This window comes from Mesorhizobium sp. WSM4823 (genome assembly GCF_055811195.1).
The window spans coordinates 263195-319463 of sequence record NZ_JBVVQL010000003.1; the positions used below are offsets into that span (position 1 = coordinate 263195).

At 62.8% G+C, this 56269-nt stretch carries 54 protein-coding genes, 1 pseudogene and 1 riboswitch (2 of these 56 cut by a window edge); of the genes and pseudogenes, 31 read left to right on the forward strand and 24 right to left on the reverse strand.

Annotated elements, in window-relative coordinates; translation table 11 throughout:
• A protein-coding gene (locus tag AC0L26_RS09980; protein WP_473632367.1) for an IclR family transcriptional regulator crosses the window boundary here: on the reverse strand, positions 1-3 show its start. Its footprint begins 801 nt before the window's first position; only the first 3 of its 804 coding nucleotides appear in the window; its start codon is at positions 1-3; its stop codon lies beyond the left edge, outside the window.
• A 126-nt stretch (positions 4-129) separates the two neighbouring features.
• Here AC0L26_RS09980 and AC0L26_RS09985 point away from each other — a divergent pair, with 126 nt between their 5' ends.
• The 11 genes and pseudogenes from AC0L26_RS09985 to AC0L26_RS10035 all read left to right on the forward strand — a co-directional run bounded on the left by AC0L26_RS09985 (position 130) and on the right by AC0L26_RS10035 (position 7964).
• Positions 130-1005 carry a transporter substrate-binding domain-containing protein gene (locus tag AC0L26_RS09985; protein WP_473632368.1) on the forward strand — a complete coding sequence of 292 codons (876 nt, stop codon included), beginning with the start codon at positions 130-132 and terminating at the stop codon, positions 1003-1005.
• A gap of 69 nt (positions 1006-1074) precedes the next feature.
• Positions 1075-1740 carry an amino acid ABC transporter permease gene (locus AC0L26_RS09990; protein WP_354492836.1) on the forward strand — a complete coding sequence of 222 codons (666 nt, stop codon included), beginning with the start codon at positions 1075-1077 and terminating at the stop codon, positions 1738-1740.
• A gap of 1 nt (position 1741) precedes the next feature.
• The gene (locus tag AC0L26_RS09995; RefSeq protein WP_473632369.1) at positions 1742-2392 is read left to right on the forward strand and encodes an amino acid ABC transporter permease; all 651 of its coding nucleotides are present in this window, start codon (positions 1742-1744) and stop codon (positions 2390-2392) included.
• Positions 2393-2396: 4 nt separating this feature from the next.
• Complete coding sequence (locus AC0L26_RS10000; protein WP_473632370.1) at positions 2397-3185, forward strand: amino acid ABC transporter ATP-binding protein; 789 nt, start codon at positions 2397-2399, stop codon at positions 3183-3185.
• 35 nt (positions 3186-3220) lie between these two features.
• Positions 3221-3673, forward strand: a pseudogene (locus AC0L26_RS10005) (RidA family protein); the annotation flags it as partial.
• A 33-nt stretch (positions 3674-3706) separates the two neighbouring features.
• A complete protein-coding gene (locus tag AC0L26_RS10010) occupies positions 3707-4912 on the forward strand; it encodes an aminotransferase class V-fold PLP-dependent enzyme (RefSeq protein WP_473632704.1) in 1206 nt (401 codons plus the stop codon).
• A 102-nt stretch (positions 4913-5014) separates the two neighbouring features.
• Positions 5015-5512 (forward strand): 5-(carboxyamino)imidazole ribonucleotide mutase, encoded by a 498-nt coding sequence (gene purE, locus AC0L26_RS10015; RefSeq protein WP_473632371.1) that lies wholly within the window; start codon positions 5015-5017, stop codon positions 5510-5512.
• The gene (locus AC0L26_RS10020; protein WP_473632372.1) at positions 5509-6585 is read left to right on the forward strand and encodes a 5-(carboxyamino)imidazole ribonucleotide synthase; all 1077 of its coding nucleotides are present in this window, start codon (positions 5509-5511) and stop codon (positions 6583-6585) included. The genes purE and AC0L26_RS10020 overlap by 4 nt, the downstream gene beginning before the upstream one ends.
• A 199-nt stretch (positions 6586-6784) precedes the next feature.
• On the forward strand, positions 6785-6910 hold the full coding sequence (gene ykgO / locus AC0L26_RS10025) for a type B 50S ribosomal protein L36 (RefSeq protein WP_006327841.1): 126 nt from the start codon (positions 6785-6787) through the stop codon (positions 6908-6910).
• Between the two features lie 113 nt (positions 6911-7023).
• Positions 7024-7608 carry a tetratricopeptide repeat protein gene (locus AC0L26_RS10030; protein WP_473632373.1) on the forward strand — a complete coding sequence of 195 codons (585 nt, stop codon included), beginning with the start codon at positions 7024-7026 and terminating at the stop codon, positions 7606-7608.
• A gap of 152 nt (positions 7609-7760) precedes the next feature.
• Positions 7761-7964 carry a hypothetical protein gene (locus tag AC0L26_RS10035; protein WP_473632374.1) on the forward strand — a complete coding sequence of 68 codons (204 nt, stop codon included), beginning with the start codon at positions 7761-7763 and terminating at the stop codon, positions 7962-7964.
• A gap of 219 nt (positions 7965-8183) precedes the next feature.
• On the opposite strand, the gene pyk is transcribed toward AC0L26_RS10035, so the two are convergent.
• Both pyk and AC0L26_RS10045 read right to left on the reverse strand, forming a co-directional pair.
• On the reverse strand, positions 8184-9620 hold the full coding sequence (gene pyk, locus AC0L26_RS10040; RefSeq protein WP_352928033.1) for a pyruvate kinase: 1437 nt from the start codon (positions 9618-9620) through the stop codon (positions 8184-8186).
• The gene (locus AC0L26_RS10045) at positions 9617-10063 is read right to left on the reverse strand and encodes a DUF1036 domain-containing protein (RefSeq protein WP_354492820.1); all 447 of its coding nucleotides are present in this window, start codon (positions 10061-10063) and stop codon (positions 9617-9619) included. Before AC0L26_RS10045 ends, pyk begins: the two co-directional genes overlap by 4 nt.
• A 287-nt stretch (positions 10064-10350) precedes the next feature.
• Here AC0L26_RS10045 and AC0L26_RS10050 point away from each other — a divergent pair, with 287 nt between their 5' ends.
• From AC0L26_RS10050 to AC0L26_RS10060, 3 genes are all read left to right on the forward strand, one after another.
• Positions 10351-11148, forward strand: coding sequence for an N-formylglutamate amidohydrolase (locus tag AC0L26_RS10050; protein ID WP_473632375.1), 798 nt, complete (start codon positions 10351-10353; stop codon positions 11146-11148).
• 25 nt (positions 11149-11173) lie between these two features.
• Entirely contained in the window at positions 11174-11482 is a 309-nt protein-coding gene (locus AC0L26_RS10055) for a DUF1244 domain-containing protein (protein WP_473632376.1), read from the forward strand.
• Between the two features lie 187 nt (positions 11483-11669).
• On the forward strand, positions 11670-12866 hold the full coding sequence (locus tag AC0L26_RS10060) for an MFS transporter (protein ID WP_473632377.1): 1197 nt from the start codon (positions 11670-11672) through the stop codon (positions 12864-12866).
• Here AC0L26_RS10060 and AC0L26_RS10065 read toward each other — a convergent pair.
• Positions 12824-13735, reverse strand: a complete 912-nt coding sequence (locus AC0L26_RS10065) for a LysR family transcriptional regulator (RefSeq protein WP_473632378.1) — start codon at positions 13733-13735, stop codon at positions 12824-12826. The genes AC0L26_RS10060 and AC0L26_RS10065 overlap by 43 nt on opposite strands.
• A gap of 92 nt (positions 13736-13827) precedes the next feature.
• Here AC0L26_RS10065 and AC0L26_RS10070 point away from each other — a divergent pair, with 92 nt between their 5' ends.
• The gene (locus tag AC0L26_RS10070) at positions 13828-14787 is read left to right on the forward strand and encodes an NAD-dependent epimerase/dehydratase family protein (protein ID WP_473632379.1); all 960 of its coding nucleotides are present in this window, start codon (positions 13828-13830) and stop codon (positions 14785-14787) included.
• 84 nt (positions 14788-14871) lie between these two features.
• Here AC0L26_RS10070 and AC0L26_RS10075 read toward each other — a convergent pair whose 3' ends face one another.
• The 5 genes from AC0L26_RS10075 to AC0L26_RS10095 all read right to left on the reverse strand — a co-directional run bounded on the left by AC0L26_RS10075 (position 14872) and on the right by AC0L26_RS10095 (position 22652).
• Positions 14872-15030, reverse strand: a complete 159-nt coding sequence (locus AC0L26_RS10075) for a DUF3309 family protein (protein WP_473632380.1) — start codon at positions 15028-15030, stop codon at positions 14872-14874.
• 107 nt (positions 15031-15137) lie between these two features.
• The gene (locus tag AC0L26_RS10080; protein ID WP_473632381.1) at positions 15138-18317 is read right to left on the reverse strand and encodes an efflux RND transporter permease subunit; all 3180 of its coding nucleotides are present in this window, start codon (positions 18315-18317) and stop codon (positions 15138-15140) included.
• 2 nt (positions 18318-18319) lie between these two features.
• Complete coding sequence (locus AC0L26_RS10085) at positions 18320-19495, reverse strand: efflux RND transporter periplasmic adaptor subunit (protein ID WP_473632382.1); 1176 nt, start codon at positions 19493-19495, stop codon at positions 18320-18322.
• Between the two features lie 419 nt (positions 19496-19914).
• Positions 19915-22188: a xanthine dehydrogenase family protein molybdopterin-binding subunit gene (locus AC0L26_RS10090; RefSeq protein ID WP_473632383.1), complete on the reverse strand. Its 2274-nt coding sequence runs from the start codon at positions 22186-22188 to the stop codon at positions 19915-19917.
• A gap of 2 nt (positions 22189-22190) precedes the next feature.
• Positions 22191-22652, reverse strand: a complete 462-nt coding sequence (locus AC0L26_RS10095; RefSeq protein ID WP_473632384.1) for a (2Fe-2S)-binding protein — start codon at positions 22650-22652, stop codon at positions 22191-22193.
• Between the two features lie 120 nt (positions 22653-22772).
• Here AC0L26_RS10095 and AC0L26_RS10100 point away from each other — a divergent pair, with 120 nt between their 5' ends.
• On the forward strand, positions 22773-23372 hold the full coding sequence (locus AC0L26_RS10100; RefSeq protein WP_473632385.1) for a TetR/AcrR family transcriptional regulator: 600 nt from the start codon (positions 22773-22775) through the stop codon (positions 23370-23372).
• 14 nt (positions 23373-23386) lie between these two features.
• Here AC0L26_RS10100 and AC0L26_RS10105 read toward each other — a convergent pair whose 3' ends face one another.
• The 3 genes from AC0L26_RS10105 to AC0L26_RS10115 all read right to left on the reverse strand — a co-directional run bounded on the left by AC0L26_RS10105 (position 23387) and on the right by AC0L26_RS10115 (position 26199).
• On the reverse strand, positions 23387-24517 hold the full coding sequence (locus tag AC0L26_RS10105) for a patatin-like phospholipase family protein (protein WP_473632386.1): 1131 nt from the start codon (positions 24515-24517) through the stop codon (positions 23387-23389).
• A 44-nt stretch (positions 24518-24561) separates the two neighbouring features.
• Positions 24562-25344: a 3-hydroxybutyrate dehydrogenase gene (locus tag AC0L26_RS10110; RefSeq protein ID WP_473632387.1), complete on the reverse strand. Its 783-nt coding sequence runs from the start codon at positions 25342-25344 to the stop codon at positions 24562-24564.
• A 201-nt stretch (positions 25345-25545) separates the two neighbouring features.
• The gene (locus AC0L26_RS10115; RefSeq protein ID WP_473632388.1) at positions 25546-26199 is read right to left on the reverse strand and encodes a TetR/AcrR family transcriptional regulator; all 654 of its coding nucleotides are present in this window, start codon (positions 26197-26199) and stop codon (positions 25546-25548) included.
• Positions 26200-26299: 100 nt separating this feature from the next.
• Here AC0L26_RS10115 and AC0L26_RS10120 point away from each other — a divergent pair, with 100 nt between their 5' ends.
• A complete protein-coding gene (locus tag AC0L26_RS10120) occupies positions 26300-26746 on the forward strand; it encodes a hypothetical protein (protein ID WP_473632389.1) in 447 nt (148 codons plus the stop codon).
• A gap of 97 nt (positions 26747-26843) precedes the next feature.
• On the opposite strand, the gene phaR is transcribed toward AC0L26_RS10120, so the two are convergent.
• The gene (gene phaR, locus AC0L26_RS10125) at positions 26844-27455 is read right to left on the reverse strand and encodes a polyhydroxyalkanoate synthesis repressor PhaR (protein WP_354493012.1); all 612 of its coding nucleotides are present in this window, start codon (positions 27453-27455) and stop codon (positions 26844-26846) included.
• 297 nt (positions 27456-27752) lie between these two features.
• Here phaR and AC0L26_RS10130 point away from each other — a divergent pair, with 297 nt between their 5' ends.
• Together AC0L26_RS10130 and phbB are read left to right on the forward strand one after the other, a co-directional pair.
• Positions 27753-28937, forward strand: coding sequence for an acetyl-CoA C-acetyltransferase (locus AC0L26_RS10130; protein ID WP_473632390.1), 1185 nt, complete (start codon positions 27753-27755; stop codon positions 28935-28937).
• 128 nt (positions 28938-29065) lie between these two features.
• Positions 29066-29788, forward strand: a complete 723-nt coding sequence (gene phbB / locus AC0L26_RS10135) for an acetoacetyl-CoA reductase (protein WP_473632391.1) — start codon at positions 29066-29068, stop codon at positions 29786-29788.
• 50 nt (positions 29789-29838) lie between these two features.
• On the opposite strand, the gene AC0L26_RS10140 is transcribed toward phbB, so the two are convergent.
• On the reverse strand, positions 29839-31137 hold the full coding sequence (locus tag AC0L26_RS10140) for an FAD-dependent oxidoreductase (protein WP_473632392.1): 1299 nt from the start codon (positions 31135-31137) through the stop codon (positions 29839-29841).
• Positions 31138-31172: 35 nt separating this feature from the next.
• On the opposite strand from AC0L26_RS10140, the gene AC0L26_RS10145 reads away from it, so the two are divergent.
• The 5 genes from AC0L26_RS10145 to AC0L26_RS10165 all read left to right on the forward strand — a co-directional run bounded on the left by AC0L26_RS10145 (position 31173) and on the right by AC0L26_RS10165 (position 37701).
• Positions 31173-31757 (forward strand): TetR/AcrR family transcriptional regulator, encoded by a 585-nt coding sequence (locus tag AC0L26_RS10145; RefSeq protein ID WP_473632393.1) that lies wholly within the window; start codon positions 31173-31175, stop codon positions 31755-31757.
• A gap of 689 nt (positions 31758-32446) precedes the next feature.
• A complete protein-coding gene (locus AC0L26_RS10150) occupies positions 32447-35866 on the forward strand; it encodes a helicase-related protein (RefSeq protein WP_473632394.1) in 3420 nt (1139 codons plus the stop codon).
• 14 nt (positions 35867-35880) lie between these two features.
• Positions 35881-36267, forward strand: a complete 387-nt coding sequence (locus AC0L26_RS10155; protein ID WP_473632395.1) for an RNA-binding S4 domain-containing protein — start codon at positions 35881-35883, stop codon at positions 36265-36267.
• A 148-nt stretch (positions 36268-36415) separates the two neighbouring features.
• Entirely contained in the window at positions 36416-36754 is a 339-nt protein-coding gene (gene fdxA / locus AC0L26_RS10160; protein WP_095487362.1) for a ferredoxin FdxA, read from the forward strand.
• 365 nt (positions 36755-37119) lie between these two features.
• A complete protein-coding gene (locus AC0L26_RS10165; RefSeq protein ID WP_473628520.1) occupies positions 37120-37701 on the forward strand; it encodes a CarD family transcriptional regulator in 582 nt (193 codons plus the stop codon).
• 137 nt (positions 37702-37838) lie between these two features.
• Here AC0L26_RS10165 and AC0L26_RS10170 read toward each other — a convergent pair whose 3' ends face one another.
• From AC0L26_RS10170 to AC0L26_RS10180, 3 genes are all read right to left on the reverse strand, one after another.
• A complete protein-coding gene (locus AC0L26_RS10170) occupies positions 37839-38612 on the reverse strand; it encodes an amino acid ABC transporter ATP-binding protein (protein ID WP_473632396.1) in 774 nt (257 codons plus the stop codon).
• Entirely contained in the window at positions 38609-39289 is a 681-nt protein-coding gene (locus tag AC0L26_RS10175; protein WP_473632397.1) for an amino acid ABC transporter permease, read from the reverse strand. The genes AC0L26_RS10170 and AC0L26_RS10175 overlap by 4 nt, the downstream gene beginning before the upstream one ends.
• Positions 39290-39447: 158 nt before the next feature.
• Positions 39448-40221 carry an amino acid ABC transporter substrate-binding protein gene (locus AC0L26_RS10180; RefSeq protein WP_473632398.1) on the reverse strand — a complete coding sequence of 258 codons (774 nt, stop codon included), beginning with the start codon at positions 40219-40221 and terminating at the stop codon, positions 39448-39450.
• A gap of 330 nt (positions 40222-40551) precedes the next feature.
• Between AC0L26_RS10180 and AC0L26_RS10185 the strand changes: the two genes are divergently transcribed.
• Positions 40552-41415 (forward strand): RNA polymerase factor sigma-32, encoded by an 864-nt coding sequence (locus AC0L26_RS10185; RefSeq protein WP_352928114.1) that lies wholly within the window; start codon positions 40552-40554, stop codon positions 41413-41415.
• Positions 41416-41522: 107 nt separating this feature from the next.
• Here AC0L26_RS10185 and AC0L26_RS10190 read toward each other — a convergent pair whose 3' ends face one another.
• The 4 genes from AC0L26_RS10190 to thiB form a co-directional block, all read right to left on the reverse strand.
• A complete protein-coding gene (locus AC0L26_RS10190; RefSeq protein WP_473632705.1) occupies positions 41523-42950 on the reverse strand; it encodes a M48 family metalloprotease in 1428 nt (475 codons plus the stop codon).
• A gap of 290 nt (positions 42951-43240) precedes the next feature.
• Positions 43241-44014 (reverse strand): thiamine ABC transporter ATP-binding protein, encoded by a 774-nt coding sequence (gene thiQ / locus AC0L26_RS10195; RefSeq protein WP_473632399.1) that lies wholly within the window; start codon positions 44012-44014, stop codon positions 43241-43243.
• A complete protein-coding gene (gene thiP / locus AC0L26_RS10200) occupies positions 44011-45630 on the reverse strand; it encodes a thiamine/thiamine pyrophosphate ABC transporter permease (RefSeq protein WP_473632400.1) in 1620 nt (539 codons plus the stop codon). Before thiP ends, thiQ begins: the two co-directional genes overlap by 4 nt.
• Before the next feature lie 263 nt (positions 45631-45893).
• Positions 45894-46907, reverse strand: coding sequence for a thiamine ABC transporter substrate binding subunit (gene thiB / locus AC0L26_RS10205; protein ID WP_473632401.1), 1014 nt, complete (start codon positions 46905-46907; stop codon positions 45894-45896).
• Positions 46908-46950: 43 nt separating this feature from the next.
• A riboswitch (TPP riboswitch) is annotated at positions 46951-47065 on the reverse strand.
• A 102-nt stretch (positions 47066-47167) separates the two neighbouring features.
• Here thiB and AC0L26_RS10210 point away from each other — a divergent pair.
• From AC0L26_RS10210 to AC0L26_RS10225, 4 genes are all read left to right on the forward strand, one after another.
• Positions 47168-47812, forward strand: coding sequence for a thiamine diphosphokinase (locus tag AC0L26_RS10210; RefSeq protein ID WP_473632402.1), 645 nt, complete (start codon positions 47168-47170; stop codon positions 47810-47812).
• Between the two features lies 1 nt (position 47813).
• Positions 47814-49631 carry an ABC-F family ATP-binding cassette domain-containing protein gene (locus AC0L26_RS10215; RefSeq protein ID WP_473632403.1) on the forward strand — a complete coding sequence of 606 codons (1818 nt, stop codon included), beginning with the start codon at positions 47814-47816 and terminating at the stop codon, positions 49629-49631.
• 64 nt (positions 49632-49695) lie between these two features.
• Positions 49696-49938: a type II toxin-antitoxin system CcdA family antitoxin gene (locus AC0L26_RS10220; RefSeq protein ID WP_352928131.1), complete on the forward strand. Its 243-nt coding sequence runs from the start codon at positions 49696-49698 to the stop codon at positions 49936-49938.
• Positions 49938-50237, forward strand: a complete 300-nt coding sequence (locus AC0L26_RS10225) for a CcdB family protein (RefSeq protein ID WP_352928133.1) — start codon at positions 49938-49940, stop codon at positions 50235-50237. The genes AC0L26_RS10220 and AC0L26_RS10225 overlap by 1 nt, the downstream gene beginning before the upstream one ends.
• A 31-nt stretch (positions 50238-50268) precedes the next feature.
• On the opposite strand, the gene AC0L26_RS10230 is transcribed toward AC0L26_RS10225, so the two are convergent.
• Both AC0L26_RS10230 and AC0L26_RS10235 read right to left on the reverse strand, forming a co-directional pair.
• Positions 50269-51867 carry a hypothetical protein gene (locus AC0L26_RS10230; protein ID WP_473632404.1) on the reverse strand — a complete coding sequence of 533 codons (1599 nt, stop codon included), beginning with the start codon at positions 51865-51867 and terminating at the stop codon, positions 50269-50271.
• A gap of 74 nt (positions 51868-51941) precedes the next feature.
• Positions 51942-53240 (reverse strand): adenylosuccinate synthase, encoded by a 1299-nt coding sequence (locus tag AC0L26_RS10235; RefSeq protein WP_473632405.1) that lies wholly within the window; start codon positions 53238-53240, stop codon positions 51942-51944.
• A 320-nt stretch (positions 53241-53560) separates the two neighbouring features.
• On the opposite strand from AC0L26_RS10235, the gene AC0L26_RS10240 reads away from it, so the two are divergent.
• Together AC0L26_RS10240 and AC0L26_RS10245 are read left to right on the forward strand one after the other, a co-directional pair.
• A complete protein-coding gene (locus AC0L26_RS10240) occupies positions 53561-54451 on the forward strand; it encodes a DMT family transporter (RefSeq protein WP_473632406.1) in 891 nt (296 codons plus the stop codon).
• 270 nt (positions 54452-54721) lie between these two features.
• Positions 54722-55126 carry an SH3 domain-containing protein gene (locus tag AC0L26_RS10245; protein WP_473632706.1) on the forward strand — a complete coding sequence of 135 codons (405 nt, stop codon included), beginning with the start codon at positions 54722-54724 and terminating at the stop codon, positions 55124-55126.
• Positions 55127-55280: 154 nt separating this feature from the next.
• Here AC0L26_RS10245 and serA read toward each other — a convergent pair whose 3' ends face one another.
• On the reverse strand, positions 55281-56269 hold the 3' portion of the coding sequence (gene serA / locus AC0L26_RS10250; protein WP_354492775.1) for a phosphoglycerate dehydrogenase. It continues 613 nt past the right edge of the window; the window shows 989 of its 1602 coding nt (coding positions 614-1602); the start codon falls outside the window, past its right edge; it ends in the stop codon at positions 55281-55283.

Consider the following 56269-nt stretch of genomic DNA (forward strand, 5'->3'; position numbering starts at 1 on the left):
CATTACCGGCTCCTGATGTTAGTATCTGTCTTGTATAGAGTACATGCGTCTCTTGTAAGGGACAACCGCGTTCATTGCAATGACGCATGTTGCTCGTCCAAAGGGGAACACAACACGAAGGAGGTCGCCGTGAACGACACATCCAAACGACGTGAATTTCTAAAATTGGCCGGACTTGCAACGGCCGGAGCGATAGGCGCAGCAGCAACGGTCGATGTTCAGAAGGCGGCGGCGCAAGCATCGCCCGACAGCCTGCTTCGCACCGTTCTCGATCGCGGCAAGATTATCGTCGGCACCGGCAGCACCAACGCGCCCTGGCACTTTGAGAACGATGCCGGCGAGCTCGTCGGCATGGACATCACCATGGGCCGCATTCTCGCCAAGGGACTTTTCGACGATCCGACCATGGTCGAGTTCGTCATGCAGGACCCGGCGCAACGTATTCCCAATGTGACCACCAACAAGGTCGACATTTCGATCCAGTTCATGACCATGAGCGCCCAGCGCTCGCAGCTCGTCAACTTCTCCCGGCCCTATTACGTCGAAGGCGTCGCCCTGCTGACCCTTCCGACCGCCGAAAACAAGACATTCGACAAGCTGCTTGCCGGCGGTTCGGCAACGCGGATTTCCATCCTGCAGAATGTCGATGCCGAAGCAAATGTGCGTCTCGTCCTACCCGAAGCGCAGGTGATGCAGATAGATACGCAGGCCAACGTCCTGCAGGCACTGGAATCGAAGCGCGTCGACGCGGCCGCGGTCGATCTGTCCACGGTGCGCTGGCTCGCCTCGCGCAATCCGGACCGTTACTTCGATGCCGGCAAAAGCTGGTTGAGCATGCTTTACGGCGCAGCACTCAGGCAAGGCGATCTCGACTGGCTGAGCTTCGTCAACTCGACCTTCACTATCGCCATGTTTGGTCACGAAACCGCGCTCTACGATGCGGCGTTCAAGGACTATTTCGGGATGGAGCCGCCGGCGCGGCACCCCGGCTTTCCGGTCATCTGATCCAGCCGGCGGAAGGACGCGTCCTTCCGCCGCTTTCTCCTCGACGGCCGTCGGTATTGAGAGAGACACATGGGCTATACGCTCAACTTCAACCTGATCTGGCGAAATTTCGACAAGCTCTGGGGCGGATTGCTGCTCAGCCTCGAGCTCGCCGTGATTTCCATCGCCATCGGCATCGTCATCGGGCTCGTTCTGGCGGTCTGGTACGTTTCGGCCGGACGGCTGGTCCGGACCGCCATCGCGGCCTATGTCGAATTCATCCGCAACGTGCCGCTGATCCTGCTTGTCTATCTGGTCTTCTACGGCCTGCCGACGGTCGTCGATGTCGCCTACAGCGCACAGACCTCGTTTGTGGCGACGCTGTCGCTTTATAGCGGCGCGTATCTGGTTGAGGTGTTTCGCTCGGGGCTGGAAGCGGTACCGCGCGGACAGCTCGACGCCGGCAAGGCGATCGGCCTGACGCCGTGGCAGCGGCTGCTCCACGTGCGACTGCCGACAATGCTGCGGATAACGCTGCCTGCGCTTTCCAACACGTTCATATCGCTGTTCAAGGACACGTCCGTCGCCTCGGTCATTTCCGTGCCCGAGCTCACCTACGGCGCCCAATGGATCAATTTCAACACGTTCCGGATCGTCGAGGTCTACCTGGTGGTGACGGCAATGTATCTTTTGACCGGCTATGCGCTCCTCTATGCGCTTCGGCTTGTCGAGCGCCGGTTCAGAGCGGCGCACTAGAATGCTTGGCCAGATCGCCTATGCCTTGCCCTTCCTGGCTCAAGGCTTTGCCGTGACCTTGTGGGTGTCGCTGCTGGTCGTCGCGCTGTCGCTCGTCGCTGGTGTTATGATGGGCGTCGGCCTTGTCTACGGCCCCGCGCCGCTGCGCTGGATGGTGCGCATTTTCAGCGACACCATACGTGGCATTCCGATCCTGGTGCTCATCTTCTTCGTCTATTACGGCCTGCCTGCCGTCGGCATCCATCTAGAATCCTTCTGGGCAGCCGTGCTGGCGCTCACCCTGTTCAAGACGGCGCAAGTCGTCGAATATCTCAGGGGCGCGGTCGGCTCCATACCGAGGGGACAGTCCGAAGCGGCGATGGCGATCGGGCTGACCTTTCGCCAGCGACTGGCCTACGTTATCTTTCCGCAAGCGTTCAGGCGCTTCCTGCCGCCATGGATCAATGGCGTCACCGATGCGGTAAAGGGCAGCGCACTGGTCTCGCTGCTCGGCATCACCGACCTGATGCACGCCATCAACCAGGTCATCGGCCGCACCTATGAGGCGATGCCGCTCTACATCCTCGGCGCGGTCATCTACTTCGCCGTCAATTACGCGCTCTCCCTGGCCAGCCGACGGTTGGAGCGGCGTTTCTCCTTCATCCGGGAATAGCAAGATGCCCACGCACGCCAATCCGGCACTTCTCGACGTCTCCGACGTTTCCAAATCCTTTGGATCCGTCGAAGTCCTGCGCTCCGTCAGCCTGCAAGTGACCCGCGGCGAGGTGGTGACTGTCATCGGGCCTTCCGGCAGCGGCAAGACCACGCTGCTGCGCTGCGTCAACTTCCTGGAGAGCTACGATAGCGGCTCGATCCGCATCGACGGCAAGGAGGTCGGCTTCCGCGAGACGGGAACACGCCAGCGCCGCAGCGAACGCGACCTGGCGAAAATGCGCGCAGAGACCGGAATGGTATTCCAGAGTTTCAATCTGTTCCCGCATCTGACGGCGGCCGGCAACATCACGCTCGGCCTGCGCAAGGTGCGCGGCAAGAGCAGCGCCGAGGCCCGTGCCATTGCCGAGCACTGGCTGGGCCGGGTCGGCCTTGCCCACAAGGCCGACAGCCTGCCGGCCGAGCTTTCCGGCGGCCAGCAGCAGCGCGTCGGCATTGCCCGCGCGGTGGCGATGGAGCCAAAAATCCTGCTTCTCGACGAGATAACCTCCGCGCTCGATCCGGAGCTCGTCGGCGAAGTGCTCGAGGTGGTGCGCAGCCTGGCCGAGGACGGCATGACCATGGTGATGGTCACGCACGAGATGGCCTTTGCGCGCGACGCCTCGAGCCGCATCGTCTTCATGGCGGATGGCGGCGTCAGCGCCGCAGGCCCGCCTGCCGAGATCCTGGGCGCCGAGATCGATAATGAACGCCTTCGCAGCTTTCTGGCGCGGTTCCGCGCCTCGCATTTCTGACATCGGACGGCGAAAGCCGTCGCAAGGAGCCTTTGATGACGCCTTACATCCGGCTCGCCGAATTGGGCCTGACGCTGCCCGAGCCGCCGACCCCGATCGCCAACTTCGTCACCCACGCCGAAAGCGGACGGCTGATCTTCCTTTCCGGCCAGGGGCCATTGCGCGCCGATGGCACGCTTTGCACCGGCAAGGTAGGCGAGGACGTCACGGTGGAGGAGGCCTATAAGCATGCCCGTCTCACCGGCTTGAACCTGCTCGCCGTCATGCATGCCGCAGCGGGCGACCTCGGCCGCATCGTGCGTGTCGTCAAGCTGCTTGGCTTCGTCAACGCGATCCCGACCTTCAGCGATCACCCAAAGGTGGTGAACGGCTGTTCCGATCTTTTCGCCGCGGTCTTTGAAAGCATCGGCGGACACGCACGTTCGGCGATCGGTGTCGGCTCTTTGCCGGGAAACATCACAGTTGAAATCGAGGCGATCGTCGAGATCGCCGCCTGGCGTCCATCAATGGGATTTGCAAAGATGAAAACCTATTCCGGAAACGGCTCCAACACGACAATTCGCCAACGACTTGGCCTTCGCCCGATCATCAACGTTTCCGGCACGATGACGGCGCTCGGCGCCTCGATCGTCGTCCCGGAGGCGATCGCCGCGATGTCGGAGATCGCTTCGCAGTGGGTCGAGATGGACGATCTGCAACGCGCCGCAAGCACTGTTGTCGCGCGCCTCACAGGGGGCGAGGCCGGCTTCATCACGGCTTGCTGCGCCAGCGGCATCACCATGGCGATCGCCGGCACGATGACCGGTACCAACCTTCTCGCAATCGAGCGGCTGCCGGACGACACCGAGGGCCTCAAGTCGGAGGTCATCGTCCAGCTTGGCCATATCGTCAATTACGGCGCGCCGATCGACCAGTCGATCCGGTTGGCCGGGGCAAAGACAATACCGGCCGGCACAGTCAGCGTGACGCAGGACTATCATGTACGCGAGGCGATCCGCGACCGCACCGCTGCAGGCCTCTATGTCGTTGCGCATCACACGGTGCAATACGGCATGCTTTCGCTCGAAGAGTTCTGCGATATCTGCCACGCCAAGGGTATTCCGGTGATCGTCGATGCGGCTTCAGAATACGACCTGCGCGGCTTTCTCGCCCGAGGCGCCGATATCGTCGTCTATAGCGGGCACAAGTTTCTCAGCGGACCGACAAGCGGCATCGTAACCGGGCGCAAGGATCTGGTGCGGGCCGCCTATCTCCAGAATCGTGGCGTTGCGCGGGCGATGAAGGTCGGCAAGGAAAGCATCGCCGGCACCATGGCCGCGCTGGAGGCCTGGGAGCGGCGCGATCATGCCGGCATCCGCAAGCGGGAAGAAGCGGCTTTGCATCTGTGGGAGAATGCATTGCAGGACCTGCCCGGCATCGCCGCGCATATCATTCCCGATCCGACCGCCAATCCGCTCGACCGCCTGCAGGTGTTTGTTACGCCCGAAAGCAGATTCACCGCCGCCGGCCTTGCTTCAGCGCTGGCGGCCGGCTCGCCTCCTATTATCGTGCGCAACCACGAGGTCGAGCGCGGTCACTTCTTCCTGGACCCATGCAACCTTCATCCTGGCGAAGCGGAGATCGTCGCCGAACGCCTGCGGGCGGTGTTGAGCGCAGCTGAACGCCCGGAGAATGCGATGAGGCCGGCTCGCAAGGACTCCGCCGGCGCCTTGCGCTGGCCGGATTAGGTAACGTTGACGCCACGCGTTCAAATGCTGCGCAGGGCATCGCATCCTTGCCGTCGATCCCGAATTCCGCTAATGCGCGCCTTTGCCGCCGGGAGCAGAAGCTTGGACGATCAACGCGCCGACGTCGCCATTATCATGGGCAGCCAGTCCGACTGGGCGACGATGCGCCACGCCGCCGAAACGCTGGAGGCACTTAGCATCCCGCACAAGCGGCTGATCGTCTCGGCCCATCGCACCCCCGACCGGCTCTATGACTTTGCCAAGGGCGCCAAGGCGGCCGGTTTTCGAGTGATCATCGCCGGCGCCGGCGGTGCGGCGCACCTGCCCGGCATGACGGCGGCGATGACGCCGCTCCCCGTTTTTGGCGTGCCGGTGGAATCGAAGGCGCTTTCCGGGCAGGACTCGCTGCTCTCCATCGTGCAGATGCCGGCCGGCATTCCGGTCGGCACGCTGGCCATTGGCAAGGCGGGCGCCACCAACGCCGCGCTTTTGGCTGCGGCCGTGCTGGCGCTGACCGACGAAAAGCTTGCTGCCCGGCTCGATGCCTGGCGCGCCGCCCAGACCGCCAAGGTCGCTGCCGAGCCGACGGACGCGCCATGAGCCTGCCCGCCGGATCGACCATCGGCATCATTGGCGGCGGCCAGCTCGGCCGCATGCTGGCGATGGCGGCAGCCCGCCTCGGCTACCGCACGGTCGTGCTGGAACCACAGGCGGATTGCCCCGCGGCACAGGTCGCCAACCGGCAGATCGGCGCCGCCTACGACGATACGGCCGCGCTCGGCGAACTGGCGGCAGTCAGCGCCGTCGTCACTTACGAGTTCGAGAACGTGCCGGTCATGGCCGCCAGCGCGCTTGCCGTCACGGTCCCGGTCTATCCACCGGCACCCGCACTGGAAGTGGCGCAGGACCGGGTGGCGGAGAAGAAATTCCTCAACGGCATTGGCATTCCCACGGCGGATTTCTGTCCCGTCGACAATGACGACGAATTGACGGCGGCGCTGAAAAAGTTCGACGGCAGCGGCGTATTGAAGACGCGACGCATGGGCTACGACGGCAAGGGCCAGCGTGTCTTCCGCAACATGGAAACGGGCGGCTTTGCCGGCACCTGCGAGGCGATGGGCAACGTGCCGTTGATCCTCGAATCCCTGGTCGACTTCGAACGCGAGATTTCGGTGATCGCGGCGCGCGGCATGGACGGTTCGCTCGCCGCCTACGATCCGGCAGAAAACGTCCACCGCGACGGCATCCTGCACAGCTCGACCCTGCCAGCCAGGATAGGGTCCGAAACCGCCGCCGCAGCCCAGGCGGCCGCAGCAGAAATACTTGCGGCGCTCGACTATGTCGGCGTCATCGGCATCGAGTTCTTTGTCCTTGCCGATGGCGCGCTGCTGGCCAATGAGATCGCGCCGCGCGTTCACAATTCCGGCCACTGGACGGAAGCCGCCTGCATCGTCTCGCAGTTCGAGCAGCATATTCGCGCTGTTGCCGGCCTGCCCTTGGGAAATCCCGGCCGCCATTTCGACTGCGTCATGGAAAACCTGATCGGCGACGACATCCGGCGCGTCCCAGCCCTGCTCGCCGAGCCCGACCTGATGCTGCATCTCTACGGCAAGGCCGAGGCGCGGCCTGGCCGCAAGATGGGTCATTTTACGCGGATGACCCGTCACCGTTGAGGCTATTGGACGGCGCCGCTCTATCGCCGTCGATAGAGCGGAAACTCAAAATCCGCCATACTAGCTTCATCCATGAAGCATGCTGCGGTTGACACGGGTAAGGCTCCTCGTTTATGAGCCACCCACAAGTTGAGAGGCGCGCTTTCCGAGCGCGCCTTAATAATTCGGCCCAAGCGGGCCCAGACCGACGGGCAAGACCATGAAGATCAAGAATTCGCTCAAGGCGCTCAAGGCGCGTCACCGCGACAACCAGCTGGTTCGCCGCAAGGGCCGCGTGTACATCATCAACAAGACCGCTCCGCGCTACAAGGCGCGCCAGGGCTGAATCTTTTCGCGTGGAGGCCTGCCTCCACGCTGCATGATGTAATTGCTGGCCTGCCGGCCCTCTCACGCTAAATTCAGTTTGACGATCCGCTGTCCGGGGTTAGATTCCCGGTCATGCGGATTCGTTTTGCATTCTTCGCGGCGCTTTTTCTTTTCGGCTCGGCCGTACCTCCGGCTCAAGCGGACGACACGGTCGCCCCTCCGGTTGCCACGACCAGGGAGGCAAGGCTCGACCAGCTGTTTGTCGACCTGAAGCGCGAGCGCAACGAAAGAGCCGCAGAGCGCATCGCCGCGCGCATCTCGAACGAATGGGTGCAATCCGGCAGCGCCTCGATCGACCTGATGATGCAATGGTCGCAAAAGGCGATCGAGGACAAGAAGTTCGACGTGGCGCTCGACTTCCTCGACCAGGTGGTGACCTTGCAACCGGACTATGCGGAAGGCTGGAACCGGCGCGCCACCGTACATTTCATGATGAATAATTTTGGGAAATCGATGGCGGACATCGACCGCACGCTGCAGCTCGAGCCGCGCCATTTCGGCGCGCTGTCAGGGCTGGCACAGATCATGGCCGTAACCGGCCACAAGGAATCGGCGCTGGAAGCCTGGCAGCGCGTGCTTGGCATCTATCCGATGCTGCGCAGCGCCCAGGATCAGGTCGGAACGCTTTCGGAAGAACTTGCCGGCGAAGGGATTTGATACCGACGCGCCGGTGCCCTTGTATCGCGACGGCTGCATTTTCGACATCGCTGTCGTTCTTGCGTGGTCATGGCCATAACCACCGCGTCGGCACTGCTTGTCGGTGAGCGCGCCGTGTGGTTTCCTGTCCAGATTGGAGAGGGAAGGCTATCATGATTGCAGCTTACATCGACGAATTCATAATGTTTTGCGCCGGTCTATGGATGACGGGCGTCGGCTACGGGTTCCTCCAGATGCCAAACCAACCCCAAACCGGACAACAGACCTGGCTGACACGCCTTCCCAGCCATTTCAAATGGATGGGGCCGCTCCTGCTGGTAATCGCGATCGTGCTCGCCGTCGCCTCACCGTCTTGATTCGGTCGCGGGCCGGCAAGCCGCTGCGCTCATCGAGGCGAGGCTTCAGATTGGCTAGTTGCCCGCGAGCGGCCTAAAGCCTGTCGCGTTCAAGAGATCTGCGCAGCTTCAGAGCAATTCCAGGAAAAGTGCGTAGCGGTTTTCCGTTCGGAATTGCGTAAAAACAAATACTTAGAGCGGGTCAGCGATTCTATCAAAAGCTGAACCGCTCTAGACGATTTAGCGTCTGGCCTGGGCGTCCGAACCGACATAGGCGATGCGCAGCATGTTGGTGGAACCGGGCGTCCTCAGCGGCACGCCGGCGGTGATGATGACACGGTCGCCCGGCTTGCCGAACCCTTCGTCCAAGGCGATGCGGCAAGCGCGGTCGACCATGTCGTCGAGGTCGATGGCATCGGGCGAGACGACGCAATGCGTGCCCCACAAAAGCGACAGCCGCCGCGCCGTGTTGACGATCGGCGACAGCGCGACGATCGGCACCTGCGGCCGCTCGCGCGCAGCGCGCAGCCCGGTCGTGCCCGACGCCGTATAGCTGATGATCGCCGAGAGTTTCAGCGTCTCGGCGATTTCGCGGGCGGCAAGCGAAATGGCGTCTGCGCCGGTCGCCTCCGGCTCCGAGCGCTGCGCATTGATGATGCCGGCATAGGTTGGGTCGGTTTCGACCTTGCTGGCGATGCGGTTCATCATCGCAACCGCCTCGACCGGGTAGGCGCCGGCAGCGGATTCGGCAGAGAGCATGATGGCGTCGGCGCCTTCGAACACCGCGATCGAGACGTCAGACACCTCGGCGCGGGTCGGCACCGGCGCGGCGATCATCGATTCCAGCATCTGCGTGGCGATCACCACCGGCTTGCCGGCGCGGCGCGCGGCGCGGGTGATCTGCTTCTGGATGCCGGGCACGGCTTCGAGCGGCATTTCGACGCCGAGATCGCCGCGAGCGACCATCAGCGCATCCGAAAGTTCGATGATCTCGGCCAGCCGGGCGACAGCTTGCGGTTTTTCGATCTTGGCCATGATGAGCGCCCGGCCCCGCGCGATCTTGCGCGCTTCCGCCAGATCCTCCGGCCGCTGCACAAACGACAGCGCCACCCAGTCGACGCCGGTGGCCAGCACCGCATCGAGGTCCCTGCGGTCCTTTTCGGTCAGCGCGCCGACTGGCAGGTCGGTGTCGGGCAGGCTGACGCCCTTCTTGTCGGAGATGCCGGTGCCTGCGACGACGGTGCAGACAATCGCTTTGCCGTCGCTCTTCACCGCCTTCAGTTCGAGCTTGCCGTCATCAATCAAAAGCCGGTGACCAGCCTCGACCGATCTCAGGATTTCGGGGTGCGGCAGATAGACCCTGGTCGAATTGCCGGGCTCGGGATTGTCGTCAAGCGTGAACGTCTGGCCGAGTGTCAGCGCCTCCTTACCGTTGGCGAATTTGCCGACCCTAAGCTTGGGCCCCTGCAGGTCGGCAAGGATGCCGATCGGCCGGCCGACCGCTTTCTCGACGGTGCGGATGCGGCCGACAAGTGTGCGCATCAATTCATGATCGGTGTGGCTCATATTGATGCGAAACACGTCGGCGCCGGCTTCGAAGAGCTTCTTCAGCATGTCCTCGGAGGAAGAGGCCGGACCGATGGTGGCGAGTATCTTGACCTTGCGGCTGCGTCTCATTGACTGTTTGTTCCCGGGGCGGCTGGAGCGCCCCCCGTTGCGGGGTCATCGGTCAGCTGGACCATCCAGCTCGCCTGCTCGCCCGTGTCATATTCCTGGAATCCGGCGCGCTGGAAGCCCCGGGCGACGCAATCGGCAACGCCGGCGATCTTGAACTCTTTTTCGGCCACGCACATGTTGATCGGGCCATCCCAGCGTCCGCCACGCTCGGCGTCTTCTGCATAAAGATAGTAAAACCTTGATGACAGCGGCCCCTCGATCAACGTCTTGCAGCTCGATCCCTCGATATGCCACCAGCCTTCGGTGATCCAGCCGGCCTTGGCGCGATAGCCGATGCCGACGCCGACCAGGTTCTGCGTGGCATTGCAGACACGGAAATCGGCGCGCGCGGGCGAGGCAGCAACCATCGCGGCGAGCCCCACAACAGTGGTCAGGAGCGGCATGGCGAAGGCGTAGCGCGCGCGCGGCCTGCCGGCGGAACCCATCCTGAAACCCCTGAAGAACGACATTTGCATCTCTCAACGCCCCTTTTCGGAAAAGTCCGGACGCATGTCAACGCGCCCTTTTGCCCAATTCCAATCGATTTAGGAAGGCTCCCACGCGCGGTCTGTCGCCTTCTGGCAGATTTCTGCAGAAACCGTGGCCAAACGACGGCATTGCGCACGCGTCCTCTTCGTGGAATGACGATACCACCCTCCCCGGAAGCCAGCGAATAGACCATTTCCCGCCCATGATCCGATCCACAGTTTTCGCGCCTTTCGACATCGTCGAAGGCGACCGCAAGCGAGGCATCGTGCTCCTGGCCGATCACGCCCGTCGCGATCTGCCGGGGGACTATGGCAGCCTCGGCCTGCCGGCGGCGGAATTCGACCGCCATATCGCCTACGACATCGGTGTCGAGACGGTGACGCGCGAACTGGCAGCTTTGCTCGGCGTGCCGGCGGTGCTCGCCAACTTTTCGCGGCTTCTGATCGATCCCAATCGTGGCGAGGACGATCCGACGCTGATCCGCCAACTCTATGACGGAACCGTCATTTCGGGAAATTATCCGCTTACTCCAGAAGAACGCGAAAGGCGGCTCGACCGCTTCTACCGGCCCTATCACGATGCGGTCGGCGCCATGGTCGGCTCGGTGGCGCAGGCTTCCGCAAATGCGCCCTTCATCTTGTCGGTACATTCCTTCACCCCGTTCATGCAGGGATTCGTGCGCCCATGGCATGTCGGCATCTTGTGGGATCGCGACGATCGGGTGGCGCGACCGCTGATCGATATGCTCGCCGCCGACAAAACCCTCGTCGTCGGCGACAACGAGCCCTACGACGGCGCATTGCGCGGCGACACCATGTTCAGGCATGCGATCGTCAACGGCTTTGCCCATGCGCTGATAGAGATCCGCCAGGATCTGATCGCCGATCGGAAGAACGCGACCGCCTGGGCCGAACGGCTGGTGCCGATCGTTGACGCGATCAACCGCCGTCCCGATATACATCAGATCAAACGATTCGGCTCGCGCACCGGGCCGCTGTAAGGAGGGCCGAGGAGGCCAAGAACACATGACCGAACTCAGCGACACGCAAAAACGCGATTTTGAAGCCGCCGCTTTTCGCCGGCTGGTCGCGCATCTGCGCGAACGCACGGATGTGCAGAATATCGACCTGATGAACCTCGCCGGCTTCTGCCGCAACTGCCTGTCCAACTGGTATCGCGACGCCGCCGAGGCCGAGGGTGTCGACCTCAGCAAGGACCAGTCGCGCGAGATCATCTACGGCATGCCCTATGCCGAATGGCAGGCGCTTAACCAGACCGACGCCTCCGACGCCAAGAAGGCGGAGTTCGAGGCAAGGCGCCCTAGGGATCACTGAGTTCCCCCTGCCCTGACGAACAGGAGAGGCGTTTCCGCAAACTCTCCAACATGGGAAAATCCGTCACCAACGGGGCTGGTCCTATTTCGCTTTTTGGTCCAAGCACTTCCCGAAGGGCGGCGCTTGACTGGCGATTGAATCGATCTAATTTGCCGCTCGAAGCCATTTTCAGACCGGATTCCACGCGATGGACGCGGAAAAAATCATGCAGACCGCCATTCGTGGACGATGGGCCGTGGCAGCCATCTTCCTCGCCAACGGTTTCCTGACCGGGAGTTGGGCACCGCAGATCCCGGTGTTTCTGACCCGGCTCGACATCAGCAAATTTACGCTCGGCCTGCTTATCCTTTTGTTCGGCGCCGGCGCGGTCACGGCGATGTCCTGGTGCGGCCACCTGATCTCCAGGCATAGTTCACGCACCGTGCTGCGCTGGTTCGGCCTTGTCGGCAGCCTTGGCCTGCTAGTTGTGGCGCTGGCCCCCAACGTGCCGCTGGCGGCTATCGCCATGTTCATCTTCGGCGGTTCGATCGGCGGTATGGATGTCGCCATGAACGCTAATGCGGTCACGGTGGAACGGCGATTGTCTCGCGCCATCATGTCGTCCTCGCACGGCTTCTGGAGCCTTGGCGGCTTCGCCGGCGGCGCTCTCGGCGGCATCGCCATCCAGAATTACGGCCATCTCGCCCATGCGGCGGTGGTGACGGCTCTCGCCTTTGCCATGATCGCGGTGGCAGTCCGCTACCTGATCGCCGAGGACAGGCCACGCCAGGGATCATTAGCCGTCACCGGGCACCGCAAATTTGCGCTTCCCGCAAACCCGATGGTCTATCTGGTCGGGCTGATGGCGCTGCTGACGATGATCTCCGAGGGCGCGGTGCTCGACTGGGCGGCGCTCTACCTGCAGCAGGAACTCGGCACCGACCTTGCAATAGCGGGCCTGGCCTACGCCGCTTTTTCCGGCGTCATGGCGGTGATGCGCTTCGCTGGCGACGGGGTCCGCAACCGTTTCGGTGCTGTGACGACGCTGCGCGTTTCAGCCATCGTCGCCGCGGCCGGAATGCTGGTGGCCGGGCTGGCTCCCTCGCCCTGGCTCGCCATAGCAGCGTTCGCCTTTTGCGGCTTCGGCATCGCCAATATGGTGCCGATCCTGTTTTCGGCCGGCGGCAACCAGGAAGGTATGTCGTCCGGCACCGGCATGAGCGTCGTCACCACAATGGGCTATTCGGGTATTCTGGTGGCGCCGTCGGCAATCGGCTTCGTCGCCGAGCACTCAAGCTTCGGTCCGATCTTCGTCGCCCTGTCGGGGCTGCTGGTCATCGTATTCTTGATGGCCGGGCTCGCTCACCGCGCCGAATTCGCTCCCGACGCTGCGCCAGCCGAATAGCGTTTCAGCTCCTCGTAGAGGAAATCCGCGACACGACGGATTCGCGCGCTTGTGCGCACGTCGCGATGCATGGCCAGCCATACCGGCAGCATCGGCAGTGCGAGGTCCGGCAGCACTGTCTCCACCAGCGGGTCGCGGTCGGCCAGCGGCTCCTGGCCGAAGCCGATGCCGTTTCCCGCCCGCACCGCCTCCCACAGCACGATCTGGTTGTCGGTCCTGAAGCGGAAGGCATTGCGGGTGAGCGGCACACCGAACTGCGAAAAGCCGCGAATGATCTCGTCGCTGCGGTCGAAGCCGATCAGGTCGTGGCCAACGAGATCGCCGGGCTTGAGCGGGCGACCGTGCCGGTCGAGATAGGATTTTGCCGCGCAGGCGCGGAGCGGAATGTCGGTCACCTTGCGCGCCATCAATTCGTTCTGCGCCGGCTTGACCATGCGGATGGCAATATCGGCATCGCGGCGCAAAAGGTTCTCGACCTGGTTCGACGCCACGATTTCGACCGCGATGCCGGGTTCCTCGGCACCCAGCCGGGCCGTCATCTCCGGCAGGACATAGGCCGCCACCACCTCGCTGGCGGCAATGCGCACCGTGCCCTCGATCGCCTCGACAGACCCCAGCGCCAATAATGAGAAGGCGCTCGCCTGCTCGCTTACCGCCCGGCCGCGTTCATAGAGCGTGCTGCCGGCTTCGGTCAGCGCATACCCGTGCCGCCCGCGCCGGAACAGGGTGACGCCGAGCGCCTGCTCCAGCTCGGCGATATGGCGGCCAAGCGTCGGCTGACTTGCGGCCAGCTTGCGCGCGGCCGCGGACAGGCTGCCGGTTTCCGCCACCGTGACAAAACTCTTGATCAAGTTCCAGTCGATATCCATTCAAAAATGAATATCAGATCGCCAAATACGGTCAATTTCCATTCGTTTGCGGGCGGATCATATTGCGCGGTAACGCAAACACGGAGACGAAAATGACCAAGATCGCAATTCTGGGTGCCAATGGCCGGCTCGGCCGCGTGGTGGCCAAGGCCTTCATCGACGCCGGCTACGATGTCCTCGCCATCACCCGCAGCGGCAAGATACCGGCAGAACTCACCGGCGCCACGGCCGTCGCCGGCGATGGCCTCGATCGCGAAGCGCTTATCCGCGCCACGCAAGGCGTCGACATCATCTTCAATGGCCTCAACCCGATCTACACCGACTGGAGCAAGTGCCTGCCGATGGCCGAGAACGTCATGGCCTCCTGCCGGGCAAACGACGCATTGCACCTCGCTCCAGGCAGCGTCTACAATTACGGCTCGCCGATGCCGGCGGTCATCACCGAAGACACGCCATTCCACCCCACGACCGAAAAGGGCCGCATCCGTGTCGCCATGGAAGACCTCTTTCGCCGCGAGGCTGAAGCGGGCCGCGTGCGGACCATTCTGCTGCGCGCCGGCGATTTCTTCGGTGGCACCGGCACCGGCTCGTGGTTCGATCTGATTGTGGCCGCCAAGATGGACAAGGGTGTCTATACGGCCCCCGGGCCGGCCAATCTCGTGCATGAATGGGCCTATCTGCCAGACCTGGCCAAGGCTTTCGTCGGATTGACCGAAAACCTCGATAAGCTCGGCTCTTACGAGGCCCTGAACTTTCCGGGCCACGCCGTCACCGATCTGGAGATCAAGGCGTCCGCGGAACAGGCACTGGGGTGCACGCTGAAACTAACATCGATGCCGTGGTGGGTGCTGCGCGCCGGCAGCCCATTCGTGGCGATGTGGCGCGAGCTCGTCTCGATGTCCTACCTCCGCTTCGAGCCACACCAGCTGGTCTCGGCAAGGCTGGAAGGCATCATCGGCACGATCCCGCATACGCCACTGGATAGGGCGGTGGCAGAAGCTCTCGATAATATCGGTGTCGTCACGATTGATGGCGTTGCGAAAGCTGCCTGAAGGACCATGCGCAATCAAATGCTACGGCGCTGCGGGCCCAAAGGACACGCAGCGCCGCAGCGTTTATGCGCATCAAACTCCGGGTCAGATCCGGCCCATCAGCAGCAACACCAAAAGCACGACCAGGATGACGCCGACGATACCGGAGGGACCATAACCCCAGGAACGCGAATGAGGCCATGCCGGCACCGCGCCGATCAGGATGAGGATCAGAATGATGACGAGAATGGTGCTGAGCGTCATGAGAAACTCCCCGCTTTGAGGTGTCGCATGACAGGACAATGCAAAAGGCCGCTGGGTTGTTCCCGGCGGCCTTTTACCTGAATGATCTGCCTGACGAAGCAATCGGCCTATTCGGCGGCCTTCGGGAAGGCTATCTGCGGCTCCGTACCGATCTCTGGTTCCGGAGCCTGCGGCGATGAAATCGCTCCCTTGCCGCGCCCGAACAGGCGGCTGAACCAGCCGCGCCGTGCGCCGGGCTTGACCTTGGCCCGGGTGAACACCATCAGCATCGACGGCGTCACCACCAGCGTCAGCACGGTAGCGAAGGACAGGCCGAAGACGATCGCCGAGGATAGTGAAATCCACCATTGCGTCGACGGCGCGTTGATCGTCGTCTCGTGATGGAAAATTTCAAGGCCGAGGCCGAAGGCGATCGGCAGCACGCCGAGAATTGCCGACACTGCCGTCAGCACGACCGGGCGGGCACGTTCGCGACAGGTCTGCAGCACCGCTTCGACCTTGTCCCAGCCCTCTTCACGCAGCCGGTCATAGGTGTCGATCAGCACGATGTTGTTGTTCACCACCACGCCGGCCAGCGCGATAACGCCGATGCCCGACATGACGATGCCGAAAGTCTCTCCCGTTATCAGAAGTCCCAGGAACACGCCGACCGTCGCCATGACCACGCAGGACAGCACCAGCCAGACGCTGGTGAACTTGTTGAACTGCGCCAGAAGCACGATGAAGATCAGGAAGATCGCGGCGCCGAAAGCTTTGCTGAGGAAGGCGCTGGCCTCCGCGCTGTCCTCGTTCGAGCCGGCGAGCTTCCAGCGTATGCCGCTGCCGAGGTCCATGTCGGCGACAGCCTGGGTGACCTGCTGCTGGACAGCAGCGACTTGCTCGCCGGCGGCGACATTGGCCTGGATTACCACCGTGCGCGCGCCGTCGATGCGGTTGAGGATGCCGACAGTCGGCTCGGGCTTGCGCACGACGAAATTCGAGATCGGCACCGACCCTTGCGAGGTCTGCACCCTGAGGTCGTCGAGTGTCGACAGCGTACGCCGGTCCTCGGGCAGGCGCAGTCTGATGTCGACGGCATCGTCAGCGCCGGCTGGCCGATATTCACTGAGCTTCAGCCCGTTCGTCACCAGTTGCACCACCGTTCCGACCGACGTCGGGCTGATGCCGTATTGTGCCGCCTTGGCGCGATCGACCTCCAGCGCCCAGTCGACGCCGGGCGGCGGCAGGCCGTCGGAAATGTCGATCACACCGGGCACTTTGGCAATGCGGGCGGCGACCGCGCGCGCCTTGTCGTCGAGACCTTTCGGGTCGACGGCCGAAAGCCTGATCTGGATCGGCTTACCGGTGGGCGGGCCGGCCTCGGGCACGCGAACCTCGACGTCGACGCCGGGAATGCCGGCCATGACGCCGCGCAGTTCGTCCAGGATCGCATTCGCCGATTTGCGCTCGCGCCAGTCGACGAATTCGTATTGGATCACCCCGACCACGTCTTCAGGTATGTCCTGGCCACCGCCTTGCGATTTGCCGACACGGGTGTAGACCGATTTCACGCCTGGCCAGCCGAGAAGCCGATCCTCGGCGATCTTGGTGGCGGCATCCATTTCGGCGAGCGAAAGGTTGCCGCGGGCGTGCACATAGAGCAGGCCGTAGTCAGGCTCGACATTGGGGAAGAACTCGACGCCGGCGCCGTATTTCGAATAGGCAAAGCCGACACCGAACAAAAGCGCGACGGTGAGCACAAGCACGGTGACCGGAAAGCGCACCGCCTGCTTGACCACGGCCATGTACCAGCCGTCACGGTTGTCGTCCTCGTCATGGGGCGGCGCCTTGGCGAACAGGGCGCCCAGCGTCGGCGCAAACACCAGCGCATAGAGCATCGAGGCCGAAAGCGTGACGATCAGCGTGATCGGCATGTATTTCATGAAGTCGCCGATGATGCCCGGCCAGAACAGCAGTGGCGAAAAGGCGGCGATGCGCGTCATCGTCGCCGCAATGACCGGCCCAGCCATGCGTTTGGCCGCAAGTTCGAAAGCCGCTGCCTTCGGCATGCCTTCGCTCATGCGCCGCTCGGCGAATTCGGTGACGATGATGGCGTCGTCGACCAGCATGCCGACCGCCAGGATCAGGCTGAACAGCACGATCATGTTGATCGTGTAGCCCATCATGGCCAGCAGCAGGATGCCGATCAGGAAGGACGATGGAATGGCGAGGCCAATCAGCACCGACGCACGGCCCGACAGGGCATAGAGAATGACGATGAACACCAGGATCACGGCGATCATCACGTGGTTCTGCAGATCCCCGAGCAACTGGTTGACGAAGACCGATTTGTCCTGCGTGTAGGTGACGTGCATGCCTTCCGGCATGGTCTTTATGAAGGCGTCGGAGACTTCCGTGACCTTGGCAATCGTGTCGATAAGGTTGGAGCCGATGCGCTTCTTCACCTCGATTGCGATCGCCGGCTTGCCGTCGAGGCGGGTGACCGTCTCGGCATCCTTGAAGGTGGAGCGGACGGTGGCGATGTCCTTGGCCTGCACCACCGCGTTGGGGGTGGCCACGACCGGCAGGTTTGCGACGTCCTCCGGCGTCTCGATAAGCGAGGGAACCTTGACCGCGTATTTGCCTTCGGACCCTTCGATGTTGCCGGCGGCGACAAGACTGTTGGAATTGCCGACGGCGCCGATCAGCTGCTCGAGCTGCAGCCCGTAGGAAGACAGTTTCATCGGATCGATGACGACTTCGACGAGATCGTCGCGCGCGCCCTGCAGCGAGCCTTCCAGCACGCCAGGCACCTCCTCGATGCGATCGCGCAATTCGCGCGCCGCCGCCGTCAGCACGCGCTCGGGCACCTCGCCCGACAGCGTCACCACCAGGACGGGGAATTCGGAGATGTTGACTTCGGTAACCACAGGCTCCTCGGCTGCCTGCGGCAGGTCGGCCTTGCCGTCCTGGACCTTGCTGCGAGTGTCCTGCAGCGCCGTTGCCAGGTCCGTCTGCGGCTGGAACTCGACCAGGACATAGCCGCCGCCCTGGAAGGCGGCCGAGCGCATTTCCTTGAGGCCCTTGAGGCTTTTCAGCTTGGCTTCCATCGGCCGCAGCAGAAGGCGCTCCGAATCCTCGGGCGAGATGCCCTGATAGATCAGACTGACATACATCATCGGAATCGGAACGTCCGGTTCCGCTTCCTTCGGCGTCGACTGGTAGGCGACCGCACCGGCAAGGATGAGGAAGATCAGGACTGAAATGGTCAGCCGGGCATTGTTGATCGCAACTTTGACGATATCCATGATTACTGCGTCCCGGCCGTCGCTTCGCCCAACAGCTTTTGGATGGTCGCCTGGTCGGCCTCGACCGGCTTGATCACTTCGCCTTCGGTCACCAGTTCCTGACCGGCGACAATGACACGCGCATCGGCCGGGATGCCGCCGAGCACCAGGCCGGTTGGCGTGTCGTCGACCAGGTCGATCGGGAAGAACACGACCTTGTCGTCCTTGTCGACGGCGCGAATGCCGAGATCGCCCTTGTCGCCGAGCGTGACCACCGATCGCGGCAGCATGACGGCGTCGGTCGGTTGCGCGCTCAGCGCGATCTCGGCCGTCATCCCGGCTGGGATGGTGCCTTCGGGATTAGGGATTGCGATCTCGACCCGAAAGGTGCGAGTGGCCGAGGAAGCGTCGCGGCTGATATAGCGCACCGTGCCCTCGACATTCTGGCCGCTGACCAAACGTACGTTCGCCTTGTCGCCATTCTTCAGAAAGCCGAGATCACGTTCGCTGACTTCGCCGCGGGCAATTACCGGATCGAGCTTCAGGATGGTCGCCACCTCGCCGCCCTGCATCACCGAGCTGCCGAGTTCCACCGGCACCCTGTCGATGACGCCGTCGAACGGTGCCTTCACCTCGTTACGGTCGAGCTCGGCTTGCGCCGTTTCCAACAGGGCTTGCGCCGAGGTCAAATTCGAGCGGGCAGTATCGAGCTGCAGCTTGGGCAGATTGCCGGTTTTCATCAGCCGAAGGGCTGCAGCGAGCTCTGCCTGGCGCTGCACGACAAGCTGCTTGGCATTGTCGACCGCCGAGATTTTTTCCTCGGCGGCAAGCATCAGCACCAGGTCGCCCGTCTTGACGTGCTGGCCTTGGCTAACGGGCAACTTGTCGATGACGCCGGCAACGCGCGTCGCCAGGACCGCGCGCTTGTCGGCTTCGGTCAGCCCGGAAATCCGAATGGCGCGCGCATAGGTGCGCCGCGGCGGGGTTATGACCGCGACGGTGCGCAAGGCTGCCTTGGGCTGTTCCGCCTCGGTGGGCTTGGGCTTGCCCGCGTCAGCCGCCTTTGGCTGCTCCCCCGCCTTGGGTTCGTTGTCGGCGGCCGCGCTACCGACGGACGAGAACTCGCCCGTCACCATCCAGGCAGCGAACCCAACAAGCACAACAATGGCTGCAAGCTTGTGAAACCTGTATTTCGGCATCGTCGTTTTTCCAGTGCGCGGGGTTCGGCCAGACCGTGTCTTCAACTACCGCGTCTTCTAACTCGGGCGCGGCGCCGATATGGGTGCGCGCAAGGCCGTGTTCAATTTGCCGTGATCGGCGAGCTGCGCTTCTACATCAAAGTTGCACCGCAATATAGTCAGAAAAATTGCGGCAACATTACTTCGCCGGGCAAGACGCGCTCGCTGCCATGAGGCGCACCGGACCAGCATGGCCGTTCGCCCGCGACATCGCATTCGGCCCAACGCGAATGCGAAACACCGTGTAAAAGCCCGTCCCACTCCGGCAAGTCCTTGGCTGCGTTGATTGTCATCGGAGCAGTGCCTGGCGCGCTAATGCCGATGGGAAATGCGCCGTCGAAACAGCATGGCAGCAGCTGTCAGCATGGTGGGAAACAGTTTCATGCAAAGGTCACCTCCTTCGACAAGGGCAGTGTCCGGATGCGCTTGCCGGTCAGCGCGAAGACGGCATTGGCGAGTGCCGGTGCCGCCGGCGGCGTGCCGACCTCGCCGACACCCCCCATCTTGTGAAAATTTTCCAGGATAGCGACTTCGAACGCCGGACACTGGGAGATGCGCATGGCATCGTAGTCGTGAAAATTCGACTGTTCGACCATGCCGTCCGCGAAGGTGATTTCCTGACCCATCGCCGCCGACAGGCCATAGATGGCGGCGGAAACGAGCTGTGCCTCGATGATGCCGGGATCGAGTGCAGTGCCGACATCGGCGGCGATCCACACCTTCTCGATGCGGATGCCGGCAGGCGTGTCGGCGACCTGGACGATCTCGCCGACCCAGCTGCCGAAGGACAGCGTAAACGCTATGCCCTTGGCCTTGCCGGCGGGCAGTGCCTCGCCCCATTTCGCCATCTTGGCGACCTTTTCGACCACCTTCACCGCTGCCGGGTAGGCAGCCATTAGCTGCTTGCGCAGTTCGACCGGGTCGGTTTTCCCGGCGACGGCGATCTCGTCCAGAAACCCTTCATGGAAGAACCCGTTGATTGAACTGCCGACTGACCGCCAGGAGCCGACCGGGATGGAGACGGGCGCAGCGACGCCGGTCACCCTATAATTCGGGATCGTGTAGGGCTGGTCGTAGGCGCCGTCGACGATGGACTTGTCGGGACCGAGCGGCGATATCGAGGGAAACAGCCGGCGCAAGGTGCTGGCTATCAGCGATGGCGAGGCGATTGTCATGTCGACGGCGATTGGCATGCCGTCGTCGCCAAGCCGCGCCTGGAATTTACCGACAGAAGCCGGCCGGTACGCGTCGTGGCGCATGTCCTCCTCGCGCGTCCAGATCACCTTGATCGGCCGGCCTGCCGTTTCTTTCGCCATCAGCGCGGCACAGAGCGCAAAATCCACCTCGACACGTCGGCCAAAGCCACCGCCCATGAATGTGGTATGCACGCCGACCTTGTCCTGTTCGATGCCGACAGCATTGGCGCAAAGCTGGCGCACCAGGGTCGGCGCCTGGTTGCCGCACCAGATGTCGAGGACGCCGTCCTTCAATTGCGCCGTGGCGTTCATCGGCTCCATCGTCGCATGGGCCAGATAGGGCACCGCGTAGTTGGCCTCGACTATTCTTTCGCGCGGCGCGTCGGCGAAGGCGGTATTGACATCGCCATCGTCGCGCATCGCCGACCCTTTGGTTCTAAGCGCCTGCTTCAAGGCTTCGGAAATGGCGGCGCTGTCCAACGGATATTCGGGATCCGCCCATTCGGCGTCGATCGCCTCCGCCGCCTTGAACGCCGCCCATGTGTTCTCGGCGATGATGCCGAAACCGTGGCCGTAATTCGTTTCGATCGGCATGATCTTGATCACGCCAGGCATTTTCTCGGCCTTGGAGAAGTCCGCCTTGACCGGCTTGGCCCAGAACCGCGGGCTCATCTTGACCGTGCCGCACAGCATGTCCGGCAGCGTCACGTCGATGCCGAAGATCGGCGCCCCGGTGACCTTGGCCAGCATGTCGACGCGTTTTTGCGCTTTGCCGAGCAGTTTCCAGTCGGCTTTGTCCTTGAGCCTGACATTCCCAGGCGGCGGCATCGTCGCAGCGGTCGCGGCGATGGCGCCATAGGTCACCGACTTGCCTGACGCCTTGTGCAGGACCGTGCCATTGGCTGTTTCCAGATCGGCCGCGGCTACACCGAACTTTTGCGCGGCCGCAGCAATCAGCATCTGCCGAGCGGCGGCGCCTGCTTGCCGCATCTTGTCGAAACCGTCGCGCGTCGAGGCCGAGCCGCCGGTGCCTTGGAGGGCGAGGAATTTTCCGACGACGCCCATGCCGGCGCGCACTGCTTCGGCGGTCATGCTTTCGTCGAAGAAGGCGAACGGACCGCCCTCTTCCAGGATCGCCGCGTTGTAGTAGGCGTAGGCGGCCGGGCCATGCTCGACCTTGACCTGATCGAGACTGACATCGAGCTCTTCGGCAACCATGGCGGCAAGCGTCGTCGAGATGCCTTGGCCCATCTCGGCTCTCGGCGCGACGACGGTGATGGTGTTGTCGGCGCCGATCTTCACATAGGGATTGAAGGTCGCTTCACCGGCCGCGAGATCACCTTCCAGCGGATTCGGATAGGGTTTGCGGTAGTAATAGTAGCCGACGGCGACGCCGCCCGCGACGGCGGCCGCGCCGATGAGAAACGTGCGGCGGGCGATCTTTCCGATACTGGCCATTGTCAGATCCCCGCCGTCTTGAGCACGACCGCTCGTTTGATCGCCGCGCGAATCTTCGGATAGGTACCGCAGCGACAGAGATTGCCGCCCATGGCATTGTCAATGTCGGCATCGGTCGGGTCGGCGATCTCGTCGAGCAGCGCCACCGCGCTCATGATCTGGCCGGCCTGGCAGTAGCCGCACTGGGCGACCTGCTCTTCCAGCCATGCCTGCTGCACTGGGTGCAGTTTGCCTTCGGTGCCGATGCCTTCGATCGTGGTGACCGCGCCGGTGACTTGACCGACCGGCAGCGAGCAGGAGCGGACGGGCTGGCCGTCGATATGCACCGTGCAGGCGCCGCAAGCGGCGATGCCGCAGCCGAACTTAGGTCCGGTCTTGCCCATGAGGTCGCGCAGCGCCCACAGCAACGGCATTTCCGGATCGGCATTGATGTCGAATGCCTGCCCGTCGACGGTGAGGCGCATGGGGATACCCTTCGTTGTCGTCCACAGCCCGAGGCGAATGGCCGACTGGTCATTCGTCCTTATACACCTTGACAAATTTCGTTATTTTGTCAATAGAGTTGCGGCAGATAGTGTTTGCCAATGATCGAGATCGAAGACATCGCCGACATAGACCCCAAACGCGGCCGTATCCTCGACGGCGCGATGAAGGTGTTTTTGGCCTATGGCTTCGCCCGCACCACCATGGACGACATTGCACGTGCCGCCGACATGTCGCGGCCGGCGCTCTACCTCCAATTCAAGAACAAGACCGATATTTTCCGCGCCATAGCCATGATGCTGCTTGGCCGTTCGATCGAGCAGGCGAAAACGGCGCTTGCCGGGGACGGCGCCTTCGCCGAGCGCATGACGCGGGCCATTGACGGAGCGCTGATCTCGATGATGCGCACGGTCGTCACCTCGCCGCATGGCGCCGAACTCCTCGACATGAAGTCGAGTGTGGCCGATCTGGTCGGATGCTGGCGCGGCGGTCTTGTCGAGCATGTCGCCACGGCAATCGAGAACGAGGCCAGGAGAAACGGCGCCGACCTCACCGCCAGAGGCCTGTCGGCAAGACTGCTGGCCGACATGCTGCTTGACGGGCTGGAAGGCATGAAGACGCGCATCAGCGATCCGGACGAGCAACGACAAGCCGCCGCCGCCCTGATCAGGGTGATCGATCTAGCCTTGAAAAAAGGCTGACGTCCCCAAACGCTTCAGGCCTGGCGGCGCGCCGCCTCCGGCTTCTTACGCGCCGCGAGGAAGGCCTTCACCCGCCGGCCCGGCGCCGGCCCACGTACCGGCTTGAAGCCGTCGTCGAGCTCGCCGGAAAGATCGAGCGTCGGCCGCTTGCCGACGGCGTCGTAATTCTCCTCCAGCCAGTCGCTGGCGGCGGTGCGGCCGAGGTCGCGCAGATAGGTCAGGAACGCCCATTCGGCATTGACCTTCGACGATGCCGACAGGTCCTTGAACGCCTCGTCGGCGTCGATCCGGTGCATGCGGATGTCGCGATATTCGCCATGCGGCAGCCGGCCGGCCGCGATCAGCTCCTTTACGAAGGCGATCGAGCGGAATTCGCGCAGCAGCCCGGCATTGAAGGTGATCTCGTCGATACGGTTCTGGATTTCGTTGGCGCTCTTCGGCGTCCCCTCGCGCACCACCGGATTGATCTGCACCAACAGCACGTCCTCGGTGGCAGCCGTCTTGAAGAATGGAAACAGCGCCGGATTGCCGCCATAGCCACCATCCCAGTAGGGCACGCCCTTGATCTCGACGGCGCGGAACAGTTGCGGCAGGCAGGCCGACGCCATCACAGTGTCGAGGTCGATCTCGCCATCGGAAAAGACGCGCAACTGTCCGGTCTCGACATTGGTCGCGGAGATGAACAACTCCATCGACTTGCAGGCGCGCACATTGCCGAAATCGATCTCCTGCTCGATCACGTCGCGCAGCGGGTTGAGGCCGAGCGGGTTGGCGACATAGGGCGAAAACACCCGCGACATGGTGTCGAAAAAGAGGTAGCCGGGCGTATTCTCGATCGACCAGTTGCCCCAGGCCACGTCCCACGGCATGCGCTGCACCGGGCTGAAGCGGCCCTTCAGCGCCACCGCGCGCCAGAAATCGTCGAGCTTGCGCCGCGCGCCCTCGACGCCGCCGCGCACGAAACCGTCGGCCAGCGCCACCGCGTTCATGGCGCCGGCGCTGGTGCCCGACACCGCCGCGATCTCGAGCCGCCCGTCCTCCAGCAGTCGGTCGAGCACGCCCCACGAAAAAGCGCCGTGCGAGCCGCCACCCTGCAGTGCGACGTTGATCTTCTTGGGCTCCTCCGCCTTGCCGTTTGTCGTCATGGCGTTGCCCTTATTTGTCCAGACTTGTTTCGCACGCCCAAAATTCACTGGGCGGTCCAGCCGCCGTCGACCGAGATATGCGTGCCGTTGATCTGCGCTGCCGCATCCGAGCACAGGAACAGTGCGGCAGCGGCGACCTGCTCGACCGTGACGAATTCCTTGGTCGGCTGCTTTTCGAGCATGACCTCGCGGACCACCGTGTCGCGGTCCATTTTGTTGGCCTTCATCTGGTCGGGGATCTGTGCCTCGACCAACGGCGTCAGCACATAGCCGGGGCAGATGGCGTTGCAGGTGATCTTGTCGCGCGCCAGTTCCAAAGCGACCGTCTTGGTCAACCCCATGATGCCGTGCTTGGCCGAAACATAGGCCGACTTGAACGGCGAGGCGACCAGCCCGTGGGCCGAGGCGACGTTGACGATCCTGCCGCCGCCGGCTTCTCTCATCAGTGGGATCGCGGCGGCGATGGTGTGGAAGGCCGACGACAAATTGATGGCGATGATCGCATCCCACTTCTCGATCGGAAATTCTTCCACCGGCGCGACATGCTGGATGCCGGCATTGTTGACCAGAATGTCGACCGAACCGAATGTCTCGGCTGCCTTCGCAACCAGCGCCCGGCATTCGGCCGGCTTCGACATGTCCGCCTTGATATAGACGGCCTTCACCTTGTGATGTTTGGCAATCGCTTCGGTGATGGCCCGGTCGTCGGCCGTGTCGGAAAAGGAATTCACAACGACGTTGCAGCCTTCCGCCGCGAGTGCATGGGCGATGGCCAGCCCGATGCCCGAGGTGGAACCCGTGACGATGGCGGTTTTTCTGCTGGGCAAGGCGAAATCCTTCGGTAGGGTGCTAACGGGAACATATTGCAGTGCAGCATATATGTCTCGTGTGGCGCAAGAACAGCGGCACGGATCGGCGACGACATGAAATTTTCGTCACGAAGATGCCGTTCTCACTCGAAGTTGTGCCCTGACAGGCCGTATGAAAACAGTTTTGTCTGCAATCCCGGGAAGCCTGTTGGGATGTTCCTAAGATTGTGTTTTGGATGAAATCCGACTCATAAAAAGACGCAGCGCCCTCCGCACGGCGAGGGACGGCGGCTCGGACGGATGCCACTCCGGAAAATGGCCATCGATCGCCATGCGCGCCAACCCATAGACAAAGGCGCGCGCGGCAAGCACCAGATGATCGAAGTCGGTGTCCGGAGCAAGCTGACCCTGTTGTTGCGCCTGGGTCAGCAGGTCGATCATCTTCCGACGAATGGCTTCATTCTGATCACGAAGACTATCCGACGCGTCGAAATCGATCAGTGTCCGGGAACTGATGATCTGGAAATGCGTGGGATTGCTGATCGCCCATTCCAGATAGCCTTGTCCGATTGCTTCGAACGCCGCGATAGGATCTGCGCTGTCGACTTTTGACTGTGCATCGGCAACGGCCTCAGTCAGCCGGTTCATGGCCTGTTCGGCGACTGCGGTCAGCAGTGCTGTTTTCGACCGAAAATGCCGGAATGGCGCGCCGGGCGAAACGCCGGCCCGCTTTGCGGCTTCGCGCACGGACACATGCTCCGCTCCGCGTTCCTCGATGATCTCCACCGTTGCAGTAATCAAGGCCTCGACCAGATTGCCGTGATGATAGCGCTTGGGGTTGGCGGCTTCGCCGGAATCCGTGGGGTTGGTCATGCCTTCCCAGTAGCACAAGGCCAAAATGTAATCACCGATTATTTTCTTGCGCTTGAGCGATTCATATGTAATCGGTGATTACACACCAACGGAGGTTACCATGCTTCGCATCATCGCAACGACTGCCCTCGCTTTCTCCTTATTGTCGCTCGGGTCTGCCCAGGCCGAAGATCGGCTTACCCTGGAAATCGTCTGGCCGGCCGCCGGTTCGGTCATCGAACTCGGCAATGATGCGGAAAAGGCAATAGGCGTCGTCGTCAGGAGCAACCTCACGCTGCTCCCTGCGGGCAAATGCGGCGACAACAGCCAATGCGGCCACGTGCATATGAAGATCGATCCCGATGGAGACAGCTGCAACATCCCCGGCAGGCCGTACAACAGCATGAACAGCGACTTTGGCGGCGATCTTATCAAAGCTCGTTTCGGCCATTGTCCGGATGCCGTCGGTACGCACGTGATCGGCATCCTCCTTGCCGATGATCATCACAAGCCCATCCTTGTGGACGGCAAACCCGTTACCGCTCTGGTGACGGTGACGACGAAATAGGGTGGGCCGGATGGCATCTCTCTGCCTCATTCGAGGCGGAGATGTTCTGACACGGGCCGCTGAGGATGGTTTCGGCCGGACCTTGTCCGGCCGGTGATCACGACATGGTGTCGAGCTTGCGCTGCATGGCGGCGATCTGTTCCTTCAGCTCCTGAAGATCATCGGGTTTTTCCGATGCTTCTTTCCTGGCTGGCTCTGCCGGCGCTGCAGAAGAGCCATTCGAGCCTGCGGGTGGGAAGGGCGTGAACAGGCGCATGGCGTTCTGGAACATCTCCATGTTGCGGCGCGTCTGTTCTTCCAGCGCCTTGATCGGCGTGGCGATCTTCATCATGTCGAGCGGTGACTTGCCCAAGGCACCCTTCATCTGCTCGCGGAAGCGCTCTTGCTCCTTTGAGAAGGCGATCATCGACTGCTCGAGGAAGCTCGGCACGATCATCTGCATCTGGTCGCCGTAAAAGGCGATCAACTGGCGCAGGAACGGAATGGGCAGCATGTTTTGGCCATCCTTGTTCTCCAGTTCGAAGATGATCTGGGTCAGCACAGGATGGGTGATGTCGTCGCCGGTCTTGGCATCCTGTACGGTGAATTCCTCGCCCTTCTTGACCATTTCGGCAAGATCCTCGAGCGTCACATAAGTGCTGGTGCCGGTGTTGTAGAGGCGGCGATTGGCATACTTCTTGATGATAATCGGTTCGTCTTTCGCGGCCATCAATATCCTCCCGGGACACCGGCACACTTGAGTAAGCAGCCGATAACGATTGCGCTTTTCAAGGATATGCGCAAAAGCGTCACAATTCCAAGCGGTTTGTGCAGTGCGGGATCGATTAATGCTGCATGGCAGGCTAAATATGCTGCGCAGCAACGGGCGGGCTGTTTCCATGGCGAATGCGCAACCTGCTTGCGGCGCATACCCGGCATGCCCATTTCCGGTTTGACTTGGGTCATGGAAAGGGCAAGAAAAGTCGCTGACCGCACCCCAATTCGACCTCGAAGTCTGGAGAAGAGCATGTCCGCTTCCAATGCCATTGTCGTCGCCAGTGCGGCGCGCACGCCCGTCGGTTCCTTCAACGGCGCCTTTGCCAACACACCGGCCCATGAACTGGGCGCCGTCGCCGTCAAGGAAGCGCTCGCCCGTGCCGGCGTCGACGGCAAGGAGGTCGATGAGGTGATCCTCGGCCAGATCCTGACCGCGGCTCAAGGCCAGAACCCGGCACGGCAGGCGGCGATGGCGGCAGGCGTGCCGCAGGAAGCGACCGCCTGGGGCCTCAATCAGCTCTGCGGCTCGGGCCTGCGCGCCATCGCGCTCGGCATGCAGCAGATCGCCCAGGGCGACGCAAAAATCATCGTCGCCGGCGGTCAGGAATCGATGTCGATGGCGCCGCATGCGCAGCACCTGCGTGGCGGCGTCAAAATGGGCGACTTCAAGCTGATCGATACCATGATCAAGGACGGCCTGACCGACGCCTTCTATGGCTACCACATGGGCAACACGGCCGAGAACGTCGCCAACCAGTTCCAGATTACCCGCGACGACCAGGACCAGTTCGCCGTTGGCTCGCAGAACAAGGCCGAGGCCGCCCAGAAGGCCGGAAAATTCAAGGACGAGATCGTTGCCTTTACTGTCAAGGGCAGGAAGGGCGACACCATTGTCGACCAGGACGAGTACATCCGCCACGGCGCCACGCTCGAGGCGATGACTAAGCTCAAGCCCGCCTTCGACAAGGAAGGCACGGTGACCGCCGCCAATGCCTCCGGCATCAACGACGGCGCCGCTGCCGTGGTGCTGATGACCGAAGCCGAAGCCGCAAAGCGCGGCATCACGCCGCTGGTGCGCATCGTTTCCTGGGCAACCGCGGGGGTCGATCCGCAGATCATGGGCACTGGGCCTATTCCCGCCTCGCGCAAGGCGCTGGCCAAGGCCGGCTGGTCGGTCGGCGATCTCGACCTGGTCGAGGCCAATGAGGCCTTTGCCGCACAGGCCTGCGCCGTCAACAAGGACATGGGCTGGGAGCCGTCCATCGTCAACGTCAATGGCGGCGCCATCGCCATCGGCCATCCGGTCGGCGCCTCGGGCGCCCGCATCTTCAATACGCTGGTCTTCGAGATGCGCCGCAGAAGCGCCAGGAAAGGCCTCGCCACGCTATGCATAGGCGGCGGCATGGGCGTTGCCATGTGCGTGGAAGCACTGTGAGGCCATATTCGAAGCCGTGAAGACAAGTCTGAGCAAGCCATGAAATAGTCGGTGGCGAACGGGGTCCAATCGCCGTCAGAGCGATCCCATTCGTCGCCCGCCGCGCATGGAGTAAAGGGAGGAGAAATATGACAAGGGTAGCGCTCGTCACCGGTGGATCGCGCGGTATTGGCGCGGCGATTTCGATCGGCCTGAAAAATGCCGGGTACAACGTCGCCGCAAATTATGCCGGCAATGACGAAGCGGCGCAAAAATTCAACGCGATGTCAGGCATCCCAGTTTATAAATGGTCGGTCGCCGACTACGATGCCTGCGCCGCCGGTATCAAGCAGATCGAGGCCGATCTCGGCCCGGTTTCCGTGCTGGTCAACAACGCCGGCATCACCCGCGACGCCATGTTCCACAAGATGACGCGCGATCAGTGGAAAGACGTCATCGACACCAATCTGTCCGGCGTCTTCAACATGACGCACCCGCTGTGGGGCGGCATGCGCGACCGCAAGTTCGGCCGCGTCATCATCATCTCCTCGATCAACGGCCAGAAAGGCCAGACCGGCCAGGTCAATTACTCGGCCTCAAAGGCCGGCGACATCGGCTTCACCAAGGCCTTAGCACAAGAGGGTGCTCGCGCGGGCATCACCGTTAATGTCATCTGCCCCGGCTATATCGCCACCGAAATGGTCATGGCGGTGCCGGAAAAAGTGCGTGAATCGATCGTCGCCCAGATCCCGATTGGCCGGCTCGGCGAGGCGGAGGAGATCGCGCGCTGCGTCGTCTTCCTCGCTTCCGAGGACGCCGGCTTCATCACCGGCTCGACCCTCACCGCCAATGGCGGTCAGTATATCACCTGAGGCTTCGATATCCCCTGTGCCGGCCCACGGCCGGCACCAGACAAAGGCCGTCAGGCAGCGAGTTTCACCCTTGTCTTGGCGGCAAGCCCGGTCCGCGTGACTAGGCCCGGCTGGTGCGAAGGCGCAGGCAGCCGGGCAAGCGTCGTCCTGCTCAGACCCGATAGTTTCAAGGCGATGCGACGCTTCAGAAATGGATTGAGGTTCAGCACCGAAAGCGCCAGATTCCGGACGAACCGCTTCACCGGACTACGGGCAAGCGCCATGTCGGTCATTCTGCCCGCCAGTTCGAGCACTTCCTGGGCCGCCGGCCGCCGCAGCTTCTCGTAGAGATCCAATTCTGCTTCCGGGCGAACGCCGTTCACCACATCACCAAGCAGCTGGCCAAGCACAACCGCATCGATAATGCCGGTGTTCATGCCTTGCCCACCCGCAGGGCTATGGACATGCGCGGCGTCGCCCATCAGGAACAGCCGGTCCTTGCGGTATGACCGGACCAGCCGGTGATGCACGCGAAAACGCGAGCTCCACGCCACGTCTAGAACCCTGGTTTTTTCCCTGGTTGGCCCACGGCTGTCGAGCAGCGCCTGGATATCGGCGACCTCCGGCTTTTCCGGCGCGTCATCCATTGTCGCGACAACACGGTACGACCCGTCCGGAAGCGGCGCCACCACCACCAGCCCGGCCGGTGCGAAGAACAGCGATACTTCGGTTGGCCCGACAGGCCAGTCGAGGCGAACATCGGCAAGCACGAAAGAAGCATCATAGGCTGCGCCGTCGAACTCGATGCCGGTCGACTTGCGCACCAGGCTGTTCATGCCGTCGGCGCCAACGACGTAACGTGCCGATATGACTTTCTCATGACCGTTCTCGACCACCGTCACATGCGCACCGTCAGCGTCTCGGGCAATCGCCTTGGCCTCGACGGAGCGATGAATGAGGCCTCCCAAGACAGCGATCCGTTCGGCGAATACCTGCTCGGTCAGATTTTGCGGCAACATCATCAGATAGGGATGTCTTGACGGAAGCTTGCTGAAATCGAGCTTCAGCAGCGCCCGGTTGCGGTCGCGGATGGCGAAGTTTTCCAGCTTCAGCGCAAGTTCACTCAGCCGTCCCGTGACGCCTAGAGGTTCAAGCGATTCCAGCGTCTGCGCATGGATGACGCCAGCACGCGAGCTCTGCAGGCCCTGCGCCAGCCTGTCGATCAGCACGTGATCGACGCCAGCTTGATGCAGCGCGATGGACAGTGCCATGCCAGTCGGGCCGGCGCCAATGATCAGGACTTCCGTTGTCTCGGGCAACATTTTCTCTCTCCATTTATCAACACCTGTTGACTTTCTAATCGACCCCATTGCATTTGTCAACGGTCGTTGGCATATGAATTTTCATGACCGAGAACCAGCCGAAGAAACCCAGCAAGTCGGACCGCACCCGGGCCCACATCCTTGAGGCCGCTCGGCATCTGTTCGGCGAGCACGGCTATGACGGCGCCTCCATACGTGACGTCGCCGCGCATGCCTCGATCGATCCGGCCATGGTGATCCGCTATTTCCGCAATAAGGACGAGCTGTTCGCAAGGGCCGCGGTCGTCGACCTGCAATTGCCGGCACTGCGGGTGATCGACCGAGCCGCCCTCGGCGAAACGCTGATCAGGCGTTTTCTCGAAATCTGGGAAGGTCCGGCCAGCGGTCCTGGCATGGCAATCCTGCTACGCTCGTCGACATCGCACGAATTTGCAGCCGAAAAGTTGCGTGAGGTATTTGCCAATCAGGTGAGGCCGGTGGTTGCGGCGGTCGGCGACCCGGCTGACGCAGGCCGACGGGCCGGGCTTGTTTCGAGCCAGTTGCTGGGTCTGGCAATGTGCCGCTATTTGTTGCGGCTTCCGCCCGTCGTCGCCCTGTCCCATGACGAAATCATTCAGAATATCGGGCCTACGCTGCAGCGCTATGCGATGGGAAGAGATGGACCTTGAACCAGCGCTTGGAATCGCTGCGCGGGGTCTGGTCGCCGTGCCGCGGCTGCGCCGCCGACGGTCGCATCGCCTATATGTGCCGAAGCGGCACGCAAAGGTTAAGGGCGGTTCAGCCGCGTGTGCAAAACCAGCTCCACAACCTGTGGATTCTCGGTGGAAAACCTGTTCACAACACAAGATGTTGGGGTGAACAAAACGGGAATTCCGGGCTATCTCTGATTCGTCGCCGTTTCGTTCCGGCTTTGGGCGGAACGTTAACGGCGAATGCCGTAATCAGTGACGGAAAAGTTAAGGCTCCTTAGGAAAGATCAATAATTTCATAATCTTGGCACGGGCCGGTTGGCCCGCGTCGTCGCTTGCCGGCAAAAGGTTAATGACAGCGTTCTCCCTGCATGAATCGGGCCAATTCGCGGATTCAGCATGTGGTGCGCTACGCCGCTTAAAAATCCAGATATAGCCGTGAACAAACCCTGAATCAGTTGGAGTCAGCGATTCGTAGCTGATTCGTTCCAGACTCGTTCTAACTATTAATCAGGACCGGTTGACGACACCGGACGAGACGCTTCGACCTGCCATCGGAACATTCCGCTTTCGCTTCGCGCCCGAAATCCCTATGTGTCGGCTGTCACACGCGCCACCGCGGGGCGCGCTCCCGACAATGCGAGGCAGAGAGCCTTATTTCCAGGTCGATGAACATCCACCCGAAACATACAGAGCCGCTGATCCTGTCCGGTCGCGACGTGACCGCCGTGCTCGGCCCCACCAACACTGGCAAGACCCATCTCGCCATCGAGCGCATGGTGGCGCACGAGAGCGGCATCATCGGCCTGCCGCTCAGGTTGCTCGCCCGCGAGGTCTATTCGCGCGTCTGCGAGAAGGTCGGCGCTCACAAGGTGGCGCTCATCACCGGCGAGGAGAAGATCCAGCCCGACGGTGCCAGATATTCGGTCTGCACGGTGGAAGCCATGCCGCGCCAGACCGACGCCGCCTTCGTCGCCATCGACGAGGTCCAGCTGGCCGGCGATCTCGAGCGTGGCCACATCTTCACCGACCGCATCCTGCATCTGCGCGGCCGCCAGGAGACGCTGCTGCTGGGTGCTGCCACCATGCACGGCATTCTCCAGCGCCTGCTGAAGGGCGTGTCGGTGGTGACGCGGCCACGGCTGTCGCATCTCGCCTATGCCGGCTCGAAGAAGCTGACCCGCCTGCCGCGACGCACAGCGATCGTCGCCTTTTCCGCCGACGAGGTCTATGCCATTGCCGAACTGATCCGCCGCCAGCAAGGGGGTGCGGCGGTCGTGCTCGGCGCGCTATCGCCCCGCACGCGCAACGCGCAGGTGGAGCTGTTCCAATCGGGCGATGTCGATTACCTGGTCGCCACCGATGCGATCGGCATGGGCCTCAATCTCGATCTCGATCATGTCGCCTTCGCCCAGAACCGCAAGTTCGACGGCTACCAGTATCGCAACCTGACCGCGGCGGAACTCGGCCAGATCGCCGGCCGCGCCGGCCGGCACTTGCGCGACGGCACCTTCGGCGTCACCGGCCAGGTCGATCCGCTGGACGAAGATCTGGTCAAGAAAATCGAAGGTCATGAGTTCGACCCGGTGAAAGTGCTGCAATGGCGCACCGCGCAATTCGATTTCGCCAGCCTCGATGCGCTGAAGCGTTCCACCGAGACCAACGCGCCGGTCGAAGGCCTGACGCGTGCGCTGCCGGCGGTGGATGCGCAGGCGCTCGAGCATTTGTCCCGCGACGAGGACATAAGGGCGCTTGCCACCGACGCCAGGCGCGTGGCGCTGTTGTGGGAGGCCTGCGCTCTCCCCGACTACAGGAAAATCGCACCGGCCCAGCATGCCGACCTGATCGCCTCGATCTATATGGACCTTGCCAGGCATGGCCATGTCGATGAAAATTATATGGCCGAGCAGGTGCGCCGTGCCGACACCACCGAGGGCGATATCGACACGCTGTCGCACCGGATCGCCCAGATCCGCACCTGGACATTCGTTTCCAACCGGCCCGGCTGGCTGGCCGATCAGGCACACTGGCAGGAAAAGACGCGCGAAATCGAAGACAGATTGTCGGATGCGCTGCATGAGCGGTTGACGAAACGCTTCGTAGACCGCAGGACTTCCGTCCTCATGCGGCGCCTTAGAGAAAATACCATGCCTGAAGCCGAAATTAGCCCAACCGGAACCGTCCTCGTCGAAGGCCACCACGTCGGCGAGTTGCAGGGGTTCCGCTTCACTGCCGACCAGAGCGCCGGCGGCGAGGACGCCAAGGCGGTGCGCACAGCGGCCCAGAAGGCGCTTGCAGCCGAATTCGAGGCGCGGGCCGAACGCTTCGGCTCTTGCGCCAACGGCGACATCGCGCTGGGCTCCGACGGCACGCTGCGCTGGATCGGCGCGCCGATCGGCACACTGGTCGCAGGCGACGAGCCGTTGAAGCCGCGCCTTGTGCTGCTGGCCGACGAACAACTCACCGGACCCGCCCGCGACAAGGTTGCGGCGCGCGCCGAGCGCTTCGTCAATTTCCAGATCGAGTCCTTGCTGAAGCCGCTGGTCGACCTCAAGAACGCCGAGCAGATCACCGGCATCGGCCGCGGCATCGCCTTCCAGCTCGTCGAAAATTTCGGCCTCATCAACCGCCGCGACATCGCCGAGGAGATGAAGTCGCTCGACCAGGAAGGCCGCGCCGCCCTTCGCCGGCTCGGTGTACGCTTCGGCGCCTACCACGTCTTCGTCCCGGCGCTGATCAAGCCGGCCCCGGCCGGACTGGTGACGCTGTTGTGGGCGCTGCAGAACGACGGCAAGGACAAGCCCGGCTTTGGCGACGTGGTTCACGCGCTGGCCTCCGGCCGCACCTCGGTGGTCATCGACCCCACATTCGATAAGACATTCTACAAATTGGCCGGCTATCGCAACCTCGGCCGTCGTGCGGTGCGCGTCGACATTCTTGAACGGCTGGCCGACCTGATCCGGCCCGCAACCAACTGGAAGCCTGGACTCGGCCAACGCCCCGACGGCGCCTATGACGGCCAGTCCTTCATGGTGACGCCGCCGATGATGTCGATCCTCGGCGCCACCGCCGACGACATGGAAGAGATTTTGAAAGGCCTCGGCTACCGGGCCGAGCCGAAGCCGGCGGTCGAGGTGAGGGCCAGGCTCGAAGCACAGGACAGTGCCGCGCGTGAAGCCGCCGCGGCCAAGCAGGCGGCGCAAGAACAAGCCGAGCAGGCCAAGGCAGCGGAAGCCGCGATTGCGGACGCAGCCGCCGTGGCGCAGGCCGAGAGTTCGGGAGCGGCAGCGGCTGCCGTGGCAGAGGCCACAGCCGAAGTTACCGCCGAACCCGCCACCGAAGCGGAGCCCGTCGCGGAAGCTCAGCCGGAAATTCCGGCTGAGGTCACGGAAGAGGAGCTGCCTCCAGCCGAAGCCGCAGCTGAAATGCCTGCGGTATCAGCGGCTCAGCCGGAAGCAGAACCCGAAGCCGATGGGATTGAGGTCGCACCGGCAGAGCCGGCTTCCGAATCCTCGCCTGCAACGGAGGCAATGTCGGCGGAACCTGCCGCGGCGGCGGAAGTCGCCACCGGCGAGGCCGCGCCAGAGGTTCCAGCAGAGGCCGAGGAACCAAAACCTATTCTGTTGTGGCGGCAGGGCCGCTTCGACCAGCGCCCGCGCCACCGCCATCATGACAACCGACCCCGTGATAGGGACACTCGCCCGCGCAACGGGCAAGCCGCGCGCGACGGCCGTGGCGACGCGCCGGCAGATGCCACCGGCGGGCAACCGGCCGGCGCTCCTGGCGGCCGCCCCACCCATGAAGGGCGCCGCGACGGCGCCGGCAAGCCGCGCTTCGACCGCAGCAAATTCAAGCCCAAGCCCCAGGGTGAGCCGGGAGAGCGGCGCGACGGCAAGCCGCAGGGCGAGCGTTCCGATCGTCGCGAAAGCCGGCCCGACTGGAAGGGCGGCAGGCAGGACGGCAAGGGTGGCGCGCCAGGTGGAAAGCCCGCGTTCCAGCCTAAGCCTCGCGAGGAGCGTCCCGTGCGCTTCGACCCGGATTCTCCATTCGCCAAGCTCGCCGCGTTGCGCGACCAGCTGAAGAAATAAGTTCGCTCGTTCCGATGGTCGCTGAAGGCCGCCAGCGCATCGACAAATGGCTGTTCTTTTCGCGTGCGGTGAAATCGCGCTCGCTGGCAGCGAAGCTGGTGGTGGCCGGACGCGTCCGCATTAATCGCGACAAAGCAGCGCAGGCCTCCGATATGGTCCGGATCGGCGACGTCCTGACCATCACTCTTGAGCGGCGCATCTTCGTCTGGAAGGTGCTCGACACAGGGAGCCGGCGCGGCCCGGCCGAGGAAGCACGCCTGCTCTACGAGGATTTGTCGCCACCGCCGGTGCCAAAAGGCGAGGCCGTTCCCGATGCGATTCCCGCGCTGCGCGATGCCGGCAGCGGCCGCCCGACCAAGAAGGAACGCCGGGAAACCGACCGGCTATTCGGCGAAGATTGACGCACAACGGCTTTCGCGGCGCCAACCGCTCCGGAATTCCATTCCGGAACATCGGTATCGCGCGCAACGGCTGCCCTTGCAAGCGGCAGGTAAAGGCGTTACCTGACCAAAAAAGTCCAACAAAAGCGGGACGTCCCGGAGCCGACTGATGACCTATGTCGTGACCGACAATTGCATAAAATGCAAATACATGGACTGCATCGAGGTCTGTCCGGTCGACTGTTTCTATGAAGGCGAGAACATGCTCGTCATCCATCCCGACGAGTGCATCGACTGTGGCGTTTGCGAACCGGAATGCCCGGCCGATGCGATCAAGCCGGACACCGAGCCGGGTCTCGACAAATGGCTGCAAATCAACACCGAATACGCTGATAAATGGCCCAACATCACTGCCAAGAAGGAGCCTCCGGCCGACGCCAAATCCTTCGATGGCGAGGCCGGCAAATTCGAGAAATATTTCTCCGCCGAGCCCGGCGAGGGCGACTGACAAGCCCGCTGATTCAGCCAGCATAACGCGGCGTAAGGGGCATGGTGCTTTAACTGCCTTGACAGGCGGTGGTCGTGCATGGCCTTCGCGCGTGCAGCAAAACCTTGATTCTTCCGACTTTTTGTGTTATATCAACCAAACATGCCGGTGACACAACGTCGATTTATGGCGCAAACGCCCCAAATCACTGAAAGGTGAATTTCTCAATCCGGACCAGAGTGATCTGGGGCAGGCAGTCGCAATTATGCGGTTTGCCGGCCCTGGCTTTTCCGGCGGGTTCATCGTTGTGCGGCTAACGATCGGTTACCGATCGCGCGAGTTCGGCCGGCAGAATGCCGGTACCACACCAAGGAGTTCATGGCGTAATGGCAACTATCACCCCGCAGAAGAAGTCCAATGCAGCGCGTCACGGTTTCAAGACCGGCGAGTACATCGTCTATCCGGCGCATGGCGTCGGCCAGATCGTCTCGATCGACGAGCAGGAAGTTGCGGGCCACAAGCTGGAACTGTTCGTCATCGACTTCCAGAAGGACAAGATGCGTCTGAAGGTGCCGGTTGCCAAGGCGACTTCCATCGGCATGCGCAAGCTGTCGGAAGAGGATTATGTCGATCGTGCGTTGAAGGTCGTGCAGGGCCGCGCCCGCGTCAAGCGCACCATGTGGTCGCGCCGCGCCCAGGAATACGATGCGAAGATCAATTCCGGCGACCTGATCTCGATCTCGGAAGTGGTGCGCGACCTCTACCGCGCCGACAACCAGCCGGAGCAGTCCTATTCCGAGCGCCAGCTTTATGAGGCGGCACTCGACCGCATGGCGCGTGAGATCGCGGCCGTCAACCGCATGTCGGAAACCGAAGCGGTGCGTCTCATCGAGGTGAACCTCAACAAGGGGCCGAAGCGCGGCGCCAAGGCCGACAACGAAGAAGCCGAGCAGGAAGAAGCTGCCTGAACGCTTCTCGTCTTAGAATTTAAAAAAACCCGGCCTCCCGCCGGGTTTTTCTTTGGGGATCGGGTGCTTTAGCGTGGTGCAGTCTCTCATCGTGCCTCATCCGCCGACGGCCAGTAGCAGCGCATACAGGCGAAGACCTAGCTTTTGCCGCCGCCTTCCTTCTCCGCCTCCTGTTTCAGCGTCGCGATGAACCGCTTGGTTCGCTGGCGCTCCGGATTGCTGAACAGAACAGCGGCGGGGCCTTTCTCGACGACGGCGCCGGCGTCGAGGAACACCACCTCCTGCACGATCTTGGAGGCGAGGCGCAGGTCGTGCGTCGCCATCACCATGGTAGTGCCCTCGCGGGCGAGCTGGCTGAGCACGTCGACCACCTCCTGCGCCAGTTCCGGATCCAGCGCCGAGGTCGGCTCATCGCACAACAGCACTTTCGGCGATGGCGCCAGCGCCCGGGCAATCGCCACGCGTTGCTGCTGGCCACCTGACAGCGTCGCCGGCCAGGCATCGGCCTTGTGCACCATGCCGACCTTCTCGAGCAGAGCGAGCGCCCGCTCGCGCGCCCTCGCCGTCGGCCATTTCAGCACCGTCACCAGCCCCTCCATGACATTCTCGATCGCGGTGCGGTGTGGGAACAGCTGGAAATTCTGGAACACCATGCCGGTCTGCAGCCGCAGGCGCCGGATGGCCGTTGCGGAAACCTTGCCGCCGGGTTGGAATTCGAGCGCGTCGTCGCCGATGCGCACTGTGCCCGAAGTCGGAATCTCGAGCAGGTTGATGCAGCGCAAAAGCGTGCTTTTCCCGCCGCCCGAGGGACCGACAAGGGCGGTGACGCTGCCCTCCTCGATGGTGACGGTCACCCCCTTCAGCACGAGGTTGTCGCCGAAGCGCTTCTCGATGTCGGTGAGACCGATCATGAGCGCGCCTCCAGGAAGCCGCCATAGCGGTTGAGCCGCTTTTCCAAGCGCGTCTGCAATGCCGAGAGCACGGAGCTCAGCGCCAGATAGAGGGCCGCCGCCTCGATGTAGAGGATCAGCGGCTCATAGGTGGTGGCGACGATGCGCTGCGCCGCCTGGAACATTTCCGGCACGGTGATGGCGGCGGCCAGTGATGTATCCTTGACCAGCGAGATGAAGGTGTTGGACAGCGGCGGCACCGCGACGCGGCCGGCCTGCGGCAGTATGGTGCGCCACATCGCCTGGCTCCAGGTCATGCCGATCGAATAGGCCGCCTCCCATTGCCCCTTCGGCACCGAGCCTATGACGGCGCGGATGATTTCCGACGTATAGGCACCGACGTTGAGCGTGAAGCCGATCAGCGCGGCTGAAAAAGCGTCGAGCAGGATGCCGACCGAGGGCAGGCCGTAGAAGATCAGGAAGAGCTGCACCAGAAGCGGCGTGCCACGGAAGATCCAAACGTAGAAGCGGACCACGGCGACCAGCGGCTTCGGGCCGAACAGCCGGACAAGCGCCGCAACCAGCCCGACGAACAGACCAAATGCGAACGACAGCAGTGTTAGCGGCACGGTGAAGATCAGCGCGGCCCATAGCAGCGTGGGCAACGAGTCCAGCATCAATTGCAGCCAATGCGGCACGAAAACCTCCTTGCGAGATTGCCGCCCAAAACAGGCCCGGCAGCATCGAGGCGCGATCATACGGTCGTCATATCACGCGAAAAGCGGCGGCCGTCAAAGACGGCTCGCCGCGATACTTGTCATGCGGGCCGGCAAAAGGCCCGCTCAGTGAAATGCGTTTACTTCGAAACGTCCTGACCGAAATAGGTGTCTGCAATCTTCTGGTAGGTGCCGTCGGCCTTGATGTCCGCCAGCGCCTGATTGATCGCGGCGACCAGCTCCGGATCGCCCTTGCGCACGATCACGCCGGAATAGTCGGCGTTTTCTTCCTGGGCGGCGATCTTCACATTGGCGTCGGGCTTGTGCTTCTTGAAATCGAGGAACGACAGGCTGTCGTTTATGGTCGCGTCGGCGCGGCCGGTAAGAAGCAGCTGGATCGACTGGTCGAAACCATCGGTGCCGACGAGCTCGGCGCCGTTCGTTTCAGCCAGCTTGCCGAAATTCGAGGTCAGCGACTGCGCCGCCTTCTTGCCCTTGAGATCGGCAAAGCTCTTGATGTCGGTGTTGTCGCCGCGCACGATCAGCACCGCCTTGGAAGCAATGTAGGGATCGGAGAAATCATACTTGGCCTTGCGCGCCTCAGTGATGCCGACCTGGTTGATGACGGCGTCATAGCGCTTGGCATCGAGGCCGGCGATCAACCCGTCCCATTTGCCCTCGAGGAATTCGGCCTTGACGCCAAGGCGCTTGGCGATCGCCTGGGCGATCTCGACATCGAAGCCGACCAACGCGCCCGAGGCATCATGATAGGTGAAGGGAGCATAGGTGCCTTCGGTGCCGATCTTGAGGACACCGGCCTGCTTGATCTGATCGAGATTGGCGCCAGCATGGCCTGATGTGACGGCCAGCACCTGCAATGTTGCGACGACGATGAGCGATTTAAGCCATTTCATTTTTCTGTGATCCCGTCCTTGGCCGGTGCCCGGCACATTCTAAGCGCCGGAAACTGACAGATACGGGCTGGCAAAATAAGGAACCAGATTTCAAAAATGAGCCACTTCCGAAATCCAATTCTCACAACCGTTCGAATCACGCCAACCCGCCACATAGCGACCGCCGTGATGGGTTTTTCTGACAGCCCAATCCACGCGACATCAGCAGCGGAACCATTCACCCGCATGGCACGTTCTTGGCTGTTGTAGGGCGCGGCGTCGCCAATTCAACCACGATGCCAGCTCAGGGTCGAGCGATCGCACCGCAACGCCCGGAAGAGGGAGCGCGGCATGATGGAAGATACGGCAGGGCGAACCATGGTCCGCGCGGCGATGAAAGCCCCCTATCTCGAGCGCGACGAGGAGCACGTGCTCGCGTTGCGCTGGAAGGAAGACAACGACCAGCAGGCGTTGCACCAAATCGCCATGGCGCATATGCGGCTGGTCATTTCCATGGCCTCGAAGTTCCGCCACTATGGCTTGCCCTTGGGCGACCTGGTCCAGGAAGGCCATGTCGGCCTGCTGGAGGCGGCGGCCCGTTTTGAACCGGAGCGCGAGGTGCGATTTTCGACCTATGCGACATGGTGGATCCGCGCCTCGATGCAGGACTATATCCTGCGCAACTGGTCGATCGTGCGCGGCGGCACCAGTTCGGCGCAAAAGGCACTGTTCTTCAATTTGCGGCGCTTGCGCGCCCGCTTGGCAAATGGCGCCGAGCCGATCTCAAACACCTCGCTCTATCGCGAGGTGTCGGTGGCGCTGGGCGTCTCCGAGGCCGACGTGGCGATGATGGATTCCCGCCTTTCTGCGCCGGACAGCTCACTCAACCAGCCGCTCGCCGATGATTCCGGCGCCACCGAACGGATGGAATTCCTCGTTTCGGACGATCCTTTGCCGGACGAGGTCGTTGGTGACACGATCGACGTCGAACGCCGCTCTCTCTGGCTGAAAACGGCGCTCGGCGCGCTTAATGCGCGCGAGCTCAGGATTATCGAGGAGCGTCGGCTGAGCGACGAGGGCGCAACGCTCGAAGCACTCGGCGAGGCGCTCGGCATCTCCAAGGAGCGCGTCCGCCAGATCGAGGCACGCGCCATGGAAAAGCTCAAGGTGGCGCTGGTGAAGCAAAACCCCGAGTTTTTGGCGACAGCCGCCTAGCGTAGCCTTGACTGCCCGCGACCGCTTATGAGTGTTTCGGCCGGCGAAGGCTGGAAGCGCAGGAAACCGCCGTTTGCGGGCCGGCATCACCTGAATATCGACACACCCTACCTGTCGGTGATGATCTTGACCTTATCGCCGGCCGAAACGGCAGCACCGGGCGACATCGCATTGAGCACCCGGAACAGGTCGAGCTTGCGGTCGACGCCGACCATCTGCGCGGCGAGCGAACCCATGGTCTGTCCGGGCTGCACCGTGACGACGCGGACATGCAGCGGCTTCAGCGCCGCTTTCTCCGCCGCACTCAACACGCGGAAGGAACCGCTGACGGAGCGCGCCACCGAGTCCAGCGTGGTGCTGGCGGAGGGGGCTGCCGTCAACAGCCGATAGACCTGGCCGCCGGCTCGGATCACCGCGATGTCGAACTGCCAGCCCTCGGCGCTGGCATGCGCCGTCGCCGCCTCGTTGCCGTTGATCGTTTCCTGGCGCACGCTGCTTTCATCGAGCCCGGCCACCCAGCCGCTACGGATGTAGTCGGTCAGGGAGCGGCTCTTGTCGATCGAAACGCCGTCGAACCGGATCGCTATGTCGCCCGGTCCGGTTGCCGTCACCGCCGCAGCCGAGTTGTCGATGATGAAGCCATCTGGCACCGAGAACGACACGCCGAGTCCCGGATGGAGGAAGGTTTCGCCACGCACATAACCTTCCTCCGGCGTGTCGCCATAGAGCAGGCCGTCTATGCCAGCGAGGAAGGGGGCACGGTCGCGCGTGCCGACGCCAGGGGCGCCGAACTGGCGGGCATGGCGCTGCGCCAGATCGATGCGCTGCGGCGTGTTGGGATGCGTCGCCAGGAAGTCGAGACTGGCGTCGGTGGCGCCGCTGATCGAGCGGAAATCGGTGTAGGCCGACATAGACTGGAGGAATCGGCCGGCGGCAAAGGGATCGAAGCCCGCCTCGCCGATCGACTTGATGCCGATGCCGTCGGCCTCCAGCTCCTGATTGCGCGAGAACTGGGCAAGCCGCAGCTTGCCGCGGATCAATGCCGCCTTGGCGGTCGGGCTGTCGCCGAGCACATCCGAGACGACCTTGGTTGCAAACCCCTCCTCGGCTTCGAGCTGCTGGCGCTGCAATCCGTGGTTTGCAGTGACGTGGCCCATCTCATGCGCGATCACCGCGGCGAGCTCAGCCGAATCGTTAGCCAACGCCAACAGGCCGCGCGTGATGTAGAGGTAGCCGCCCGGCAGCGCGAAAGCATTGACGTTGGGTGAATTGAGGATGGTGATGCGGTAGGTTTGGGTCGGATTGGCCGACACCACGGTCAGGCTGCCGACGACCTTGGCGACCATACGCTCGAGCTTGGGATCGGAATATTCGCCGCCATAGGTGGCGAGGATCCGCGGGTGCTGCGCCTTCGCCATTTCGGCGAGCTTGCTGTTGGCGGCGACATTGTCGACCGTGATCGGTTTGCTGGAAGGCTGGAAGCCGGATTCCTGGACGTCCGGAGGCGTGAACATCTGGCAGCTTGCCAGCGCCATGGCAAAGCCGGCCAGCGCGAGGAAGCGCGCCAGCGGTTTCCTTCTCACTCTGTCGGTGCCAGTCGGCAGAACAGCTTCCTTTCGGGTCTCGGCACATGACTCCCGAAAATCGGGCATCGATTTCCGAAGGACCATGCGCAAATCAACTGCCACAGCTTCGCGTCTACGAGCACACGCGGCACGTAGCGGCAAATCACAGCCTATGCCGGACCAGTATCGGAGGACCTAGCCACACTACTTTGACCATGGCAAGCAAGCGCCACATCGCCTGAAGCCGGTTTGGCCGTAAATTATGTCCGCTTCCGGGCAATATCTCGTGATTCGGCGCCAAACGAACCTGCACCGATATAGCGCCTGAAGGCTTCCGGTCCAGCCTTGGTGAAAAAATCGGCGACAGCCCCGGTTGCGGCAACCGTGCCATTGTCCAGGAACACCATGTCCTGGCCGATACGGTGCGCGTCTTCCGGCTGATGCGTGACGAACAGCACCGTCATGCGCCGCTCCGCATGGACGCCGGCTAGCAGATCAAGCATGTCGTCGCGCAAGGCCGGCCCGAGCGAAGCGAACGGTTCGTCGAGCAAAAGCACCGGCCGGTTGCGCACCAGCACGCGGGCGAGCGCGACGCGCTGCCGCTCGCCACCGGAGAGTTCGCGGGGCAGACGCTGTTCCTTACCGGCAAGGCCGACGCGCTTGAGCGCCCCAGCGATTGCCGCGCGGTCGGCCTCGGTCAGCCTGAGCGTCGGCGAGCGGCCAAGGCCGACATTTCGTTCGACCGAAAGATGCGCAAAGAGATTGTTCTCCTGGAACACCATCGAGACGGGTCGTGTCGATGGTGGTTTGGCGCCGACATCGGCGCCATCGATCAGCACGCGACCCGATCGCGGCGTCTCGAAGCCCGCCACCAGATTGAGCAGCGTCGATTTTCCCGAGCCACTCGGCCCCATGATCGCGGTAATCTTCGAGGCAGCGAATTCGACATCGAACAAAAACGGCGTTTCACTATGGCTGAACGAGACCTTTTCCAGCCGCACAGCCGTACCGTTTTCCGTGCTGTTGAGCGTCATGTCTTTTCTCCCCGCCCCAGCCGATCCGCGGCCAGGACAAGCGCGAGACAGACCAGGCCGAGCAGCAACGCCAAGCCTGCGGCGTCCATCGTACGGTAACTGCCCATGCGCGCCAGCAAGAGATAGGGCAGCGTCTGCAGGGCGTCGCTGCCGAACAGCGCAATGACGCCGAGATCGCCGAGCGACAAGGCCATGGCAAAGGCGAAGCCGGTGGCGAGCGGCCGCCGCAACGACGGCCATTCGATGAGCCAAAACCGGCTCCAGCCCGAAATGCCAAGCAGCAGACAGAGCCGTTCGTGGCGTTCGCTCGCCGCATCATAGCCGGGGCGAATAGCGCGGATGGCAAACGGCATCGCCATCACCGCATTGACGGTGACGACCATGACAGGGGCGATGGCAAAGACATCGCTGACGGTACGCAAGAGCAGGAACCAGCCGGCGCCGATGACGATGGGCGGCACGACGAGGACGAAGCCGGCGCCGGTATCGGTGGCATGTTCGAGCAGCGTCTTGGCACCGGCGCTGCCCTTCAAGGCCAGCGCCCTTCGCGCCATGACGAGCGACAGCGACAGGGCGACTGAAAGCAGCGCCGCCAGCAAGGCGAGCACGGCGCTGGTCAGCGCCGCTTGCCGCACCGCGCTTTCGCCCGCCAGCCGGCCGAGATCGGCGCCAAGGCCCGACATCACCGTGGCCGCCATCGGCCCGGCGACGAACAGCAACGCCAGAACGATCAATGTTGTGTTCAGCACGGTCTCGGGAAGGCCGGCCGAAAGATACCGGCGCTGCGCCACCGGCAGGTTGGCATCGCCGACGGTGTTGGCGCCAAGCCGCATCAGTGCCAGCACCACGACGAAGGTCAACGCGATCTGCAGCAGCGTCAGCGTGACGGCGCGGGCGGGATCGAAATCGAAACGCAGCGCCTGGTAGATGGCGACCTCCAGTGTCGTCGCGCGCGGCCCGCCGCCCAGCGTGAGCACGATGGTGAAGGATGTGATGCAAAGCATGAAGACAAGCCCGGCGACCCCCGGCAGCGCCGCGCGCAGCGTCGGCCATTCGATCAGCCGGAAGGCGGGTCTGGCGCCCATGCCGAGCTGGCTCGCCAGTCGCCACTGGTCGACCGGCACGGTACTCAGCGCCTCAAGGAACAGCCGCGTGGCCAGCGGCAGGTTGAAGAAGACATGGGCAACGAGGATGCCGGACAGGCCGTAGATGCCCGGCCAGCCCTGACCGCCAATCGCGCTGAGCACACCGGCGAAATAGCCGGTACGGCCATAGAGGGCCAGAATGCCGAGCGCTGCGACGATGGCCGGCAGCGCCAGCGGCACTGCGAAGAGCTGCAGGATGAAGCCGCGGCCGAAGAACCGCGGATGCCTCGACAGCGCCCGCGCAACAAACAACGCCGGCACGACGGAGAACAGCGTCGAGAGAAGCGCCTGCCACAGGGTGAAACGGGCGATGCGGAAGAGGTAGGAATCAAAGGCCGACGCGGCGCCGGACAGGTCGCGCGCGCCCTCGACGATGAGACCGGCAAACGCACCGCCGATCAGCAATGCGATAGCGGCGAGCGCGAGGGTGCCGGCTGTGACGCGGGAATCCGATGATGGCGCGCGTTGCACGCTAGACCACCAGATTCGAGATTCTTAGCGAGGATTGCGTTCCTTCGCGCCCCCCTCTGTCCTGCCCTCTTTGCCACCACTTGGCATCTCCCCCACGAGGGGGGAGATTGGCAGGTTCAGCGCTCCGCTCATTCCGGCAATGTCGGAGATTGGCGAAAGCCGGCATGACGGCCGATCTCCCCCCTTGTGGGGGAGATGCCAAGTGGTGGCAAAGAGGGCAGGACAGAGGGGGGCGCCGTAGAGTGATCATCGTCAATCAGAAGCTACTTGCTCATCACCGCCAGCCACTCGTCGACCCAGGCCTTGCGGTTGGCGGCGGCCTCTTCGGGGCTGAACAGCAAGGTCTTGGTTGGCTTGACCAATTTGTCGAAGGCCGGGTTGAGCGGCTTGTCGGTCTTGCCGGCGGGGAACATCCAGTTGGTCTCAGGAATGACATTCTGGAATTTCGGCCCGGTCATGAAGGTCAGGAACTTTTGCGCCAGCGGGTTCTTCGCGCCTGACGTGGTGATGCCGGCGACCTCGATCTGCAGATATTCGCCCTCCTCGAAGGAGGCCGCCTGATAGCGTTCGGTGTTCTCGGCGACCATGTGATAGGCCGGCGACGTGGTGTAGGACAGCACCATCGGCGCCTCGCCCTTGGTGAATAGGCCATAGGCCTCGCTCCAGCCCGGCGTCACGGTGAGCACCTTTGCCCTGAGCTTGGCCCAGGCTTCCGGCGCCTTGTCGCCATAGACCGACCTCACCCATAACAGCAGGCCGAGACCGGGCGTCGAGGTGCGCGGATCCTGGATGACGATCTTCTCATCGGCATCGCCCTCGACCAATTCCTTCAGGCTTTTCGGCGGGGTCTTCAGCTTTTCGGTGTCGTAGACGACGGCGAAATAGCCATAGTCGAACGGCACGAAGATATCGTCGCTCCAGCCGCCCGGCACTTTGACGTCCGACACCGGGCCATGCGGCGAAAACAGGCCGGTGGCCTTGGCTTCCACCGTCAGATTGGTATCGAGGCCGAGCACGATGTCGGCCTTGGTCGCGGCCCCTTCCAGTCTGACGCGGTTGAGCAGCGCGACGCCGTCGGCGACCGCGACGAATTCGAGAGAACAGCCGCATTCCGCCTCGAACGCCTTCTTCACCGCGGGGCCTGGACCCCACTCGGCGGTGAAGCTCTCATAGGTATAGACGGTGAGTTTCTCCTGCGCGGATGCCGGCCCGGTGCCGGCGAGAACGGATGCCGCAAGCAGCATTGCCGAAACAAGAGAGTATAAAAGCGTGCGCATCGGCGCCTCCTTCGTTGGCATTGAAAGGAATTGAGGCGTCGGGTTGTCCGAAACGTCTAATCCCTCCGCCGGTACAAACCGGATCAGGTTCAGCGGGTTGGCATGCTTGCCTCTCAGCCGGTCCGCGAAGATCGCGTCCAGCACCCCGTTAGAGCGCTTCGACACATAGGCCCGCCCCAAGTGCTGCGCAAGCGGAAGTTTGCCGGGCATCCAGAGCGCGGCCTTCCGTTTCGCAAGCAGGGCTGGTAAGGGCCACGCATATGAGCAAATTCACAATCCTGCTTGGCGGCGATCTTATCCGCACGCCGCTGCTCGACCGCCAGGTCGAAGGCTCCCGTGTCATCGCCGCCGACGCCGGCATGAGCCATGCCCGGACGCTGGGCCTGACGCCGGAACTCTGGGTCGGCGACTTCGATTCGGTGCCGGCGGATTTGCCGGACGTGCTGGCCGCCGTGCCCCGCCAGGTCTTTCCCGCAGAAAAGGACAAGACCGACGGCGAACTGGCTATCGCCGCCGCGCTCGACCGTGGCGCCACCAGCCTCGTGCTCGCCGGTGCGTTCGGCGGCAAGCGCACCGACCACGCCTTCCTGCACCTGGCGCTCAGCGTCCGAATGGCTGAGGCAGGCATAGAGGTGCTTTTGACCAGCGGCGGCCAGGAAGGCATTCCCTTGCTTCCCGGAAAGACCGGCTTCGACTACACCGACGGCACGCTATTTTCGATCCTCGGCTTCTCCGACCTTTCCGGCCTGACCGTCTCCGGCGCCAAATGGCCGCTGAACCATGTCGAAGTCGCGTTCGGCTCGTCGCTGACCATTTCCAACGAGGTCAAGGGCCGGCTCGAAATCGCGCTGGGCAGCGGCCGCGCGCTGTTGCTCGCCCATCCTTTTCCCCTACCTGAAAGCTGACATGGCGCCGCCACTTCTCAATCTTGACGGGATAAAACTGACCTTCGGTGGCACACCGCTGCTCGACGGGGCGGAGCTGACGGCGTCGGCGGGCGACAAGATCGCTTTGGTCGGCCGCAACGGTTCGGGCAAGTCGACATTGCTGAAGATCGCTGCGGGATTGATCGAGCCGCAGGACGGCGAGGTGTTCCGCCAGCCTTCGGCGACAGTGCGCTACCTGCCGCAAATGCCCGACATGGACGGTTTCGCCAGCGTCCGCGCCTATGTCGAGGCGGGGCTCGGACCCGCCGACGATCCTTACCGCGCCACCTACTTGATGGAGCACCTCGGCCTGTCCGGCGAGGAACGGCCGGGCGATCTGTCTGGCGGCGAGGCGCGGCGCGCCGCACTTGCCCGTGTCATGGCGCCGGAGCCCGACATTCTTCTCCTCGATGAGCCGACCAACCATCTTGACCTCCAGGTTATCGAATGGCTGGAGGAGGAGCTTGCCCGCACCTCTTCGGCGCTGATTGTCATCTCGCACGACCGTCGCTTCCTCGAGCGCGTGTCACGCGCCACCATCTGGCTCGACCGCGGCCAGACCCGCCGGCTGGACAAGGGCTTTGGCCATTTCGAGGAATGGCGTGACACCGTGCTGGAAGAGGAAGAGCGCGAGCAGCACAAGCTCGGCCGCCAGATCGTGCGCGAAGAGCACTGGCTGCGCTATGGTGTGACGGCGAGGCGCAAGCGCAACATGCGCCGGCTCGGCGAATTGCAGACCATGCGCCAGCGCTTTCGCGGCCATCGCGGCGCCGAGGGCGCGGCGACCATGGTGGCAAGCGACGCCGCCGAATCCGGCAAGCTGGTCATCGAGGCCAAGAACATCGAGAAAAGTTTTGGCGACCTCACCGTGGTGAAGGGCTTCTCGACCCGCATCCAGCGCGGCGACCGTGTCGGCCTGGTCGGACCGAACGGCGCCGGCAAGACGACGCTCTTGAAGATGCTGACCGGCGAATTGAAGCCGGACTCAGGCTCGGTGCGGCTCGGCACCAATCTGGAGATCGCCACGCTCGACCAAAAGCGCGAGGCGGTCGATCCTCAAGAAACGCTGACGCAATACCTCACCGACGGGCGTGGCGAGAACCTTGTCATCAATGGCGAGCAGCGCCACGTCGTCTCCTACATGAAGGACTTCCTGTTCAAGCCGGAGCAGGCGCGTACGCCGGTGCGCGAGCTTTCGGGCGGCGAGCGGGCGCGGTTGCTGCTGGCTCGTGTTTTGGCGCGGCCGGCGAACCTTCTGGTGCTCGACGAGCCGACCAACGACCTCGACATGGAGACGCTGGAACTGCTGCAGGAACTGGTCGCCGGTTTTGCCGGTACTGTCATCCTGGTCAGCCACGACCGCGATTTCCTCGACCGCACCGTGACCAGCCTGATTGCACCTGATGGCGATGGCCGCTGGATCGAGTATGCCGGCGGCTATTCGGACATGCTGGCGCAACGCGGCGGCACCAGGTTGGACGACCGCAGGGCGCGGACGAAGCCTGAAATTGGTGACGCGGTGCCGGCAAGAAGGGCTGAGGCGTTGCCGAAGGGCCCGGCAAAGAAACTGTCGTTCAAGCAGAAATTCGCGCTGGAATCACTGCCCAAGAAGATCGAGGCGGTGACGGCCTCGATCTCACGGCTGGAGGACAACATCGCCGACCCGGCCTATTACGAACGCGACCCGGCCTCATTCCAGAAGACCATTGCCGCCCTCGACAAGGAGCGCGCCACGCTGGCAGCGCTCGAGGAGGAATGGCTGGAGTTGGAGATGCTGCGGGAGGAGATGGAGGGGTAAAACGCTTCGCCGTTGCTCCAACACGAAAATGCGCATACATTATGCGCATGCTGCGGAGGTTATCATGCGAAAAATAGCTATGAATGCGGTTCGTCAGCCGGCAAATCTGTCGATCGACTCAAAGCTCATGAAAGAAGCCAAGGGGCTCGATGTGAATGTCTCGCGCGCCGCGGAAGCCGGCATTGCAGAGGCAGTGGCCGCCGAAAAGACACGGCTGTGGAAGCTTGAGAACCGCACAACGATTGATGCGTGGAACGAATATGTCGAAAAACACGGCATTCCACTGGCAGAACATCGGCAATTCTGATGGCGCGGTATGACGTCTTCGCGGTTAGCATTGAAGGCGGCTATCTCCTCGACGTCCAGGCCGATCTGCTCGACCATTTTAAGACCCGGGTGGTCGTCCCGCTTCTGCCGGCTGCGACGGCGCCATCGCCAATGCGAAAGCTTCATCCCATTTTTGAGATCAATGGGCGGAAATTGGTCATGGCGACCCATTTGATCGCCACGGTTGCAGCGACTGAACTAGGCGAAAGCCGACTGAATCTGACGAGGCACCACGACGACATTGTAGCCGCGCTCGACATGCTGTTCCAAGGCTTCTGAACCAAAGGAGCGTTGAGCCGGCGGACCGGCCTCAGCCCGCCGTCTTTGTTTGCCAGGCCTTCAGCGCCTCATCGAACACTTTCTCGCCGGGAATGCCCTTTTCCATGGTGAGCAGCGCCCGCCGCCCGGTCTTGTAAACGACCGGCACGTCGATCCAGTTCTGGCCCCGGAGCAGGGTCAGATTGGCGTCTTCATCGGCCTTGGTGTCGTTGAGAGCGACCAGGAAGAAGCCGTCGGCGATCTTGGCCGGAATGCCGATCAGCGGGCTGCCGGCATCCTGTTCGGAACCCTTCATGGCAACGCGCAGGATGTTGTCGACGCCGCCGCCGTCAAAGCCGTCGGGTGTTAGGAAGATCATCTCGATGATGTGGCTGGCGGGCAGCGTCTGGTCGGTGTTGCGGCGGATGGTCATGCGCAACTGCACGTCCTTTCCGGGAATGGTTGCCTCGGCGCGGATTGCCGGTTCGGGCGGCAGATTGCCGCCGGGCGATTCCTGCACCAGCGACCAAACGATATTGCCGGGCTCGGCCGAGCCTTGAGCGGTGCTGGTGCGCTCCTCGTAGAAGATCGCCTTCTGGCCGACCGCGAGCGCAGGCTCCACCGGTGCAGCTGGTGTGGCACCCGGGGCCGGCGCTGCCGGGGCGGCTGCGCTATCGGGCGGTGCTGCTCCATCGGCAGGCGGTGTCGCAGGGGCTGCGCCCGGCGTGGCGGGCGCTGCCGTGGCTGGCGTATCGCCGGTCGGCGCAGCAGGCGCAGGAGCGGCCGGCGGCGGCGTGGTCAGTGCTGCGACGGATTCACCCTCTCCGATGCCGCTTTGACCTGAAGCGGGGCCGGGATCGACCTCGCCGCCCTCGGGCGTCAGGCGCTGGGTGAACTTTGCGCCTTCGGCATCCGTGGGAGCCGCTGCGGCAGGAGGCCTTGCCGCAGCATCGGTAGCCGGCTCGGCCGGGGCAGGCTTTACCAGCGGTTCGATCGTTGCGACTTCGGTGCTGTTAAGACCCAGCATATCGCTGAACGCGTCCTTGTTCAGCCAAATGCCGTAGCCACCGCCGGCAACGACGAGCAGAGCGACGACAGCGGCGATCAGCCCGCCATAGCTGCGCTTGCGCTCGGCAGGACGCAGACGCGGAAAGGTGTCCGCCGCCGGTTCCTCCTCGTTGGAAAAGACATCGCTTCTAAAGACGTCGCCCTTTTCCTCCGCCGCTGGAAAATCCCTGTCCGAAGGCACCGGATCGATGCGCTCTGGAGGAGAAGCAACGGACGGCGGCTTTTGCCAGTTCGGCGCGGCTTTGGCGGCAGGCGCCGGCTGCCATGCCGGCTCGGCCTTTGCCGGCTGCCGGACATGGCTGGGTTGGTTCTTGTTGCGGTCGATGGAGGAGAAGATGTCTTCCAGCTCCGCCAGCGGATCGGATGGCGGAGCAGGCTTGACATACCCCCCCTCGACCTTGGCGATGGCGTCTTCCAGCGTACGCATCTGCCTGTCGACGTCAGAAGGCGACATCGCGGTCTTCTCTGCGAGTTGTTTCGCGATTGATGAACGGGCTCTGTCATAGACTTTGGCACGCATCTCCACCGATGGCTCACCGAGCTTGTCGAGCGCGTTTTTCAGAATAGCAACTAAATCTGCCATGCTTCAGTCGACCTGCATTTCGTTTCTGGGCCGGCCCCCGCAAATCGGCCGCGATGCCCGGAACGGCTGAGAATCTAGTCTTGAAACGGATCGGTCACAAGTATTGTGTCGTCCCGTTCAGGGCTGGTGGAAAGGAGTGCGACCGGCGCGCCGATCAGCTCCTCGATATGGCGGACATATTTGACTGCCTGCGCCGGCAGATCGTTCCAGCTTCTGGCGCCGGCGGTGGTGCCTTCCCAGCCCTCCAGCGTCTCGTAAACCGGCTCGACGCGCGCCTGCGCACCCTGGCTCGCCGGCAGATAGTCAATCGCCTCGCCGTCGAGGCGATAGCCGGTGCAGACCTTGATTTCGTCCAGCCCATCGAGCACGTCGAGTTTGGTCAGAGCGATGCCTTTGATGCCGTTGACGGCGACGGCCTGGCGAACCAGCACGGCATCGAACCAGCCGCAGCGACGCTTGCGGCCGGTGACTACACCGAACTCGTGGCCGCGCGTGCCTAGGAACTCGCCGATCTCGTTCTTCTGTTCGGTCGGGAACGGACCTTCGCCGACACGCGTCGTATAGGCCTTGGTGATGCCAAGCACGTAACCGATGGCACCGGGGCCGACCCCGGATCCGGCCGCTGCCTGACCAGCGACCGTGTTGGACGAGGTCACGAACGGATAGGTGCCGTGGTCGATGTCGAGCAGCGTGCCTTGCGCGCCCTCGAACAGGATGCGTTCGCCGGCGCGGCGCTTGTCGTCGAGGATCTTCCAGACACGGTCCATATAGGGCAGGATCTCGTCGGCGATCGAAATCAGCTCACTCATGATCGCGTCATGCGTGACTTCGGCATGGCCAAGCCCGCGGCGCAGCGCGTTGTGGTGCGTCAACAGCCTGTCGACCTTCAAGGGCAGCGTTTCCAAATCCGCCAAATCCATCACCCTGACCGCGCGCCGGCCTACCTTATCCTCGTAGGCAGGGCCGATGCCGCGACGGGTCGTACCAATCTTCGTTCCGGAATTGGAGGCGGCGTCTTCGCGGAATCCGTCCAGCTCCCGGTGCAAGGACAGGATTAGCGCGGTGTTTTCGGCTATTTTCAGGCGCTCCGGCGTCACCTCGACGCCCTGTGCCTTCAACTTCGCCACTTCCGCGACGAAAGCGTGCGGATCGAAGACGACGCCATTGCCGATGATGGACAGCTTGCCTTGCCGCACCACGCCGGACGGCAGCAGCGACAACTTATAAACCTTGCCGTCGACGACCAGCGTATGGCCGGCATTGTGGCCGCCCTGGAAGCGCACGACGACGTCGGCGCGTTCCGACAGCCAGTCAACGATCTTGCCTTTGCCTTCGTCGCCCCACTGCGAGCCGACGACCACCACATTGGCCATGTTTCTTTTCCCTTGAGACGCCGCTCGGGACGGCTTGAAATGGTTCGAAACGACAGGCTTCTATCGCATCGGCTCGAAAATCGGAATCGATTTTCGGAAAGCACGGTACGAACATTCAAGCCTTGAGGCGCGTACTTTGTGCGCCCAAGTGGACGCACGTCGCTCTATACCGTCAAGACCCGGCGAGTGCGACCATTCTTTGCCGCCGAAAGTGCCCTCAGGCACAATAATTTTCGCCTTTGACATCATTTACTTGAACGGATCACCGCAATAGGTCGGCAATGACCCTTCGCCTACCTTCCCCGGCTGGAAATTTCGCGATGCATCGAACCGCCTATCTGTTCCTGTTGTTCACCACCTTGCTGTGGGGAGGCAACTCCGTGGCCGGCAAGCTGGCGGTCGATCACATTTCGCCGATGACGCTGGTCTTCCTGCGCTGGATTCTGGCCGTTCTGATCATGCTGCCGATCGGTTGGAGAACGCTGCGCGAGGACTGGCCGGTGGTGCGCAGGCACTGGTTGCTGCTTGGCGGGCTCGGTGCTTGCGGCTTCACCTTCTTCAACGCGATCTTCTACACGGCGCTCAACTACACGACGGCAATCAACGTTTCGATCGAGCAGGCGGCGATACCGATCGTCATCATCCTCGCCAATTTCGTGCTGTTTCGCCTGCGTGTGAACCGAGTGCAGATCGCCGGCGTCATGCTGACGATCATCGGCGTTGCGCTGACCGCCAGTCATGGCGATCTGCGCCAGCTTCTCAAGCTGGATCTCAATTTCGGCGACGCCATCATGCTGGGCGCCGTGCTTTGCTACAGTTTCTATTCGGTCGGACTGCGGCTGAAGCCAGCCATACGCTGGCAGAGCCTGATGCTGGCGCTGTCGATTGCGGCACTTGCCACCTCGCTGCCTTTCTTCCTGTGGGAGGTGGCTGCGGGAAAGGTCATCGTCCCCGATGCGCGCGGCTGGGCGGTTGCGCTCTACACTGCGATCGGCGCCTCGGTCATCTCGCAGATCTTCTATATCAGGGGCAACGAACTGATCGGCGCCAACCGGGCCGGGTTGTTCATCAACCTGGTGCCGATCTTCGGCACGCTGCTTTCGGTGCTGATCGTCGGCGAGACATTCCAACTCTATCAGGGACTGGCCCTCGTCCTGGTGCTCGGCGGCATCAGCCTCGCCGAATACAGCGGAAGGAAGGTGGCGTTTTAGCCGGCGAATGTTCGCCACAGGATGAGGATGAGCAGTCCAGAGCTTGCCGGCGCCCCATGGTAAACCAAAACCTCATAGCAATGATCAGGGTGAATATCCAAAACAACTAATGTATTAAGAGACCGATTGTTAGTACGACTGTATTAAGGATAGGACCATTGCAATATACGGCGGCAACGCCAGGAGATTGACTTTTTCACTTTCGGGACTCATCTCGCCACTGCCAGTTTAGCTGAGTTCGGTGAAATGGCGACGATCATGAATCTTCGAATGCTTGCGGCGCTTGTCGTTGCTTTTGTCGGCTTGGCAGCCTTTCCTCTATCGGCCTCCGCAGCCACCGCCTACACCACCACGACATTGAATGTACGAAGCGGCCCCGGCCCCGGCTATGCAAGGGTCGCGACGCGGCCGGCCGGCCACAGGGTGACGGTGTTCGATTGCGAAGGGAGTTGGTGCTCGATTCGCGCCGCTGGGATACGAGGCTGGGCCAGTGCAAACTATCTGGACCGCGCCTATGTCTCCCCGCCGATCATCGTGCAGCCGCAGATTGTCATTCGCCCACCCCATCATCGTCCGCATTGGTCGCACAGACCGCCACACAGGCCGCGTCCGCCGCGCCCACCGCGGCCTCACAAGCCACAGTGCAAGATCGCGCCCGGCTTCTCCTGCAAGTAACAACAGCCAGGTAATTGAATCGAACCGCCCCGCGTGCCTTCCAAGGCATGCGGGGCGCGTGTGCAGATGCGTTGCTTCGGATCGCAGTCGGCCAGAAGGAAGCAGATGCTCGACGACCGTGATCGGCCGTCAAGCGATCAGGTCCGATTTTCTCTCACGCACTGCCCACATCGAAATGCAGCCTCTTGGCAGAATCGATCGACTTGTGCGCCCGCACCTGTTCCAGCACGCTTTCCGGGAACGGCGCGTCGAGATAGAGCAGCGCAATGGCGTCGCCGCCAGGCCGGTTGCGGCCGAGCTGGAAGTTGGCGATATTGACGCCATTCTCGCCGCAAACTGTGCCGAGCAGGCCGATAATGCCGGGCGCGTCGGCGTTGGTCGTGTAGAGCATGTGCTGGCCGACCTCGGCATCGAGATTGATGCCCTTGATCTGAATGAAACGCGGCTTGCCGTCCGAGAAGCAGGTGCCTGCGATCGAGCGCGTCCTGTGCTCGGTCTTGACGGTCAGCTTGATATAGCCGTCGAACACGCCCGATTTGTCACGCTTGACCTCGGCGACGATGATGCCGCGCTCCTTCACCATGATCGGCGCTGACACCATGTTGACGTCCGAGACCTGCGGCCGGATCAGCCCGGCAAGCGCGGCGCTGATCAACGCGCGCGTGTTCATCGTCGCGGTCGATCCGTCGAACAGGATTTCGACCTCCTTGATCGGGTCCTCGGTGACCTGGCCGACAAAGGCGCCGAGCACCTCGGCCAGCTTGACGAAAGGTTTCAGCCGCGGCGCTTCCTCGGCGGTGATCGACGGCATGTTGATGGCGTTGGAAACCGCGCCCTTGATCAGGTAGTCGGCCATCTGCTCGGCGACCTGCAGGGCGACATTCTCCTGCGCCTCCATCGTCGACGCACCGAGATGCGGCGTGGCCACGACATTCTCCATGCCGAACAGCTCGCTTTTCTCCGCCGGTTCGACCTCGAATACGTCGATGCCGGCGCCCGCCACCTTGCCGCTTTTCAAGGCGGCGATCAGATCGGCCTCGACGATCAGCCCGCCACGCGCGCAGTTGATGATACGCACGCCGGTCTTCATCTGGGCGATCGCCGCTGCGTCGATGATGTTGCGCGTCTTGTCGGTCAGCGGTG

Excerpts from the sequence above, each read along its gene's own strand:
- AC0L26_RS09990 (WP_354492836.1), top strand. The coding sequence starts at position 1,075 with ATGGGCTATACGCTCAACTTCAACCTGATCTGGCGAAATTTCGACAAG.
- AC0L26_RS09995 (WP_473632369.1), top strand. The coding sequence starts at position 1,742 with ATGCTTGGCCAGATCGCCTATGCCTTGCCCTTCCTGGCTCAAGGCTTT.
- AC0L26_RS10000 (WP_473632370.1), top strand. The coding sequence starts at position 2,397 with ATGCCCACGCACGCCAATCCGGCACTTCTCGACGTCTCCGACGTTTCC.
- AC0L26_RS10010 (WP_473632704.1), top strand. The coding sequence starts at position 3,707 with ATGAAAACCTATTCCGGAAACGGCTCCAACACGACAATTCGCCAACGA.
- AC0L26_RS10020 (WP_473632372.1), top strand. The coding sequence starts at position 5,509 with ATGAGCCTGCCCGCCGGATCGACCATCGGCATCATTGGCGGCGGCCAG.
- ykgO (WP_006327841.1), top strand. The coding sequence starts at position 6,785 with ATGAAGATCAAGAATTCGCTCAAGGCGCTCAAGGCGCGTCACCGCGAC.
- AC0L26_RS10030 (WP_473632373.1), top strand. The coding sequence starts at position 7,024 with ATGCGGATTCGTTTTGCATTCTTCGCGGCGCTTTTTCTTTTCGGCTCG.
- AC0L26_RS10035 (WP_473632374.1), top strand. The coding sequence starts at position 7,761 with ATGATTGCAGCTTACATCGACGAATTCATAATGTTTTGCGCCGGTCTA.
- pyk (WP_352928033.1), bottom strand. The coding sequence starts at position 9,620 with ATGAGACGCAGCCGCAAGGTCAAGATACTCGCCACCATCGGTCCGGCC.
- AC0L26_RS10045 (WP_354492820.1), bottom strand. The coding sequence starts at position 10,063 with ATGCCGCTCCTGACCACTGTTGTGGGGCTCGCCGCGATGGTTGCTGCC.
- AC0L26_RS10050 (WP_473632375.1), top strand. The coding sequence starts at position 10,351 with ATGATCCGATCCACAGTTTTCGCGCCTTTCGACATCGTCGAAGGCGAC.
- AC0L26_RS10055 (WP_473632376.1), top strand. The coding sequence starts at position 11,174 with ATGACCGAACTCAGCGACACGCAAAAACGCGATTTTGAAGCCGCCGCT.
- AC0L26_RS10060 (WP_473632377.1), top strand. The coding sequence starts at position 11,670 with ATGGACGCGGAAAAAATCATGCAGACCGCCATTCGTGGACGATGGGCC.
- AC0L26_RS10065 (WP_473632378.1), bottom strand. The coding sequence starts at position 13,735 with ATGGATATCGACTGGAACTTGATCAAGAGTTTTGTCACGGTGGCGGAA.
- AC0L26_RS10070 (WP_473632379.1), top strand. The coding sequence starts at position 13,828 with ATGACCAAGATCGCAATTCTGGGTGCCAATGGCCGGCTCGGCCGCGTG.
- AC0L26_RS10075 (WP_473632380.1), bottom strand. The coding sequence starts at position 15,030 with ATGACGCTCAGCACCATTCTCGTCATCATTCTGATCCTCATCCTGATC.
- AC0L26_RS10080 (WP_473632381.1), bottom strand. The coding sequence starts at position 18,317 with ATGGATATCGTCAAAGTTGCGATCAACAATGCCCGGCTGACCATTTCA.
- AC0L26_RS10085 (WP_473632382.1), bottom strand. The coding sequence starts at position 19,495 with ATGCCGAAATACAGGTTTCACAAGCTTGCAGCCATTGTTGTGCTTGTT.
- AC0L26_RS10090 (WP_473632383.1), bottom strand. The coding sequence starts at position 22,188 with ATGGCCAGTATCGGAAAGATCGCCCGCCGCACGTTTCTCATCGGCGCG.
- AC0L26_RS10095 (WP_473632384.1), bottom strand. The coding sequence starts at position 22,652 with ATGCGCCTCACCGTCGACGGGCAGGCATTCGACATCAATGCCGATCCG.
- AC0L26_RS10100 (WP_473632385.1), top strand. The coding sequence starts at position 22,773 with ATGATCGAGATCGAAGACATCGCCGACATAGACCCCAAACGCGGCCGT.
- AC0L26_RS10105 (WP_473632386.1), bottom strand. The coding sequence starts at position 24,517 with ATGACGACAAACGGCAAGGCGGAGGAGCCCAAGAAGATCAACGTCGCA.
- AC0L26_RS10115 (WP_473632388.1), bottom strand. The coding sequence starts at position 26,199 with ATGACCAACCCCACGGATTCCGGCGAAGCCGCCAACCCCAAGCGCTAT.
- AC0L26_RS10120 (WP_473632389.1), top strand. The coding sequence starts at position 26,300 with ATGCTTCGCATCATCGCAACGACTGCCCTCGCTTTCTCCTTATTGTCG.
- phaR (WP_354493012.1), bottom strand. The coding sequence starts at position 27,455 with ATGGCCGCGAAAGACGAACCGATTATCATCAAGAAGTATGCCAATCGC.
- AC0L26_RS10130 (WP_473632390.1), top strand. The coding sequence starts at position 27,753 with ATGTCCGCTTCCAATGCCATTGTCGTCGCCAGTGCGGCGCGCACGCCC.
- phbB (WP_473632391.1), top strand. The coding sequence starts at position 29,066 with ATGACAAGGGTAGCGCTCGTCACCGGTGGATCGCGCGGTATTGGCGCG.
- AC0L26_RS10140 (WP_473632392.1), bottom strand. The coding sequence starts at position 31,137 with ATGGGGTCGATTAGAAAGTCAACAGGTGTTGATAAATGGAGAGAGAAA.
- AC0L26_RS10145 (WP_473632393.1), top strand. The coding sequence starts at position 31,173 with ATGACCGAGAACCAGCCGAAGAAACCCAGCAAGTCGGACCGCACCCGG.
- AC0L26_RS10150 (WP_473632394.1), top strand. The coding sequence starts at position 32,447 with ATGAACATCCACCCGAAACATACAGAGCCGCTGATCCTGTCCGGTCGC.
- AC0L26_RS10155 (WP_473632395.1), top strand. The coding sequence starts at position 35,881 with ATGGTCGCTGAAGGCCGCCAGCGCATCGACAAATGGCTGTTCTTTTCG.
- fdxA (WP_095487362.1), top strand. The coding sequence starts at position 36,416 with ATGACCTATGTCGTGACCGACAATTGCATAAAATGCAAATACATGGAC.
- AC0L26_RS10165 (WP_473628520.1), top strand. The coding sequence starts at position 37,120 with ATGGCAACTATCACCCCGCAGAAGAAGTCCAATGCAGCGCGTCACGGT.
- AC0L26_RS10170 (WP_473632396.1), bottom strand. The coding sequence starts at position 38,612 with ATGATCGGTCTCACCGACATCGAGAAGCGCTTCGGCGACAACCTCGTG.
- AC0L26_RS10180 (WP_473632398.1), bottom strand. The coding sequence starts at position 40,221 with ATGAAATGGCTTAAATCGCTCATCGTCGTCGCAACATTGCAGGTGCTG.
- AC0L26_RS10185 (WP_352928114.1), top strand. The coding sequence starts at position 40,552 with ATGATGGAAGATACGGCAGGGCGAACCATGGTCCGCGCGGCGATGAAA.
- AC0L26_RS10190 (WP_473632705.1), bottom strand. The coding sequence starts at position 42,950 with ATGGCGCTGGCAAGCTGCCAGATGTTCACGCCTCCGGACGTCCAGGAA.
- thiQ (WP_473632399.1), bottom strand. The coding sequence starts at position 44,014 with ATGACGCTCAACAGCACGGAAAACGGTACGGCTGTGCGGCTGGAAAAG.
- thiB (WP_473632401.1), bottom strand. The coding sequence starts at position 46,907 with ATGCGCACGCTTTTATACTCTCTTGTTTCGGCAATGCTGCTTGCGGCA.
- AC0L26_RS10210 (WP_473632402.1), top strand. The coding sequence starts at position 47,168 with ATGAGCAAATTCACAATCCTGCTTGGCGGCGATCTTATCCGCACGCCG.
- AC0L26_RS10215 (WP_473632403.1), top strand. The coding sequence starts at position 47,814 with ATGGCGCCGCCACTTCTCAATCTTGACGGGATAAAACTGACCTTCGGT.
- AC0L26_RS10220 (WP_352928131.1), top strand. The coding sequence starts at position 49,696 with ATGCGAAAAATAGCTATGAATGCGGTTCGTCAGCCGGCAAATCTGTCG.
- AC0L26_RS10225 (WP_352928133.1), top strand. The coding sequence starts at position 49,938 with ATGGCGCGGTATGACGTCTTCGCGGTTAGCATTGAAGGCGGCTATCTC.
- AC0L26_RS10230 (WP_473632404.1), bottom strand. The coding sequence starts at position 51,867 with ATGGCAGATTTAGTTGCTATTCTGAAAAACGCGCTCGACAAGCTCGGT.
- AC0L26_RS10235 (WP_473632405.1), bottom strand. The coding sequence starts at position 53,240 with ATGGCCAATGTGGTGGTCGTCGGCTCGCAGTGGGGCGACGAAGGCAAA.
- AC0L26_RS10240 (WP_473632406.1), top strand. The coding sequence starts at position 53,561 with ATGCATCGAACCGCCTATCTGTTCCTGTTGTTCACCACCTTGCTGTGG.
- AC0L26_RS10245 (WP_473632706.1), top strand. The coding sequence starts at position 54,722 with ATGCTTGCGGCGCTTGTCGTTGCTTTTGTCGGCTTGGCAGCCTTTCCT.